The organism is Pseudoalteromonas sp. B160 (assembly GCF_037162485.1).
In the GTDB taxonomy this organism is placed as follows: Bacteria; Pseudomonadota; Gammaproteobacteria; order Enterobacterales; family Alteromonadaceae; genus Pseudoalteromonas; species Pseudoalteromonas rhizosphaerae.
This window is the reverse complement of the sequence record NZ_JARLUX010000001.1, coordinates 3,575,633-3,633,303: the sequence shown is the minus strand read 5'-3', so window position 1 is coordinate 3,633,303 and position 57,671 is coordinate 3,575,633. Positions and strand designations below refer to the sequence as shown.

The following is a 57,671-nucleotide window of genomic DNA, read 5'->3' as shown; positions in this document are numbered from 1 at the left end:
GCAAAAGATAACTCTAATTAAAGGTCAAGCCATGAAAGTAATTTCATTTAACATTAACGGGCTGAGAGCTCGTCTGCACCAATTACAAGCAATCATAGATAAACATCAGCCTGATATAATCGGCTTACAAGAAATAAAAGTACATGATGAAGCTTTCCCACTCGAAGATGTTCAAAATATGGGTTACCACGTTTATTTTCATGGTCAAAAAGCACATTATGGCGTAGCTATGTTATGCAAAACTGAACCTAAGTCTGTGGTTAAAGGATTCGCAACAGATACTGATGAATCACAAAAGCGCATGATCAGCGTCACTGTTAGCCAAGAAAATGGCCGTGATCTAACCGTAATGAATGGCTATTTTCCACAAGGCGATAACATTACTCATGAAACAAAATTTCCGTATAAGCGACAGTTCTACCGTGATCTAATGACTCACTTACAAAGCCACCACAGTAACGACGAGGATGTCATTGTCATGGGCGACATCAATATTTCTCCTACTGATCTTGATATTGGCATTGGTGAGGTTAATCGCAAGCGTTGGTTAAAAACTGGCAAATGTTCATTCCAGCCTGAAGAACGTCAATGGCTTGCAACCTTGCTAGATTGGGGCTTTACAGACACCTTCCGTGAACTTCACCCAGACACAAGCGAACAGTACTCTTGGTTTGATTATCGCTCTCGAGGCTTTGATGATAATCGTGGTCTACGCATTGACGTTATCCTAGCGACTCCAACTTTGGCTACTCGTTGTATTGAAGCGGGAATTGACTATGAATTACGTGGTATTGAAAAGCCATCAGATCATGCGCCAATATGGTCAACCTTTAGTTAACGCTAATGGATAAGCTAACGACAATCCCGATAATAAGCATTGAACTTCAGGCAATTGCTTGGCTTGTTATCGGCTGTATTTTTTGGTCGAGTGTCAATAAGTCACACTACCAACATTTAATAACCACGCCAGCCCGTCAAACAGGCCTATTTGTCTGTGCGTTAGCATTTGCCTTATTGTGGCGAATTAAAGCCGGCATATTACCCGGTCTTGAACTGCATATTTTAGGTGTAACTGCCATAACGCTTATTTTAGGCTGGCGCTTTGCATTATTGAGCGCCACCCTAGCAAGTCTGCTATTAACGGCTTTCAATCAAATAAGCATTGCGCAATTACCTATCCACTTATTGTTAACCGCTTACTTACCCATTTTAGTCAGTTATGGGGTATTTATACTGTGTTATAACCTATTACCACGGCATTTTTTCATTTACATTTTTGTATGTACTTTTATTTGCGCCGCTTTCATCGCCTGCTTTAAGATTATCACCATTAGCTTATTTTATTATTTAACCGGCAATTACAATTGGTTTGAATTAAGTGAAAACTATCTCTATTTATGTGTCATTATTTGCTTTCCTGAAGCGATGTTAAACGGCATGGCCATTACCCTATTGATCACCTATCGCCCACATTGGGTAAAAACATTTTATGATAAGGATTACCTAGACTCATGAGTCTCGATTACCAATGCCCGCTCTGCCAACAATCGCTTGAGTTACATGCCAAAGTGCTAAAATGTATTAACAACCATAGCTTTGATACTGCAAAAGAAGGCTATGTGAATTTATTACCTGTGCAACAAAAGAACTCTAAGCAACCTGGCGATAATCTTGACATGGTACAAGCAAGGCGTGCTTTTTTAACCACTGGGCACTACCAGTTTTTACAACATGCAGTTGCACAGCGAGTTGCTCTGCAAGCACCACAACAGGTAATTGATTTAGGGTGCGGGGAAGGTTTTTATACTCATGCGATTGCCAATGCATGTACTGCACACGTTTATGGCGTCGATATATCAAAATCAGCAGTTAAATATGCTGCAAAGCGATACAGTAATTGTAATTTTAGCGTTGCATCAATCAGCCAAGCTCCATTTAATGATGGCTCAGCAGATGTATTAGTGAGTATTTTTGCCCCATTATTTGATGCTGAATTGGCTCGATTAGCAAAACCAGACGCTACATTGGTAGTTGCAAGCCCTGGCCCTTGGCATTTAAAAGAACTCAAGCACTATATTTACCGAGACGTCAATGCGCATACACCGATTGCTGCGCCTGTAGGGTTTGAGCTTATAGAGCAAACATTATTAGAACAACAGATAAGCTTGCCATTTAAAGATGTGAAGAACTTGATCACTATGACTCCCTTTGCTTGGAAGTTTCGTCCTGAACATTGGCAACAACTAGAACAACAAGGTGAGCAAGTCGTCACCCTGTCATTTTATGTTAGTCAATTTAAACGTGTTACAGATTCTCTCGGGTAAACGCGCGGTCCATTTTATCAAACATATCATTGAGTAAATGGGCCAACTCTGCATAACGTGGTTTATCTTTAGGGACATGCCCTTGGTAGCCATTGGCTACCATTTTCGTATGAAGCTCTTTATACCAATGCTCCATCGCAGGCTCAAGTACAGTATCTGCACGCTTGCCTAACCACAGCAATCCCTGTAGCGGTAGAGATAAAAAAAACAACGCGATAGCGACTGCTTGAGGTAAAAAACTGCTGCCTAAATAATTAATTTGCATAAATAAAGTGAGCATTGCCAAAATCGGCATTACTGTAATTGCCAGCTCGGTGGCTTTGATCACTCTAAACTCCGTGAACAGAGGCGCTAATTCTTTACGCATAGGCCATTTTTTTGCATATTCACGACCAGTTTGGACTTGTGACATCACACTTTTTTGCATCATGACTCCTAGGTGTCGCTGGTATATTTATTAATGTTACCGCAATGAGTGTATCATATTCACGGTAACATTCCTGTGTAAAATCCCTTCCACCTTTTTCATCCAAAACGTGTTTTTGATCATGGTTTAAACTTACCTTAAAACAATTAATGAGTTAAAATAAGCGCACGTTAAGTCAACTAGACTTTAGTATAGTCATTACAGATATCCATAGCAATTTATCGACCAATGACTCTTTTACTTTAATCACTATGCTCGAGTACTTGGTTATATAACAACTAAGCTTAATGCGCAATTGTCAAAAAATGGGATCCTGTTATGTCTTCGCAATCATCACCTCATCATGTTCTTGTACTGAACTGTGGAAGTTCGAGTTTAAAATTCGCTATTTTAGATGCCACCACATCTGAAGAAATCATTTCAGGTCTTGCTGAACGCCTAGGCTCATCGTCGCCATCTGTGAAATACAAATACCTTGGCAAAAAACAACTGATTGAACTTGCGCCTAATCAAGCTCACAGTGCGGCAATCGATACCTTAGTTAGCCTTATTAACGAACACCATTTAGCTGAAAACCTTATTGCAGTAGGTCATCGCGTGGTTCACGGCGGCGAGCACTTTACTAAATCGGTACTGATTGACGACGATGTAATTAAAGGAATCACTCAAGCCGCTACGCTTGCGCCATTACATGGGCACGCTAATTTATTAGGCATTGCTGCGGCGCAAGCATCATTCAAGGGACTACCGCAAGTAGCAGTGTTTGATACCGCGTTTCATCAAACCATGGGCAATGTTGCCTATTTATATGCCCTCCCTTATAAACTTTATACTGATTATGGTGTTAGACGTTACGGCTTTCATGGTACCAGCCATTATTATGTTGCAGGTCAAACAGCAGTCCTTTTAAACCAGCCTATTGAGCAAAGTAATTTTATCAGCGCTCACTTAGGTAATGGCTGCTCTGTGTGTGCAATTAAAAATGGCAAAAGTGTTGATACCAGCATGGGCTTAACTCCACTAGAAGGCTTAATGATGGGCACCCGCAGCGGAGATATTGATCCAGGTTTATTTAACTTTTTAACCACCCAACTTAACTACGATGCACAACAAATTGATGACTTATTAAACCAACAAAGTGGCTTACTGGGTATCAGTGAACTTTCTAATGACTGTCGTACAATAGAAGAAGCTGCTGTTGCAGGAAATGAAAAAGCCATTTTAGCATTGGAGATGTTTTGTTATCGTTTAGCAAAACAAATAGCCGCATTTATGGTGCCATTGCAACGCCTTGATGCGTTAATTTTTACCGGTGGTATTGGTGAAAACTCCGATATTATTCGTGATAAAGTAATAACACAACTGAGCTATCTTGGCCTTGATTGCGACAGTACAGCCAACCTTGCAGCCCGATTTGGCACACAAGGGGTTATCAGCAGTAATAATGCAAAAACAAAAGCAGTAGTAATGCCAACAAATGAAGAGTGGGTCATTGCTCTTGATGCCGCCTCAATTGCACAGGAGTTATAATTATGGCACGTCGAATTATGCTAGTACCTATCTCTACTGGGGTTGGTTTAACATCGGTCTCAGTCGGGTTAGTGCGTGCGTTAGAACAAAAAGCGGTCAAAGTTAATTTTTTCAAGCCCATAGCCCAGCCTCGCTCAGGTGAAACGGGCCCTGAAAAATCAACACAAATTGTCACCCAAGGCTCACCTATTACACCACCTACTCCTTTTGCGCTTGATTATGCAGAGCAAATGATCGGGGATGGAAAAGGTGATGATTTACTTGAAGAAATTGTTGAGCGCTTTGAAAATGCCATAGGCAACGATGTAGTCGCAATTATCGAAGGTATGGTCCCTACTCGCCGCCAACCTTATGCAGGTAGAGTAAACCGCGAAATAGCACAAACTCTCGGCGCTGACATTGTGTTTGTGCTCACTCCTGGTAATGACAGTAACGATCAAATTGAAGACCGCCTAGAAATTGCAGCCGGGTATTATGGCAGTGTTGACCATGCCCGAGTATTAGGCTGTATTTTTAATAAAGTAAATGCACCACTGGATGATGAAGGCAGAGCACGCGCAGATCTCGTGGAAGCACATAAACCCGACGAGCTTGACAATGAGCTCAATCGCTTAGCATCTTTACCTATTTTTAGAAAACATCCGTTTATGTTACTTGGCTCGATCCCATGGGATTTTGAGCTGGTTGCTCCGCGCGTTAAAGATTTATGTGCGTATTTAAAAGCTGACGTGATCAACGAAGGTGATATGGCTCATCGTCGTCTACGCCGCGTAACATTTTGTGCCAGAACAGTGTCAAATATCTTAAATCATTTTACCCCAGGCGCACTGCTGGTGACCCCAGGCGATCGTTCAGATGTGTTAGTTGCGGCCTGTTTATCAGCCATGAATGGCACTAAATTAGGAGCTATCTTATTAACTGGTGGTTTTAAACCTGAGCCACGGATCATGACCTTGTGCGAACAAGCGATGGCCACCGGCCTGCCAATCCTCAGTACAGATGCTGACACCTGGCGTACTTCATTGCTACTGCATAACTTTAATATGGAAGTACCGTGCGATGACGTACAACGAATTGATAAAGTAAAGCATCATAATGCCAGCCATATTGATTCTGACTGGTTAGATACGCTTGCTAAAAGTGTCGGCAAAACTCGTAAAATGTCACCTCCAGCATTTCGTTATTTACTCACGGATAAAGCCCGCCAAGCGGCAAAAACTATAGTGTTACCTGAAGGCAATGAGCCTCGAACAATAAAAGCCGCCGCTATTTGCGGTCAACGTGGTATTGCGAAGACCATTCTATTGGGCGATCGAGAAGAAATTGAACGTATCGCTATACAACAAGGTGTTGAGCTAAACGAAAATGTAACCATTATCGAACCTCATGATGTGATCAACGACTATGTTGCGCCTATGGTTGATATTCGTAGAAACAAAGGCCTGACTGAAGTGGTTGCCCTTGAACAGCTCCAAGACAACGTTGTGCTTGGCACTATGATGTTAGAGCGTGGTCAAGTCGATGGTCTGGTCTCGGGTGCAGTAAATACAACCGCCAACACCATTCGTCCGCCGCTGCAATTAATAAAAACAGCACCAGGGTCATCATTAGTCTCGTCGGTGTTTTTTATGTTGCTACCTGATCAAGTACTGGTATACGGGGATTGTGCCATTAATCCTGATCCAACCGCTGAGCAATTAGCCGATATTGCCATTCAATCTGCAGACTCAGCCGCCGCATTTGGTATTGAGCCACGAGTAGCGATGATAAGCTACAGCACCGGCACGTCAGGCACTGGGGCTGATGTAGAAAAAGTCCGTCTGGCAACAAAGTTAGCGCAACAAAAACGCCCTGATCTGATCATCGATGGTCCTTTACAATATGATGCGGCGATTATGGAAAATGTCGCACTTAAAAAAGCACCAAATAGCCCAGTGGCTGGTAAAGCGACGGTGTTTATATTTCCAGACTTAAATACCGGTAATACCACTTATAAAGCGGTGCAACGAAGTGCTGATTTGATAAGTATCGGCCCAATGTTGCAAGGTATGCGCAAACCCGTCAATGACTTAAGCCGCGGTGCTTTGGTTGATGATATTGTCTATACAATTGCGCTTACTGCTATCCAAGCGGCACAAGCCGAAAATATTTAACACCATGGGTAAAGTGATTGCATGATGATCACTTTACCCTGTGCATTTCTTTAGCTAATAAAAATTATAAATAAAATAAATAGCTTAGCGTTGTTATACCTCCCTATTCCCAACCTTATCCACAGAAATTGTGGACAACATTGCTCTTTTATTTAAGTAAGATAATCTATACTATTGATCAGTATACACAGATGGGAAGTCTCACAATTAAAAAAGGGGTAGCAATGTCTAAGCAAACGTTACAACTGCATAGTACGGCCTTTACCATTCATAGCCTTGATGTTGATAGCGAGATCCCCGCTGCTTTATTCAAACAATCAATGTTTATTATCGCCAAAACCAACGATGAGTTATCTATTGTTTGCCCTAGCCAGTTCGCCATTGAAAGCCTTGATGCTGAACACGATTGGCGCGCGTTAGAAGTGATCGGTCCACTTGGTTTTTCATTAACCGGAATAATGGCAAATATTTCTGGAGTTTTAGCCACAGCAAATATCTCTATTTTTGCGATTTCAACCTACGACACCGATTACGTTTTAGTAAAACAACAGCGTATTAAAGATGCCATCAGCGCGTTAAAAAAAGATGGCTATCAGTTTCTCAATGAGCCCAAATTAACATAATGAAATACACGGATATTAGTTATTTACCACAACGTCAGTTAGCGGCTAACAGTATTGCAATTTGTAGCCCTTTTAGTGGTAAAGTTGCCCCATTAAGCGAGCACCCAGAACCCTTCTTTAGCTACGGCACACTTGGCCCAGGGATAATGGTTGCCCTGAGCAATCATAAAATATTAGCGCCCTTTGATGGTACATTAATGCAAGTAAAAAATGCCGGTACTGAATTTATTTTACAAGCCAACAATGGCTTAAAAGTGCTTCTAAATTTATATTTAGACCAACAGCAACACATTAAACACACTCATATAGCCCAACTCAACGGCAGTAAAATAACCAAAGGGCAACGGCTCGCTTATTTTGATCTTAGAGATCTCAATAGCCCCTTACTTGCCAGCCTTATTTTACTTAACGGGCATCAACTTAAACCAATACATTATTCTTTATCTCAGGTTACAGCTGGGGTAGATACTCTTTTAACACTAACTAAGAAGTAATTAATATGACGACTCTTTACGGCATTAGTAACTGCGACACTATAAAAAAAGCCAAAAAATATTTAACCGATAACAACATTGACTTTAATTTTCATGATTACCGTAAAGACGGCATAAGCCTTGATATGATCACTGAGTTTGCAACGCACATCGACTGGCAAGATCTGGTCAATAAACGTGGCACAACCTATCGCCAATTATCAGATGAGCAAAAACAGAACCTTGATAAACACACTGCCTTGGCAATTTTGGTAGCACAACCAGCAATGATCAAGCGCCCAGTGCTTATTCGCAACAACAGCTATCATTTAGGTTTTAAACCAGCGCAATATGATGAGATTTTTGCATCATGAATCATCCCGTCATCGAACTTGCACAAGCCTTAATACAGCGTCGCTCAGTCACCCCTGAAGATGCAGATTGCCAAACTATAATGAATGAGCGATTGGCACAGCTTGGTTTTAATATTGAATCACTGTTTTTTACTGACACCCAAAATACATGGGCACGTAAAGGCGACAGCTCACCGCACTTTTGCTTTGCAGGTCACACTGATGTAGTACCAACAGGACCAGAAAAGAACTGGCAGCACCCGCCTTTCTCTGGCTTTCTAGCCGATGGCATGTTGCATGGCCGTGGTGCGGCTGATATGAAAGGCTCTTTAGCTGCCATGGTGGTAGCAACCGAGCGATTTGTAACTAAACACCCCGATCATAAAGGCTCAATTTCTTTTTTAATTACCTCTGATGAAGAAGGCCCTTTTATCAACGGCACCACGCGAGTAATCGATACGCTGGAGGCCCGAGGTGAAAAAATAGATATGTGTTTGGTTGGCGAGCCTTCATCGCGTGATGTACTGGGTGATGTCGTTAAAAATGGCCGCCGAGGCTCACTGACTGGCTTTTTAACTGTTAAAGGCATACAAGGTCATGTGGCTTATCCGCAACTTGCTCTAAACCCTATTCATATTGCAGCGCCAATGCTTGCCCAGTTGAGTCAAACGGTATGGGACAACGGCAATGAATTTTTCCCTGCTACTAGTTTTCAGATTTCAAATATTAATGGCGGTACGGGAGCTGGCAATGTGATCCCAGGCGAGCTTGAAGTGCAATTTAATTTTCGCTTTAGTACCGAAGTAACTCATCAGCAACTCCAGCAACGAGTTAACGACATTCTGGCTGAATATGATTTTGCATACGAGCTGAGTTGGATTGTTAACGGTCAGCCATTTATCACCGAAGGCGGCCCGCTTATTGATGCCACGGTTGCAGCCATCAAATCAATAACTGGCTTAAATACCGCACTTGAAACCACTGGCGGTACTTCAGATGGACGTTTTATAGCACAAACCGGCGCAAAGGTTATTGAACTTGGCCCACGTAACGACACCATTCATAAAGTGAATGAGTGCGTTAATTGTGATGATCTCATTGCACTTGCTGATATTTACGAGCAAATTCTAGAGCAACTTTTAACATGATCCCTGCTAAGCTCACATCGCAACAGTTGGCTGAGTGTGCCTGTGGTAAAGACGAGCTACTGCTTGTTGATTATCAAGATCATAAACTGCATAAAGACATTATTGATGACTTTATGCAGTTGCAAAATGCAGCTCGCGTTGCAGGCTTTGCACTGACTATTGCATCAAGCTTTCGTAACTTTGAACGTCAAGCATTGATTTGGAATGCTAAATTTAATGGTCATCGACCTGTGCTCAATAAGCAGCAACAGCCCGTTGATTTAGCCTCCATGACAGACATTGAAAAATGCCATGCCATTATGCTTTATTCAGCCCTACCGGGAAGCAGTCGCCACCACTTTGGTACTGATCTTGATATTTTTGACCAAGCCAGTGTTTCTGATGACTATCAGTTGCAGTTAGAGCCTCACGAATACCAAGACAATGGCCCTTTTGCAGCGCTGACCAAGTGGCTGGATAGTCATTTAGAAAAGTATGGCTTTTATCGCCCTTATCAACATGATTTAGGCGGCGTTGCGCCTGAACCTTGGCATATTAGCCACATAGTGCAATCTGACATTTTACTACAACATCAGAGTTTAACCGTATTAGCTGATACTATAAATAACAGTCAGCTTGCCGGCAAAGCTGCTATTTTGGCGAATTTGCCGCAACTGTATCAGCGTTACGTGCTGAATGTCAGCTCTGCGGTTGTTTAGCCAGTAAAACCAGCACAGCGCCAAGAATAACGGCGCTGGCAATAACAAACTGAATGCTTAGTTCTTCCGCTAAAAATAACATCCCTGCCAGTGCAGCTATCACTGGCACACACAGCTGAACCACTGCGGCTTGACTGCTTTTTAATAAGGGTACGGCAACATACCAAACACTATAGCCAATACCCGACGCAAGAGCACCAGATGCACATGCAAGCGCGATCCCCTGCCAACTGATCCCCGTTAAATAACCAAAACCCACGATCAACAATATCGGTAATGCAAATAAACTACGCACAAAATTAAACGTTGTGGTTTTCAGTGGGGATAGACACACTTTTCCGCGAATACTGTATATCCCCCACGCAATACCGCTAATCGTCATTAATAATGCTGGGCTCATTGACGGCATCGTTGCCGATGGCAGCATTAAATACACAAAACCAATGACAGCGATAATAAATGCACACCACTGTACAGTCGTGAGTCGCTCCTTGTTGAAAATCCCCCAGCCAATCATAGTCAATTGAACAGCAGAAAATAAAATCAACGCGCCAGTTCCAGTGTCCAATTCTACATAGGCAATTGAAAAACATAACGCATAAACCAGTAAGCTAACACTGCTGCGCCAACTACCACGTTCATGCTCTGCATTATTAAGATTGTTATCTTCCCTAGCTACAGACTCTGTTGGTGTTGCTTGTATAAGGAAAATAAATCCTAAACACAATGCGCCACTGAATAGCCGCAAAGCTGTAAAATTCCATGGATCAATGTAATTTTGTGCTAATGCCATACGACATAAAAGAGAATTAGCTGCAAATGCCACTAGGGCGAGTACCGTAAACAGTGTTGCTTTCAAAGTGATCCTTAGTTTTAATCTTGCTAAGCATTAAACCCTATGAGGTGAGTTATTCTATCGTTTAGTAGTCGGCAACCACTCGATCCATTAATTAATCAACATAATAAGAAAATCAGCTACCTGTTTGCCTGAAGTATCTATTTATACAGGATTGCCATAATAGCGCAAAGCTTACCTATTGTTTTGATCATTCGAATGTATCGTGCAACAACTCAGTGACCAATGATCGCGTAACTATTTCTTATAAACACGGTGATTGCTACGCTTTTTTACATTGTTTAACATCTTCTCTGGATTAGATTATGCTAATCTGTATTAACGCTTATAAAAGGAGTGCCATGTGCAACGCAGTGTTATTTTTGGCTTTTGTGTCATGCTAAGTGGATGCAGCACCATTGGGTTTAGTGATCTGTTTTCAGATTACGCTACCCAAATGACGCCTGTACGCCAAGCTATTAAGACCAACAATATCGACCAAGCCCAACAGCTTTTGCCGACTAATGGGCAGTCACATAGTAACTACTTGCTCAATCAATTAGAGCAGGCCCGTTTAAGCAATTTAAATAATCAAAATGAGGCTGCAAGACCACAGTACGAAGCGGTATATCAGCAAATGGAAATAAAACGCCAAGCAGCAAAAATACAAGTAAGCGCAGGGCTTGAACAAAGTAACGCCCTTTTTACCAATGATTCAGTCATTAGCTATACGCCAGCGGCTTATGAAATGAGTATGCTGCACAGTTACCAAGCACTTAATTATATATATCAACATAATATTGAGGGCGCATTAGTCGAAGTTCGCCGTGCAAATAAAGTACAAACAGATGCGTTAACGGCTAATCAAGACGACATAGATGCTAGCGTAAAAGCAGCACAAAAACATTACCCAAGTATGGATGAGGTGATCAAAAACGTAAAAAATGGCTATCAAAATGCGTTTACATTTTATCTGTCAGGTTTGCTCTATCAAAGTAATAAGCAATACGATGATGCCTATATTGATTATAAAAAGGCATTAGAGATCAACCCTGAAAACACCTATTTGCAGCAGGTTGTACTGCAATTAGCAAAACAGCAAGGATTTGATCAAGATTTTGCCGAGTATAAAAAACGCTTAGCTGAATTGCCAAAACAAGTCGCCAACAGCGGTGACGTTGTGGTCTTGATCGAACAAGGTTTAGTGCCAGAAAAAGATGAATTTGTGTTGCGCCTGCCGATTAATACATCCGGTGGTGATGCTCGTTTTTATAGCTTAGCGATGCCCGTTTATAAAGATAGAGCCTATATACCAACGGTTAATGACATTAGTATCGGAACACAGACTTTACCTTTGAGTCCATTGGTAAGAATAGAAGCGTTAGCGGCTAAAACACTTGAAGAACAAACACCGGCAAGAGTATCGAGGCAAATACTAAGGTTAGTCGCTAAAGAAAAAGTATGGGCAGAGCTGGCTAGAAGTGGCGGCGATGTGGGTAATATACTCGCTAATCTATACAACCTAGCCTCTGAGCAAGCAGATACCCGCAGTTGGTTAACTTTACCTAATCAAATAAGTGTTGCGCGCACCCAGTTAACAGCAGGAGACCATGTTTTAAAACTTGCCAATCAGAACGACATAAACTTTACGGTTAGTAAGCAAGGGTTAACCTTGATTTATCTAACCTCTATTAACAACTATTTTAATTCCCATGTAGTGCAACTTTAGGAGCTATCATGAAATATTTAGTGCCATTATTAACGGTCTGTCTACTTGCTGCCTGTACCAGTAGACCGACTACATCAGGTATAAGTGTTGAACAAGCTTCAGCGCAATACCAACAACAGCTAAAAGTCGATAATCCTGCACTAGGTAAAAAGCTGGCCATTAGTGATGTAAAGACTCGCCAAACGAATCAATTAACTGATGTTGTTGTCACACTTTCGAGTCAGTATAAAAAATCACAATATTTACAGTATCAATTTACCTGGTATGACGGCGATGGTTTTGTGATCAAAGGCAATCATTCTCCTTGGCAATCATTGACTTTATTTGGTTTTGCTAACGTGCAACTGCCTGGCCTTGCACCTACATCTGATGCGGTTACATTTTCATTAGCGGTACGCGAAGTATCGACACAAGCACAAGAATTTAAAGATTAAAGGACACCATTATGAATACAGTAAACACAACTAAAAAACCAACGCTTAAAACACTCTCGGGTTTTGCGTTGTTAGGTTTGAGTGCGCTTGCCCTCAGTGGCTGTGCCAATAAAGCCGTAGTCAGCTACGGAGACGCACAAGCTGTAGAAACAACTGATATTAACTTCGGTTCAACTGACTTACAAAAAGTCGCCAGCCAAATGACGGATTCACTGTTGGCATCACCTGTGGTCGGCACATTAACAGCTAATACTCGACCAATCGTATTTGTTGAACGTATAAAAAACAAAACCAGTGAACACATTGATACTGAATCAATTACCGATTCAATTTCAACACAATTATTGCGCAGTGGTAAATTTCGTTTTGTTGATATGGGCCGCGTAGAAGCCGCTCGAGAACAATTGAACTTTCAAAATGATGATGCCCTAGTAGACCCAACTAAAGCGATTGCATTTGGCCAACAAGTTGGCGCGCAGTATATGCTCTATGGCAACCTGTCGAGCATCGTAAAATCGAATGCCGATAAAGCCGACGTATACTATAAATTCACAATGCGCTTAATGGATTTAAAAAGTGGCTTAGTAGAATGGGCGGACGAAACAGAAATTCGTAAAACCCGCGAAAAATCAACCTTTGGCTGGTAATTCAGCTGAGGAGGTAAATGATGAATAAACTCATACTTGGGCTGTGTACAGCCCTGCTCATCAGTAATCCAAGCTTTGCCGCATACGAACGCAATAAAGCCGTTCCTGTCCAGCAAGTACTATTTGGCAGTGTTCAATCTGTACGTAATATTACCGAGCAAGAACTTGTTCAAGACAAAAATAGTGGCTGGAAAACCTTTGGCGGTGCATTACTTGGTGGCGTTATTGGTAACCAATTTGGCGGCGGCAGTGGTCGCACCGCAGCAACTATTTTAGGCTCGGTCATCGGTGGCAGTGTGGCGAACAACAGGCAACAAAGCAGCCATTATAATCAATACCACTTAGTCGAGTTAATGATCAAAGTTGAAAATGGTGAACAATTTATGGTGGTACAAGACAAAGACAATCAAATGATATTTAGAACTGGCGACAGCGTGCGCTTAGTGTATTTATCAGATAATACAGTCCGCGTTGATAAAGCCTATTAAGCTATTACATTAAACTAAAAAGCGAGCAGTATTAATGCTCGCTTTTTAGTATTTATAACTTTATTACTACGTTAGCTTTGTCTGTAATCGCTGAAAAAGCGTTGCATCTTACTCATAGCAGTCGTTAAATCATCTTTGTTAGGTAAAAATACCAATCTGAAATGATCTGGATTTGGCCAGTTAAATGCTCTTCCGTGAACCAGTAAGATCTTTTCTGCTTTGAGTAAATCTAAAATCATTTTTTCATCATTTTTGATATTAAAACGCTCAGTATCTACTTTGGCAAATGCGTACAATGCTCCTTTTGGTTTTGCACACGAAATACCTTCTATCGCATTTAAACCACGCCATGCAATATCACGTTGTTCGTATAAACGCCCACCGGGATTTATTAAATCATCAATCGACTGTACGCCACCTAATGCTTGCTGGATCGCATATTGTGCCGGCACATTGGCACATAAACGCATAGAGGCTAAGATATCTAAACCTTTACGTAAATCATCCATCAATGCAGTACGGCCACTTAATACCATCCACCCCATACGCAAACCCGCTGCGCGATAGGTTTTTGCTAAGCCATTAAAAGTAATGATCGGCACATCATCACACAGTGCACCAATGGAGCTGTGCGTGATCCCATCGTATAAAATCTTCTCGTAGATTTCATCACTCAATAACAGTAATTTATGTTCACGTGCAATATCAATTAACTGCTGTAAAAGTGCGTCGTCGTATACTGCACCCGTCGGATTATTAGGGTTGATCAGCACTAATGCTTTAGTTTTTGACGTGATTTTACTTCGAATATCAGCAATATCAGGGAACCAATCTTGCTCTTCATCACATAGGTAATGGACTGGATTACCACCCGCAAGTTTGACTGAAGCGGTCCACAATGGATAATCAGGTGCTGGGATCAACACCTCATCATCATTATTCAGCAAAGCTTGGGTCGTCATTTGAATTAATTCACTGACCCCATTACCAATATAAATATTATCGACGTCTAGATTATATAAACCACGTTGTTGGTAGTGCTGATAAATAGCCACACGGGCTGAGTAGAGGCCTTTGGAGTCACAGTAGCCTTGGGCTGAATACAAGTTACGAATAATATCGCGGTGCATATCTTCAGGCATATCAAACCCAAATGCCGCAGGATTACCAATATTCAATTTTAAAACTTTTTGGCCTTCATCTTCCATTTTGCGAGCCTGAACTAACACCGGCCCACGAATGTCATAACAAACGCCTTGTAATTTATGACTCTTTTTAATTTCTGACATTTTTACCTCTACTAGTGGAACAGCTAGATTAACCTAGTAAAGGGGCTAAATACCAGTGGATTTAATACTTCAAAACTGAAATAAATTCACGTCTGGGTATAGCTAACTAACGGCTTTGTAACCAATCAGTTAACTTAGCTGCTGAACCGGCAACTTGGTTGTCAAGCTGCTGAGCTGCCGCAAGCGCCTGAGAAACATCATTATTATTTAAGCTTTGTTCAATTTCTCTGGCCACCTGAGATAGACTGCTGGCACCAAACTGCGCAGCATTTGATTTTAAACTATGAGCATGGCGACTTGCGACTTGGATATCACTATGTATTGTAGCCAATACTTCAGAGCCTAATCGTTCAAATTCAGCACAACAAAAAGTCAGCGTATCGCTAAATTGCTCGCCTAATAACGATTCCATACTTTCCAATGCGCTTTCATCAATGACTATTGTATTCATTATTCATCCTTTTGTATTTAGCAACACTAAACCAGTAACTTATATTATTTTTATACTTTATCGTTCTATAGAAAAAACCAACTAATTGTCTCATTAAGCGTATAATTAGCGGGTTTTTCAACTTATTGCTATTAAACAAGATTATTTTATGTCCCGTTCATTGTGTGTTAATTGTAAATTTAGTCTACAAACGTGCCTTTGTGAAGATTTGTCGGTACTGGAAAATAAACTCAAAGTTATAATTTTGCAGCATCCTAGCGAAATAAAAATCACTAAAAACACCGCCCGCTTACTCACACTGTGCCTAACGCAATACGACATCATGGTAGGAGAAACGCTGGCTGATTTTGCACAACTAAGCACACTACCCGTTGCCACAACAGCCTTACTCTACCCTGATGATAATGCCATCCTACTGGATGATGAAAGTACCGCAGCACAACAATTTAAAAGCCGGTTAAGTCATCTAATTGTAATCGATGGCACCTGGAAAAAAGCATTTAAGATCATGCAACTTACCCCAGCCCTTGCGGCTTTTAAAAAGGTCAGCTTTACGACGATCCCACAAAACCGATATCGTATTCGCAAAGCTCCCCGTGCAGATAGCCTCTCCACATTAGAAGCGGTTGCACATAGTTTAGCCTTGATTGAGCATATTAACCCTGAACCTCTGTATCACGCACTGGAAGCACTCAACAGCAAACAAACCCAGTTTATGCCTGAGCATGTTAAAGCGCGTTATCAAGCCAAATGAGTGCCAATAATCGCTTAAAGCGCGGGTTTTTCCGCCAGGGACCGGATTATCGATTTGATGACCAAGTTGACTTTAGTGATATCCGCGATACATTTGGTTTTCGTACTATGGTGGTGGGTAAATGGGTCACCAAAGAAGAACGCTTTATTAGTGCTAATTTAATTTACGACGCACTAGCCGATTTAGCGCAAATACTGCAAGTGCCGCCAAAGACCATTGGTCTGAGGGGGAAACTCAATTTTGCTTTTGGCCATGGCGGTCAACAACACGTCCAAGCACATTATAATAGCCGTACTCGAACTCTTGCGCTGGCAAAAAATGCAGGTGGTGGCGCGCTGGCGCATGAATGGTTTCATGCGTTTGATCATCACATAACTAAGCACATATTTCCCCAGCATTCGCCACAGCATTTTGCCTCTAAACTTTGGCTGGAGCACACGATTGAGCAAAGTCACCCACTAAACTTAGCATTAAATAAGTTTTACCAAGGAGTATTTCTAGAACCAACCGGTCAACACGCTAATCAATATGTTTTAGACTGTATAGAATTTGATAAACAACAGCAGCAGTTTTATATGAGTATGCCTGAAGAGCTAGCTGCGCGTAGTTTTGAAGCATGTATTGCTTGTAATGAGCAGATCGTTAATCACTTTTTAGTCTCCGGGCTCAATAGCTCAGCACTTATTTATCCTAAACACGATAGCTTGAAAATTTGTAATCACGCACTTAATAATTATTTTTCCCAATTAGGTCAACGACTTTTTCAAGATCATTAACAAATACAGTGGTGGTTTCAAGATTTTCTTCAAGCCACTGCATGTAATCGTCAAACGGTAATGGCCGTGAAAAAAGTATCCCTGACCAACTTCACAGCCATAGCTTTGTAATTTAGCCATACTTTGGCTATCTTCTATCCCTTCAGCCACTACGTATGAACCCAGTGATTTGGCAATATCACAGGTAGCACGACAAATTGTTTGATCATTTTTAGAGTATTCAATATTCATTACAAATTGCTTATCTATTTTTATTTCATCAAAGCCCATTTTGCTCAAATACGCGAGTGACGAATACCCCGTGCCAAAGTCATCAATTGCTATTTTAACGCCAATTAAACGGTAATCATTCAGGGCATTTTTTATATCAACCCCCTCAAAGAGTGTTGCCGATTCCGTTAGTTCTAACATTACATTAGCCGGGTTGAGTTGATGCTCATTCAACAACGTTATAAATAACACGGGTAAATCTTTACGCAGCAAATCTTTAGCCGAAATATTGATAGATACAATATGCTCAGGCAATAATACAATCATTTTCTTTTGATATTGCAGTGCTTGCGTAATAACCCATTCGGTTAAATCTGAAATTATCCCTGATGATTCAGCAATAGGGATAAATAAATCAGGGGGAACATTACCCAATTGTGGATGCTCCCAACGTAATAAAGCTTCCGCGCCGTACACTTTACCGGTGTTTAGATATATCTGTGGTTGAAAAAATAAACTAAGCTGATCGCATTCAATGGCTTCTTTTAGAGCTGATGCAATCGCAATGCGCCGTTGCGATAACGTCACATTCTCTATATTAAACATATGCCAGCGTTCACCATGAAGGGGTTTAACCGCCAGTGCTTGCAGCCCTCGCTGGACTAGTTGTAATGAGGTACTGGCATGTAAGGGATAATTTGCTACACCGATTTCAACTTTATCAATTAAGTGAATGCGTTGATGAGTGAGACCCTCAGCAAAAACGCTATTGATCACACATACAAACTGCTCTACTTGGCTTAATTCTAACTTGCCGACTATTACAACCCCATAGGTGCTGTCATCTAACCTGGCAATACAACGGCTATGCTGATGGTTAGCTTCAACACACAGTACATTCATTGAGGCTAATTGCTGGGCTAATTTGCCCATGGTTAATTTTATCTGCTCATTTACATGTTCATAGCCAAAATTTGCTCGAGCATTAATCAGTACAGCAGGCCTAAATAACAGTAAAGAATGCTCTGTTGATAATTTCACCTGACTATCAAGACGCTCTATTAGTAACTGTTTATTAGGTAGTTTTGTATCATCGTCGTGAGTGAGGCTGTAGCTATATTGCATAACACACTTACGCTCGTGAATGAGTAACAACATCACAAAAGTAATTACATTTAGCACCAGTAACATATCATTAAGTTGCTGTATCTGTGCACCAGCCACCAGCGTTGCTTGCCAACATAAAGTTTGTAAAGCCACTGCAAACCAAACCAGTACAAACTTAAATTGCATCGCTTTTTTGGTATTACTAAGCCAATAAAAAAATAAATAACTCATCACCACCAACATAGAACCCAAACACACGGTCACTACAGCAAACTGCACTGATTGCTTCATAAAACAGCTAAATAGTGCTGCAACACAAAATAAGCTTATATAAACTGTTAACTTATCTTGTCGAGCGTTTAAAAGATTTTGCGACTGTAAATAATGAATAAAGTAAAAGTTGACCACCCCTAAGGCTATAACTTGAAATGAAAACTGTAACTTTGTGTACCATAAAGACGCAAATTCAATATTAAAGTAATTCAACACCCCTTTTGCTATTAAAAACTCACTCAATACACACATTAGGTAAGCAAGTAAATAAAGCGATTTTGCTTGATGAGATAAACCATATACAGTGCCAACAACGGCAAGACACAGCAGTAATAGCTCCGGTAATTAAAAAGAAATTTCGCAGTTTCTTGTTTATCAAATTGGCAAACTCATTACCAGTTGCAAGGCCAATGCTCAGCCTGTCATCTTCACTATGGCGAGCGTAAATTACAGCCCAACGAGCCTCATCTTCAGGTAACAGTGCGTGTGGCAGTACCTTATTAACGTAACGGTATGCATCATTATTTACTTCAACTAGCGGGTTGAAATTCTCATCAAGAGTATAAAAATCAAGCTGTGCTAAATGGGAGTTATCTGCATAAATTACCTCAATCTTTGATTGCGACTGTTTATCCAAATCAATAATAAACCAATAGCCTTGCTCTACCTTGATACGAACATATGATAAATCTGTTTTTGAGTCTGTAGCGACAACTTGTTCTAGTAGAGGTTTGGTAGTTTGAAAAGGCGTATTTGCTGGCACTATCCAGCCACTGGAAATCACTTCATCAGCCAGCAAAGGCGTTGTAGCAGTGATGCTAAACAATATTAACAAAATCTTTATACAATATGTTCGCGCTAATATGCTTGCCTGATCCACTGTCACTCCATGTGCATTATATAAACAGTACATTATAAAACTATAATTAAAGTATGGAGGTATTAAGTGAAATTGCCAGTAAATAACCTAAACTTGGGAATAATATGTCAGTAAAATGCTTAAGTAGAGTGTATGGTAATTAAATCGAGTGATTATATTTTTAAGTAATAAAAGGCCTATCAAATGATAAGCCTTTATTTTAAAGCTATATTTTAATTAGTTACTATCATCACTAATACGACTTGCAACTGCGCTGGTTTGATCTTTATATTTAGCATCTTTACGCGTGTTGTACGGATTTTCAGCAGGGCCTGACATGGTCTCAAAGCTCATAGCGCCGATTTTCATCATTGGTCGTAATGCCAACGGCAATTTACCGGAGTTATAAAACTCTAACACGATATTACCAGACCAACCGGATCAATCCGATGGGCCGTTACATGCACCATTAAACCTAGACGTGCCAAAGATGAACGGCCGTCAAGCCAGCCAACGATATCTGCCGGCAACGTGACTTTTTCATAGGTCATCGCAAGGGCTAATTCACCTGGGTGTAAAAAGAATGCATCGCCCTCTTTTAACACGATTTCATCGCTCATTATTGATTCCATTGCTTTATTAAGCTGATCTTTTGGACCACTTAAATCAACATAAGCTGCTGTATGATCTTGAAATACACGAAACTTATTACCTAAACGTAAATCTGCCGTTACCCCAGAAATCATTTCGTCGGTCGGACTTGGCTCAATAATAATACGCTGTTGGGCAATATATTCTTTAATATGGGTATCTGATAATCTCATTAATTAATCATCCGTAATCACAATTTCGACTGAATTATGATGGGGTTGTTGATAGTAAAGCATACTGGCAATCAGCCGCGCAGCATCAGCATATGTTTCACTCACCGCAGCCTGGTTATCCATCGCAATTAATTTGCCTTGCTCTGAGTATTCGCGAATATCAATCGCCAAAGGAATTTGCGACAACACAGGCACACCATGACGCTGAGCTAATTTTATTGCGCCATCCTTGCCAAACACATGATTTGGTTTGCCGCAATGTGAGCATAAAAAATGACTCATATTTTCAATCAAGCCCAATACTGGCACATTCACTTTATTAAACATGGCAATGCCTTTTTGCGCATCAGCAAGTGCTAAATCTTGCGGAGTCGTCACAATCACCGTGCCACTGGCAGGTACTTTCTGACTCATAGTAAGTTGAATATCCCCAGTTCCTGGTGGCATATCTACAATCAGGTAATCAAGTTCACCCCATGCAGTTTCATTTAACAGTTGCGTTAATGCGCCCGACGCCATCGGTCCACGCCAAACTGTGGCATCATCACTAGGCACTAAAAAGCCAATTGATTGTGCTTTGATGCCATTAGCGTCAAATGGTAGCAATTGCTTGTCATTTTTAGCCGTGGGTGTTGCTCCTTCAAGGCCTAGCAACATTGGAATAGACGGGCCATAAATATCCGCATCTAAAACTCCCACTTTTGCGCCTTCAGCTTTGAGTGCACCCGCTAAATTTACCGCGGTGGTTGATTTACCTACACCACCTTTACCTGATGCAATCAACACAATATGTTTTATCGCTTTGAACTTAGATGCTTCAGTCAGCTCAATGCTTGCGTTAATTGTCACTGCTTGATTAAGTTGTTGGCTTACAAACGCAGCTACCTTTGGCATTTCAGATAACGCAGCAAATGGCAGCGTTAAGTGAAGCAATATTGATTTATCACTTTTTGATTCAATGCTTTTAATGAATTTTTCATCAATGCCGACAGCAAAAGCGGCACTGCGATACCCTGCTAAGGCAGTAATAATCGGTTGTTTTTGCACCGATTTAGAGGGGAATAGTTTCGACAATCCAAACATAACAATAAAATAGTGTTTCTTTGATGAAAATTGCCTCGGAATTATGTAACATTCAGGGCATTAACACCAGTCAATTAATGAAAATCGGCCAACCACGAAGGTGTTTCCTTTAGGTTTGCTGATAATATTATGATTTTCATCCGTTCCTTAACAGGAACCGTCAATTCGGAATGATTATGGCACAGCGAAAGATCCTCATTACCAGTGCATTACCTTATGCCAACGGCCCAACACATTTAGGCCATTTATTGGAATATATTCAGACTGATATCTGGTCACGTTTTCAAAAACTACAAGGCCACGAAGCTTATTATGTTTGCGCCGACGATGCCCATGGCACGCCAATTATGCTCAATGCACAAAAGCAAGGGATCACGCCGGAAGAAATGGTAAAAAATGTCAGCATTGAACGTCAACGTGACTTTGCAGACTTCAATATTAAATTTGATAACTACCACAGCACCCACAGCCAAGAAAACAAAGAGTTCAGCGAGCTTATTTATAATCGCTTAAACGATGCCGGTCATATCAAAAAGCATACTATTTCACAGTTATTTGACCCTGAAAAAGGCATTTTCTTACCCGATCGCTTTGTAACTGGTACGTGCCCAACTTGTAAGTCTGAAGACCAAAATGGCGACAGCTGTGACGCATGTGGCGCAACATATAGCCCAACAGAGCTTATCAACCCGCGCTCTGTGATGTCAGGTGCTGAGCCAGTACTTAAAGACTCTGAGCATTACTTTTTTGACCTGCCAGCATTTGAAGGCATGTTAAAAGAGTGGCTTCACTCCGGCACTATTCAGCAAGAAATGGCCAACAAACTAGACGAATGGTTTGCCGATGGCCTGCAACAATGGGATATCAGCCGCGATGCGCCCTACTTTGGCTTTGAAATCCCTGGTGCGCCTGGTAAATATTTTTATGTCTGGCTTGATGCGCCAATTGGTTACATGGCCAGCTTTAAAAACTTATGCGACAAACAAGGCATCGACTTTGATGCATTTTGGCAAGAAGGTTCTGACGCTGAGCTTTACCACTTTATCGGTAAAGATATTATCTACTTCCACAGCTTATTTTGGCCAGCAATGCTTGAAGGCGCAAAATTCAGAAAGCCAACCAATGTATTCGCGCATGGTTTTGTAACGGTTAATGGCGCTAAAATGTCTAAATCGAAAGGCACGTTTATTAAAGCGCGTACATATTTAGAAAACCTCGACCCTGAGTTTTTACGTTATTACTACGCTGCTAAACTTAACAGCGGCATCACCGATCTTGACTTAAACTTAGAGGACTTTGCACTACGTGTAAATTCAGACTTAGTTGGTAAAGTGGTTAACATTGCCAGCCGTTGCGCCGGTTTTATTACTAAAAAGTTTGACGGTAAATTAAGTGACACTGTCATGGAGCCGCAATTATTAGCTGAATTCCAAGCAGCTACCGATACCGTTGCACAGCACTATGAAAACCGTGATTATAGCCGTGCTATTCGTGAAATAATGGCGCTTGCTGATAAAGCAAACCAATTTATTGATACCGCAGCACCATGGGTATTGATCAAAGACGAGACGAAACAAGAACAAGCTCACCAAGTGTGTTCGCTTGGGCTTAACTTATTCCGCGTGTTAATGACTTACTTAAAACCGGTATTACCGGGTATGGCGGCAAACGTAGAAGACTTCTTAAATGATGATCTATCTTGGCAAGGCGCGCAAACTGCGCTTGTTAGCCACCCTATCAATAAATTTAAACCGTTAATGCAACGTGTAGAAATGGATAAAGTAAATAAAATGGTCGAAGAATCAAAAGAAAGCTTACTCGCTGCAAAAGACAAAATCGATCCAAACAGCCCTTTGGCAAAAGAGCCTATTGCAGCTGAAATCGAATTTGACGATTTTGCCAAAGTAGATTTACGTGTAGCGAAAATAGCCAAAGCAGAGCACGTTGAAGGCGCTGATAAACTACTTAAACTAACGCTCGACTTAGGCGGCGAAACACGCCAAGTATTTGCTGGTATTAAATCAGCTTATGCGCCAGAAGATATTGAAGGCAAACTAACGGTTATGGTTGCCAACCTGAAGCCACGTAAGATGCGCTTTGGCATGTCAGAAGGCATGGTACTAGCAGCAGGCCCTGGTGGAAAAGAAATCTATATTTTGAACCCAGACGACGGCTCAGAGCCAGGTATGCGTGTAATGTAATTCGACTTTACTAGTTAAAACTAAAAAGCCGTTGTTTTAAACAACGGCTTTTTAGTTGGCCAGAACAAATTGTTTTTCCAGCACATAAAATTGTGGGTGCTGAGGTTAGCGACCTGCGGCTACCCGGTTAACTTAACGTTTGGATGACCATAGCCAAATCATATAATTGGTAAAAGAAAAAATTATAAGCGGTATACCGAAAAACATTAGACCAAAATAAGGCCCTGTTAGTGCTGATATTCAGTAGTAACCTACACCTTTAAAAGGCTCACCTGAAATTAACTCAAATATACTTCTTAAAAAGCTCGATAAATACAGAGCTAGAAAGCCCATGCCCAAACCTAAAAGCTGTACTTGGTACTTTTGGTTTGTCTGTGAGTTATTGGAGCAAAGTAATAACCAACTATAAACCCTGAAAGTGCGCAAAAGCTACCGACGAGATCTGTGCCCAGCCAAATGAATAGTGGCCAACTGGCAAAAGATAAGATGACTGCATATTTCAGCCTTTCAGAAACTCTAAATATGGGCACCATGTTTAGTTAAGTTAACACCCGCATAAATTGCGGAAAATGCTTGGCTATAATTAGCGAAGAATGAGCGCCAGCCAAGCGTTTGAAGTCATTTCTGATGCGTTTATTATACCTTCTTTATCGGTAATTCACTTATTTTATAGACTCGAAAAGGTCCCATACAAAAAGTGATTAAGCCATCATTTTTCTTCGGAGCTCGGTAATTCACAGTTATATAAGCCTCATTTATCGCATCAGTCTTAATTGTAAAGGTTGATACTTTATAATCAGCTAGCTCATGATTGCTTTCAAAAGCATATGGTTCAGAAATAATTGTAGGAACATACAAGGTTACCCTATCAATTTCACCTAGAGATATTACAGCTCTTACAGCCTCAGCAACACCATAATTAACAGGATAATAAACCGTTATTTCTGATAAATCAGCGAAGTTATCTTGAGTTATAAACGCCGCTACTTTCTTTATTTCGCTTTTTTTATCACAAGAAAAAGTTGATATTGAAGTAAATAAAAATAACAAAACTAAAAGTTTCACTGAGCTTCCTTGAAGGTATAACAATTTTATCTACGACATTTATCTTTTTACAAACAGAAAAATATCCATATATTACAATGCATTTATCTTAGCTATCAAACAAACACCTGTAAACAACTAGTTAACTTCACCTCATTTTTTATAAATGCAGCAATACACCAAAATGCTAGAGATCAGTAATATCTGACAAAATCATAAACACTATTTTTATATACAGTTTATTGTTAGGTGAGAGTCAACAACGCTAAATTTAATCGCTAAGCTATTTTAAGTTTTAGCGCTGTTATTTTTTGCACTACTATTCTTTATCAGTGCTATCCTTTACCAGACTATAACAGCGCTTACTATTACTGTAATTCTTTTAGAAGCCTGTTTTTACGTGGTAAATAATAGTCATCGTAATCCAGTGAAACTATCACCCGCTTTGCTCTTCCGAGCAATTCAGCTCTTGGTACTAAGCCTATTACTCGTGAATCAGCACTGTTATCACGGTTATCCCCCATTGCTAAATACATATCTGTAGGGATGATAAGTGGATCAAAATTTTGCATATAAGAGCGCTGCTTAGCGAGTTTTACAGTATGTTTTATGCCATGCAAATTCTCTATTTCCACTCGGTTTATGGCGGTTTCAGCTACAGTTTCGTAATCAAGCTTTTCACCGTTAATAACAAGTTGATTATTAACTAAAGCAACAGTGTCGCCCGGTACACCTATTACTCTTTTTATTAGGCGATTTTGTGCCGCAACAGAATCAAATACAATAATATCGCCGGCCTGTGGCTCGGCTAGTTTAACCAGCGAAATTTTAGTAAAAGGCACTCGTAGGTCATACGCCATTTTATCTGTCAATATACGGTCGCCCTCAACAATGGTTGGCTGCATTGAACCTGTGGGTACTTCGTACCAGTCAGCAACTGCACTTCTAAAAACACACATCAGCGAGATAAATACGATTAACGAGCGATTATTTTTCCATATTTTATAAAGGTATTTCACAGTTTTGTTCCATAAGTTAGTATGTTATTTAATAGACAAAGCAGATATTTATCAGTTCAATCAACTTTGTAACAAGGCGTGTATTACTTCTATTAATTAAGGCTAATAAACTAATACCAGTCGTTTTTCGTAGTGATTTTTTAGTTCTTTTGATGGATACTATTTGGAAACAAATAATAATAACTACGTATATATGGAAATTACACAAGACAGACCAGCGCAAGCTAGCAAAGCTAAGTTTTGCTTAGACTTACTGCCTGGTAAATTAATCGACATTCAGTTCACCAACCCATTAAGTGTCAGATTTAAACTCTCTTTAGTTGGCTATGAAGCTGGTAAGTATTTAATTTTAAAGTACCCTGTCCAAGCAAAAAAAGCCAATATGCTGATGTGTTAAAAGAAGGCAATGGCGCAATTGTACGCTATATAGTCGAAGGTGAACGTGGGGAGTGCGTCGCTTTTTCGACCACTATATTAGCTATTTCTTTTCGACCAGAAAAGTTACTTTACCTTGCTTACCCTAAGAATATTGAGAGTCGGCAACTGCGTGAAGTCAGCCGTTTACAAACCCATATACCAGCAAAGATTAGCATTAATAAATCGCATAGTTATGGCAGTGAAAATCTATTGCAAGGTTTGATCATCGATATTTCACCGACTGGTTGTCGCTTTACTGTGCATGTTAATTCAGGGTTTTTAGCGCTTAAGAAACGCCCCGTGTTTGTGCATGTTCTATCGCCTATCGACAACAGTGCCGTGGTGATCAGTGCGCATGTGCGCAACAATCAAATGCAGGGAGATCGTTTAAGTGTGGGCATCGAGTTTGCCGCACATGAACAACAAAAAATGCAAAACTTATTGGCCGCTTACACGATAGACATTGCTTAATAATTGCATGTTTAACAAATGAGAGTAACTAAATGTACTCTCATTGATAACTCGTTATTGGTTTTTAAACTGCTGCTTAGCTTTTTCAAGCTCACCTTCACCAATACCAAGTGAATCAGCGGCTTCTTTTATTAAATGAGGCTGGGTCATTACCAAGCCCATTAGTGCTTGTAACTTCTCTGGTGGAATACCGAGTTGCTGTACAAGTGCCATTGCCATCATTGGGTTTTGAGTAAATGCTTGAAAAAGTTCGTGTACTTTTTCATCGCTAACATTGTGCTCTTTTAATGTTGCTATAATTGGGTTCATGTTTTTGCCTTAAATCGCTTTATAGTTGCCCATAGTTATATGGGCAAATATTGGTTTTTAAACTACTGAACTAATAATACAACTTTTCCGGCATTTTCGTTTCGTTCAAGAATGGCGTGTGCCTCACCAGCGTCTTGCCAAGGCAACGTTTTATAAATATTTAAATCAAACTGTTGATTTGCTATTTCGTCATAAAATTTTGCTACAAACTCATCGCGTAGTTGGCGTTTAAACGCTTGACTGCGATTGCGCAGTGTTGAGCCATGAAATGAAATCCGCTTTTGTAACAAGAGTGCAAAATCTACTTCTGCGAAGCGACCATCTAAAAATGCCAGCATAATTATTTGGCAATCCATGGCGGCGATTGCTGCATTTTTACTTAAATAGCGCCCAGATACCGGATCAACAATCACGTTCGCCGTTAAACCATGGTTTTGCATGTAAACAACAAAATCTTCGGTTTTGTAGTTGATTACATGATCAGCACCAAGCGCTTTGGCGTGTTCGCACTTTTCATCGCTACCTGCGGTAATAACAACCGTTGCCCCAATACGTTTAGCCATTTGAATAGCAGCCCCACCTACGCCACTTGCGCCAGCATGGATCAGTGCTGTTTGGCCTGCTTGTAACTTACCAAGTTGAAATAACGCACCAAACGCGGTTAAATATACTTCGCTGATCGCTGCACCTTGCGCCATAGTTAAATCACTTGGTAAAGCCATTAATTGTGCTGCATCGACCGCCACATATTCGCTATATGCACCGCCTGCACACAAAGTAAATACCGCTTTATTAAGCCAACTTTGATCAACCTCGGTGCCAAGCTCAATCACTGTGCCTGCGCATTCAAGCCCTAAAATGGGGCTGTCGCCCTGTGGCGCTGGATACTTACCTTGACGTTGCATACAATCAGCGCGGTTCACGCCGATAGCAGCAACTTTAATTAACACTTCATTAGTTTTTAATTGCGGTTTAGCGGTGTCGCTTAATGTTAAATGCTGATCTTGATGAGAAATAAATTGCATTGCAGCTCCTGAATTGATGAGTTAATCGATTTTGCGCCACACTTCGGCCTCGACTAACTTACCATTTTCTGTCAAAGAATGATGCCACAAATCTCCTTCAATTTTGTAATCAAAAGCCATGGTTTTGCCAAGCAACGATTCAATATTACCGTAAGCAAAAGTCTCTACAAATTGTTGGTTTTTTAAGGTGTACTGCCCGCCACCTGCATAATGAAACTGGCCATTTTTTTGGGTGATGTAATTAAAATGAGTGGCGGTTATTAGTTTAACTGAGGTCAGCTCTGGTGCTTTGGCAGTCACATAACCTTGTTCAACTGCATATTTCCCTTCCACAAACTCCCAACTGCCTAATAGCGGGTTAGCTATAACCAGCGGTGAGGTGATAAATAAACTTGCTAATAATAAAGATTTCATGGTTTTCCTTGGTTTTTATTTTATGTAAGCTTACCTTTTTACACACCAAAAATTAATCAGACTTATGGGTAATAACCCTGGCTGAAATCGCCAACTTTGTTTGTATGGATACACATCAGCCAATTGCCCAGCATTGATATCAGCTTGGCACTGCAGCCAAAAATCAGGACTAAATAAGTCTTGATGTTGCTGGCAAAAATGACTAAATGCTTGCTGATCAGCACTAAAAAACACTTTAAACTGACTCGGGAATACATCATTTTCGGCAACATCAAAATAGCTTTCGCTGCTTAGTTCATCAAAACTATTTTCACTGCTCGGTAAGTCTCTAAAGTTACAATCCGTTAATGGGCAAATTTCATCATAATCATAAAATACCACGCGCCCCCAACGGGTCACACCAAAGTTTTTCATCAACATATCACCAGGGAAAATATTAGCCCCGGCTAACTCTTTAATCGCCTTGCCGTAATCAAGCATTACATTATTCAGTTGTTTATCGTCACATTGATTGATGTATAAATTAAGTGGTGTCATTTTGCGCTCAACGTATACATGCTTAAGCACTAAGGCTTTATTTGCAATAGCCATGCTTGAGCCGATACTCGCTCGCATATGGGTAAGCAATTCATCGCTAAAACGATTTAAATCAAATGCTAAATAGCGAAATTCATGGGTGTCGACTAAACGGCCGACTCTATCCGCTTGTTTTACAAAGTCGTATTTTGCCATCACCTGTGCTTTGGTTGATGTTTTAGGCGCGCTAAATTTATCTTTTATTACCTTATAAACATAATCTGAGCCAGCAGTGGTAAATACTAGCATTACCATGCCTGGCGTGCCAGGAGCAATAATGTACTTATCATCTATGGGACTATTGTTGGTGGTGTCGACCTTATAGCGATAAAACTCTGTTTTGGCATGTTTAATAAAGCCAATGGCATTGAATAATTCAAATCGTTGCTTATGTGGCATTAGCACTGATAAGTAATCTACATAGCGCGCGGGTTGGTCGGTATCAACCATAAAGTAGGTGCGAGCAAAGCCGAATAATAAACTCAGTTGATCTGCGCCCATCATCACCGCATCAAGCTTTAAACCGCTTTGGGTATGTAAAATAGCGACAGCAAAGGGCATGTTATCGCCATTTTTTGCAATACAACGACCTATTAAGTAGCAGGCTTTATTTCTAAAAAACAGTGAATTAGCGTATTCAATATAGCCATCGTTTAAATTCATCAGCTCATACACTTGACGACATTGCTGCTGCGCACCTAACGCCAAAGTACGCTGCAAAATATCAACATCATGAGCTAAATCTGTAAATCCAACCCGAAAAGATTGTCGATAAATAAGTTGCTCCACCGCCTGGCTAAAGCCATTTTGCAATGAAATACGACTTACTAAATTATCAAATGGCCGAGATTTAGCGCGGTATTTGGCTTTTAAAACAAATAAATGCACGGTGCGAATTTTTTTATCATCCCAAATCGAGCCAAAAGTTGAATTAAAAAATGTATGCGCAATCGGTTGGTTTTCATGATCTTGCACCATATGGCCATAAATATGCTTTGCCTGCTGCCACAGTCGCGGATCGTTGAGCTCTTTAAATGCAATGACTCGCACCGCTTCACTAACATTTTTAACTTGCCTTTCATATACTTGTAAACGCTCACGCATTGCCGATTGTACACTTTGCCATTGCCGTTGCTCAAAACGACTTTGTGCACCTAAGGTAATATTTAAAAACTCAGCAAACATCGCTTCAAAGCCTGCGAATACGGCACGCGCTAATTTGGTCGCAATGACTTGCTCAATTGCGTTGTTAGTTTGAGTCGATAACGTATTTGCTGTTTTTAGCTCTAGCATATTTCTATCACTTATGATGACTATGTCTATTTAGTGGTTTACACACCTTAGCAAGCACGCTTTAATTTAGATAATTAATACAGCGAATGAATAAGATTGATCAAATGAATATAAGAAATGTCGATCTCAACTTGCTTGTGTACTTAAATGTACTGATAGATGAGCGAAATGTCTCGAAAGCGGCAAATAAATTAGCATTAACCCAACCAGCAATGAGTAATGCACTAAAACGTTTACGTGATTTATTTGACGATCCGCTCCTAGTTCGTGCCGCAGGCTCTATGACTCCTACTGCAAAAGCGCTGAGTTTAAAACCTGAAATAGAAGCGCTGTTAAAAATGGCTGAGGCAATAACTCAACCCAGTGATATGTTTGATCCAACCACTGGCGAACTCACCTTTAGAATTATGGCGAATGATTATTTAGAATCAACGCTAGTCGCCCCTTTTATTACCCAGCAACTCAATAAACATCCAGGACTTAATTTTGATGTGCTTAGCCCCAGCGATGTTAGCCTGCAAGATATGGAAAAGGGCAGCATTGACTTAGCCATCAATCGCTTCAACGGCCTACCACGGTCTTTTCATCAGGCCAGTGTCTGGCGCGATAACTATTGCTGTTTAATGCATCCAGCTAACCCATACTTAAAACAGCCTGATCTAGAGCAATACTTAGCGTCAGAGCATATTTGGGTAAATCGTGCAGGCTGGGGGGCTGAAGCTGCCGTCACGAATAAATCAGGTAGCCAAAAGCTGGGATGGGTAGACGAAGCTCTTTGGCAGCTTGAACAAACCCGTCATATTCGGGTGTTTACTCGTCATTACATGGTGGCAAGTTTGCTATGCCAATCGCCACAACTGATCGCCACACTACCAAGACGACAAGCAATGCTGCTAACTAAACATACCGAGTTAGTGATTAGTCCTGTGCCGTTTCAAATTGTCCCAATCGAAGTAAAAATGCTTTGGAGCCCATTACTGCATCATGCCAGCCCACACCAATGGTTACGCCGCGAGCTGCAAGCGTTCGCTAATACGATTGCTGATCGCTAGAAAGCTCTAATTAAAATGGAGATATCTAGTTATTATTGATTAAATCAATATCAGTTATTGAAAACAACAATTTCATAAATAGTGTGCTTAGGGCTACAGTGAAGTCATACCAAATGAGTTAACCACTAACACTGAGAGACAACATTATGATGCAAACTACAGCAAGCTTCACCCAACAAGACGGATTATTTATCGACGGCCATTTACATGCGTTCATCGAACAACAACTTTGTAAGCAAACCACCCTTGAGTGTAATGATGTTTACCAAGCATTGGCGACTCTGGTTGATGAATTTGGCTGTCAATGTCGTAAAAACAAACATTTTGACAATGACAGTTTAGATGTACAAACGTTATTGCATGCGTATCAAGTTGAGCATAATCACCCGCATTGTCATGTTGATGCACAAACAACAACTGCGGTATTAGATGAATATTGCTGTCAGGTGCCAGCTATTATTGTTGTTGCTTTAATGGATACATTAAGCGGTACACCAAGCGATGAACACAATGCAAAAGCAATTTATCAACGTGCTGCAACACTGACTAATCGCCCTTGCATGTATCGTGCAAAGCTCTACAACGCCAATGCAGCGTAGTTCATGAAACTTTTAAACGCTCGATTATCCTTTGTGTAAAATCACTGCAACTGAGGATGGTCGAGTTTTGCTGCTCTGCCTGTAAATCAAAGGTCACTTCACCGGCTATAAATGTCTGTTGCAAAGCCAGCTCTATACTGTTGGCCGCTTCGTGCCAATTCATAAACCGTAGCATCATCACCGCACTTAAAATACTACTGGTAGGATTTGCACTATTTTGTCCAGCAATACGCTCAAACGTACCATGAGTTGGTTCAAAAAAAGCCACTTCATTATTTAAATTTGCTGCGGGCATAATACCAATACCACCCACTTGTGCAGTCAACATATCTGCTAGATAATCGCCATTTTGGTTGGTTGTTACCACTACATCAAATTGCTCAGGATTCATTAACGCTTGCTGGAGCATGTTATCTGCAATCACTTCTTTAATAACTAACGGTACCAAGCCCTCACGCGGTATTTCTAGCCAACGGCCATTACTGTGTGGTATTGCTGAGAACTCAGTTTGCGCCACGGCAAACCCCCAACGCTTAAACGCACCATCAGTAAATTTAAATACATTGCCTTTATGCACTACCGTTACCGAGTCACTATTTTGTTCAAGCGCATACGCTATTGCATAGCGCACTAGCCGCTCTGACCCTTCTTTAGAAATATTTTTAATGCCAATACCACATTGTTGATCAAAGCGCAGACGGGTTACGCCCATTTCTTGGCATAAAAAATCCAGCATTTTTTCGGCTTCGACACTGCCAGCTTGCCATTCAATTCCAGAGTACACATCTTCAGAGCTATCGCGGATCACAACAATATTGGTATTTTCAGGTTTTTTTAACGGTGACGGTAATGCGCAATAGCCTTTAATCGGCCGCATATTTACAAACAAATCCATTTCATGACGAAGAGCAACATTGAGTGAACGAAAACCTCCGCCAATCGGCGTGGTTAAAGGCCCTTTAATCGCTATTTTAAATTGCCGAACCGCATGAATCGTCTCTTGCGGAAACCAATCCCCATCATATAGCTGCGCAGCTTTTTCACCGTTAAAGACTTCCATCCAGTGAATTTTTCGCACTCCTTGATAACATAACTGCACAGCATGGTTCACAATGTCACGCATGCAAGGGGAGATATCCTGCCCTACTCCATCACCATCAATGTAAGCAATGATCGGCTGCGCCGGAATATGCCACACGCCTTTATTATCAATGCTAATTTGTTCACCCTGAGGTGGGATTTCAATGTGTTGATAACCCATAACCTGCCATATTTTTATTATAAAATATCATATAAACATTAAACCATGGTTGGCAGTGAGTGTCGTGGTTTTAGCATCTATACTTATCATTCAACAATAAAATAGTGAACGGATTTTATGCTTTACTCGGTCTTCTGTGAGCAATTAAAAACCATTGAGTACCACGTATGAAACTGTTTAATCGAATTTTATTCGTTACTTGTTTAGCGAGTACATCTGTTTTCGCAGCCCAGCTTGATCCTCAAGGATTAACCGAGCTGTCAAAAAGCAAGCAGCAGATAATACTGCAATGGCTGAATTTTTAGTCTTGAGCAAACTCAGGCAACTTTAGGCCCACTGCCATACTCTAATTTACCCATTTATTTACACCCTCGGTATATTGCATTTGAACCCGTGCCTTGGGGAAGTGTGCGCCGTGGTGATCCAGATGGCATAGAGTTACATTTTGATCGCTTTGCCAGTTTTACACAATTACGCGATGACTGGACCCTCTACCATGAAATGGCACACCTTTACTTACCGTTACTACCCTATTCGGGCTTCTGGTTAAGTGAAGGATTTGCAACCTATATGCAAAATATAATAATGCGTGATAGTAAAGTGATCACTAGGAAGCAATTTATACATCGACTATCTGCAGGGCTTGAACGCGGACGTCAGCAAACGCGAACAAAGCAACAGCCATTAAGTGAACTTGCCGACGATATGTGGCAACAAGGTGCACAACAAAGAGTTTATTGGAGTGGTAGCGCTTTTTTTATTGAAGCAGAGCTGGCTTTACAGCAACAAGGACAAAGCTTGACACAATTAATAAAACGCTATAGCGAGTGTTGTTATAGCTCAAAAACAACAGCAAAAGAACTGGTCACAACATTTGATCAGCTTTCACGCAGCGCCATTTTTTCAACCTTATATGCCCGTTATACACAGCGTACTGATTTTCCCGACATTACCCGTGAGCAGCTTATTTTACTGAGGTGAGTGACATAAAATATCATCAATTTCATCAAACACTTGATAAACTAAATGGCTATCTAACATCACGCTATCGGCTTTAAGGGCTTTGTCTAACTTGATTGCATGTTGGTACAATGTTTCGCACTCAAACATTCCAGCAGTTCCTTTTAGCATATGAACACTTTGTGCAAACCCTGTCATATCGCCATCTGTATATTGCTTGGTTATTGTTTCTCGCTGCTTTTTAAGCCCTTTTATGTACACCTGTTTAAGCACCTCAAATTCATGCTCTGGCAATTTTACATCTTCAAGCATTTCGATATCTAAATAACTAGCAATTTTATGACTAAATTCACTGCGGTCAATTGGTTTGCCTATATGATCAATAAACCCTTGTTTTAGATAGCGATCAACTTCATGCTTCATAGTATTTGCTGTAAGGGCAACAATGGGGGTCGTTAATCCTGTTGCCTGCATAATATGAATCGCTTGTTCGCCATCCATTACTGGCATTTGAATATCTAATAAAATCAAATCAAATTGATGATCTAGGGTCGCTTGCACTGCATCTTTGCCATTTTCTACCGCAGTAACCGTTAACCCCATTCGCTCTAAAACACGTTTGATCAATTCACGGTTTTCAGGATGATCTTCCGCTACCAGCACTTCACCCACGAGATTTCGCTGATCTTGACTTGGCAGCTCTTTTTCTTTGCTTATAGAGATCTCATCAAAACTATTGATCCAACGTACTCGTTCAGGCATATATAGCGCGATATTGAGGCTAAACTCACTGCCACTGCCAACATGGGAATGAACGGTGATATTACCATCTAACTTTTCGGCTAAACTTTTTGAAATATTTAAACCGAGTCCTGTACCGCCATATTTACGTGAGATCGATGAGTCAGCCTGATAAAACGGCGTGAACAAGTCTTGTTGCTCAGCCTCTGTCATCCCGATGCCGGTGTCTTTAACTTTAATGACAAGCTGCTCTTTAGTGCAACTCACCACTAATTGAATATGCCCTACCGTGGTAAATTTTAATGCATTAGCTGTTAAGTTTAACAATATTTGTCGTAATCGGGTTGGATCAGAAATAATCCAATCAGGCAGTGGGAATTGGTAATCAACTTTAAATTTAAGACCTTTATCACGAATTTGTTTGCCTAATAGCGATTCTATATGCGCAATGGTTGCAAATAAGTCAGTCTCGACTAAATCAATTTCAAGGCGATTGGCCTCTATTTTTGACATATCAAGTATGTCGTTTATGAGTCCTAAAACATGGCGGCTGTTTTGTAAAATAACCCGAATACCATGATTTCGTTCGTGAGGCTTAATATCGCCTAAAATAATACCATCTGCGTAGCCTATAATAGAGGTCATTGGCGTACGTATTTCATGACTCATATTTGCTAAAAAACGGCTCTTAGCTTCACTGGCATCAGTGAGTTCTGACGCCAATTGTTGTAACTCCTGCGTACGCAATTGCACTTTTTGCTCGAGGTTTTTAGTAAGCTCAACATTCTCATCATGTAAAATACTAAATTTATTTGCCACTGCAAACGCGAGTAACATCGCATCTAAGGCGGTGCCAATCAAACCTAATAGGTACAAATCGATTGCAATCGGCGTCAGTACACCTAAATTAGTTAAATTTCCCACCATATTAGGAATTGCCATCGCTAGGTAAGCAAAGACAAAGTATCGCGCGGGTTTAAAACCACTCATCCAACTGCGAACCCCTATGTACATGCCTAAGCATAAGGTGCACCCCGTTACTATGGTTGCCCAAATAAACCCAAAACCTGGCCACATAGCAGCGAAAGGCAAACCTGCGGTTGCCACCACAGCTAATATAATTGATGCTTTGGCCAATTGTGGAAAACTGTCTTTTAGCTTAAGCAAATTATTGAAAAATAGAATGTTAGTTAATGGTATTAAAACAAACCCTAGCCAATGGAAATGGGCATTATAAAAACCAAATAGTTGATCTGGAATATGGAAAAACTGGCTCCACGCAAATACCCAGCATGCTGTAAATAAGGCGTAATAAAGGTGAGTTACATCCCGTGCGCCAAAATATATTAATAAGTTATACAAACCCAGCGCAATGCCTACCCCAAAGCACAACATCATCACCATATTTTCGATGGTGATCTGGGTAAAGAAGTCTGCATAGGGTTTTAATACCAGTTTAGGAGGAGTGTAAAAGTAGTCACTTTCATACTTGGTGATCAAAAAGTAACGCTTGCCTGGTGTAAGTGCTATTTTATTGCCGTAATGAAAAGCAAATTCGTTTTTTCAATCCCCCTGTTACGTAACGCGCGACCTCAGATGTGGGATCGGCCATATCATATACACGTGTTTCAATACGCGATACTAAGGTGTTGTAAGGGAACAACACTAATTCAGCTAGCTGAGTCTGATTTTCAAGTTCGACAACTAACCAATAACTTCCGCCATAATATGTGGTACTTGTTTGTGGTTTTTTATTGTCAAGCCACGTCGCAATCTGAGTGCTGTTATCAGGAAACCCTTCATAACTTGCCGCTAATAAGGTACCAACTTGAAACAAATTTATATCTTGTTGTTGCTCTGTATAAACAAACACATCCGCTGACTGTGTTGCTCGCACTTCGCAGACATATATTGTTAGCAAGCCTAAAAAGACTACATAGCAAAAACCTTGTATTGCTTTTAACAGCATACAATACGCCTCAGTTTAATGACAAAAAGATTAGAACTGATAACTGATATCCAAACCATAGCGGCGACCTTCCCCTTTAAAATCTTCCAACATGCCAAGGAAAGAGCTCAAATCAAACTTCAAATTACTGTACTCACTGGCAAATAAATTTTTCCCCCACAGTACAAAACCTAGGTTATCTAATTGATAACGAATATTACCATTGACTAAACTGTAACCATCTTGCATAGCATACGGATTTTGGTTTTGATCAAAATAATAGTCTGATTGATAATCCACTAGTAATTGTGTTGTTAAGGGATTACCAGCAAGCTCTAAACGATATTCTACGCCTGCACTAACATTCCACTTTGATGTAAATGGCAGCCGATTATGAGTCAAACTGTTACCCAAAGGATCAACAAATTCTTCAAATTCCGCATGGGGAATGTAACCCATCGCAAAACGCATTGAAAGTGCTTTAGTCGCTTGATAATCGAGTTCAGCTTCAAGGCCATAGATCACTGAATCACCAACGTTCTCTAATAATTGCACGGGTGGCTTTTGTGGTGAGTCTGATGGTTGGTTCATAAACACTTGCTGATCATTATAATCATAATAAAAAGCAGCCCAATTAAACCGCACACCTTGCTCAGGCCACCATGATTTAGTACCAATTTCATGCGCATTGAGACGCTCTTTGCCATAGTCAGCTAATTCGGCTTGCTCTGGGGAAGATAAAAACCCGCCATTATAACCACCACTTTTAATCCCATTTGCAAAACGGTAATAGCCATGGGTTGTATCGTTAATAAGGTAGTTCACAGCAAACTGGCCAGAAAAACCATTATCAGATTGCTCGCCTTGCACATGATAAAATGGCACTAAAACCCCTGCTAAATCACTCGGATCAACTACCATATTTAATTGTGCCACTGAGTCATAATCAAGTGACTCATAGGAATAACGTAGTCCAACACTTAGCAACCAATCTGAATTAAGTTGATAGTCTAACTGGCTGAAAGCGGCAATATTTTGCGTGTCAATTTGGTTATCATAGAAGAAGGTTGCGGTTAAGTCGGTGGCTAATATACCGCGATAATCTCTTAAAATATCGTTAATATTATCTTGTTTGATTGATTCATCTGCGTAATATAAACCACTGGTTAAAGTATGTTTGTTCCATTGCGTTTGCAAACGTAACTCTTGGCTAAATAAGTGAGTATCTAAACCTAGATTTCCTTCGCATAATCGCGCTGGTGAGCCATCACAATTAAATGCATGATCGCGCTCTAATTGGTTATAACTACTAATCGAAATAATTTCGTTAAACTCATTTAATTGCCAATTAATATGTGCACTAAACCCTTTACCATCCGTTTTATGCGGAGAATCGTTATTAACTTTAACCGTGTAAAAGTCATCACTGGCATCATTGAAGCCAAAGTTATCATAGCAATTTGTCGAACCAGCTTCGCTAGGACTACATAACTGACCTGTTAATGGATCCGCCACTACACCGATATTACCGACAGGCTGCACAATACCCTGCCAATCTTCGAGGTGCGCTTGTAACAATACCTGTACAGTATCAAACTCACTTAATAGTGATAGCCGTGCATTGGTTTGTTGCATTCCAGCGGTAGGTGATTGTGCAAAAGTATTGGTGGTTGAATAGTCATAGTCTTGATGATTTAAAGCGACACGAAACGCGCTGTTATCACTTAATTGATTGTTATACATAGCATCAATACTAAACGCGTTATTATTTGCTATACCCGCTGTTAAATACCCCGACTCGTTAAATTCAGGGCGTTTAGTGCGAATTAAAATTGCTCCGCCAGTTGAATTGCGGCCAAATAAAGTCCCCTGCGGACCACGCAAAATATCCACTTGCTCAATATCAAAGAAGTTAACGATCTGATTACTTGCAGATCCTACGGCAATGTCGTCTACATAAATAGCCACAGGCGAGGTGTTCGCCGTATTGTAGTCAACTAAACCAACCCCTGGATATTTACCGCCGGTGGCGTACCTTCAGCCGCATTTTGGCTGATTTTTAAATTAGGCGCGAATACCGATAACTCTGTTGAATCTTTATAATGTTGATTTTTAAGGCTATCACCTTTGACCTGACTAATGGCAATACTAACATCTTCAATTGCCTGCGCGCGTTTTTGGGCGAACACCTCAATGACTTCGAGGCTTTGGCTAGAGCCACTCGAATCGTCATTTTTTGCCTGTGCAGCCACAGCAAAAACGAGGCTCGACGAGCACAGCAGCAATATATGATTTGAAAAAGGATAACGTTGGCTTTTCATTAGATGGTGAACCTTAATACCGACAATGTAAAGATATTGTAATTATTTACGATTATAGACTAATTTATTGATTAAAGTCGCCAAGTTATCCATTAATTAGCTAGTTTTACTGCGCTTCAAAGGCATTTTCACCACTGATCTGCTGCGGATACCCACACAGTGCTCGTGCTGTTTGCATTCCAGCCATAACCGCAGCTTCAACACAACCTGCATTAACACCTGTTTTGATCCAATCGCCGGTAATAAATAAATTACTAAATTGCGTGCCATCAGTTGCTAAACGATATTGACTGGAACCTGAAACCGACAGCACATAACGCTCACTTGGATCAACATTCACTCGCCAGTACTGTTGATCTAAGCGCGCTGATTCTGGCACGTCATGCTGTGTATATAAAATGGACCAATCAAAGTCATTATCGTTATAAGCTAACGGCCATAATGGCTGCATATTAGTTGTTAATAGTTGTGTTAAGTTAGTTTTTACTTGTGCTTTTGCCCGTGCAGGGAAACCATGATCACTCTGTGGTGGATACTCTTGACAAGGAAATGCACTACAAAAATAGGCAATATTCTGCGGACTATTGCTTGCAGGCCACTGCTCTTTATCAATTAAGTTTTGCATTGCAGCCCAAGTATCAAACGGTTCGCTAAAACCACTCAAAATAGGCCCTTCTTCACTTGGCGGCATATACTGCCAACCTAACTGTTGATCTGTTTTATTTAACCAAATCTGACTGGCTTGTGTAGCTACCGAAAGAACATTTTTAGCCTGAGCAGCAAAGTTGTCGTCTATTGCTAATAATTGTGGGCAAACATGCTCTAATGAAGCAACTGAGACCCCAAGGATCAGCCGGTCAAAATCATCTTTAAACTGCAGTGTTTTAGTTGGTAGTTGTGCGCCAAAATGTGCTTGGTAACAGCTGGGCCAATCACTCCAAAATGATTCTAAATTAATATTATTCTGCTTTAGTAACAGGGCCTGCTCGTGGTTTATCTGCTGATAAAGAGGCTCACTTGGCCAGCAAGCTAAGTTTTTCACATCAATTAATGGCTGATACTCTGATGAGTTATTTAAACTCACTTGCTGTTGTAATAACACAGAAGCAACACAGTTTTGGCCACTTTCATCAACCCCAGGTGTAAGTTGCTGTAGTTGATGGAAGAATTCAAAGTTAACGCCTCTTTGTTTTAATAGTTCATACAATGGCGCAAAAATAACATCGCCCATTCCCGCCTGCATTTTCCACATTACCCCACCGCGATAACACAATGCGATTCTAAGCATGGCAAGTGCAGCAACTCCAGCTTCTACATTTGGTTTTTTAAAATCACCTTGTGGGTAGGCAAACACTAAATCATAAAAACCACGCACGGGCGCAGAATCGACACTGTATTGTTTATTCGCACCATTTTTTAATAACCATTGACGAAAATCATACTTGTTAATGACCCCAAAACCATCGCGATAAACTTTATCTTTAATCAATCCAACCAGCATCGCTATCGCTAAATCGGCACAAATATAAATACGCCTCAACTCTGCATTGTCATCCAGTAACTCGGTTAACTCTTGGTTAATCCAGCGTTTTAGTTTTCTGACAATATACCAAATCACTAAACTATCTTTCTTCTCAGAAATTTGTGGCTGCAGTGTGTTGTTACTTTGCACAAAGCTATTTAATTTATCGACAAGTAAGCTAGGTGTTGAAGTGATTTCTTGATTGAGATTTTGTATATCGTTGGTAAAGGTTTGCCATGCATCACTGCCATCAGAAACCAAGGTCTGAATTTGTTGATGAAAATGGCGTAGTAGGTATCTATCTCGTGGTTTTTTTGTCGTTAATTGTGTGCTCTTAGCTTGGACTCTGGCGGCCAGTTCAAATTGTGGTATCCATTTTTTTAGCCATGCAAGGGTCATTTTTACAAAGTCCCACACGGTAATATCTAAACTCCCATTCGCAGGATTGCCAGGTAAAACAGGAAAGTCTATAGGCCACGTTTGCCACTGTTCATCAATGTGCTCCTCAAGGGCAATAAAACTATGCGGTTTAAGTGCTTGTTGCCAGGTACTCAGTGCACTCGTTGGCGGACGCTGTAGCTTGTCGTATACAGTTTCAATGGTTTTAAAACTATTAACATAGGCACCAAACCAGACATGTAAACCATGCTCTTCTATGCGCTGCCCCATAACAGCATTACGGCCACTGGCTCCTTTTCCTCCTAAACGCCAACCTTGTTGGTACACTGTAATATGTCTTTTTTGCTGCCAATTAGGTTGTTCAGTCAGGTATAAAGCAGCCGTCATTGCGGCAACACCACCGCCTATAATAACTATTTTTTCTTGCTCCATAATGGATCCTTACTTAGGGAGTATTTGTGTAGCTTGAAGTTGGTCAAAATCCATCTTGATATAAAACGGCAAATACACAGCTTGCGCTCCTAGCTGTAAACCAAACATTTGCGCTAAAGGAAAACTATCTAGTAGCTGTAAATGTAGCTGATAAGCACCACTGAGTAGCTTAAATTGATGGATTTTCTTTATTTCTGAAGGAGAGTGCATAACTGCTTGAAAAACAGCCTTATCGCCTTGCCCGTCAGGAAATTGCTTAAATAGTATTTGATCCATCTGTGGATTCACAAAATCCTGTAACAGCTGCTTTAATAGCGAAAAATCAATACCAAGATGATCCCCATCAAACAAATTGGCGACATGCTCGCCAAAGTCCTCTAATACAGATAATAAGCCATCGCTTTGCGTCTTGACGTTTTTGGTGACTGAAAATAAATGCTGTGATTGTAATTTTGACGTTGGCGAAAAATGCTTAAAACAATCCAGTGAAACTGAAAAGTCGGTTATATCACTTACCGAACTGGGCATCTGGTAATCACATAAATATTTATTGTAACCCCATGTTTCTCTGCCGTTTATTAATGCATAAACATTATTTACGCAAATAAACGCCGGATACCAATAAAGATGAGTAATATCTTCATCATTGCCTTGCTTTTCAACCTTTGCAACTGGTAACCAAATAATAATATCAGTCTCTTGCATCCAACCGTGCTCACTAAAAGGCGGCGTTAATGAGGCAATTTTTTCTATGTCGGTAAAGGTTAATAATGCATATTCGCCTATGCCTTTAAAATATAACTCATCCGTTGCAACAATATTAAGCGTTGTATCGATATACTGTTGAACTTTATCCTGATCTATTTTTGCAAAAAAACCATACATATTTGCATTAGTCATTCGACATGGTGGCTTTGCAACAGGGTTTGATAAAAAGTGACTATAAGGAGGTAGTTGTACGGTCATGATTTATAATTATTTTATTGGATAAAAAAATAAGTATAGCCAAGATTTTTTACAAGGTAGTAATTTCAGTTAATTATTTTCAGTGAGCAAGTATTGGCTATATTGTTGATAACCAAAGCTATCGAAGCCTTTTGACAAGGGATTCATAAACCCATGACCGTAGTCTGCACGCTGGCATTGCACTTTGATTTGCTGCTCTAAACAAGCGAGCACAGGAAGAATATCAAAGTGCACTTCTTGCTTCGCAAAAATAAACTCGCAGGCCACGCTGGCAGACAAATCTAAATAATGACGAACTTGATTTGGATAAAATGCTACTAATCTTTTTATCTGTGAATTTTTCACAGTTGCTTGGCTTCGCCACGCAGCGGCTCCACCAGCACTAAAACCGATTACCGTAGTTGGTTTAGTTACTCTACTAAGAATGGTATTAAGCTTGTTGAAATAGTTATCGTGACCACACTCAGTGATAAATAAATCATACTGTAATTGCTCATCAATCACTGGCTGCAATTGCCCATCGTACGGATCGACAATTATGCTTTTAGCGTTAAATTGCCGTGCAAAGTGACTCAAATGAGCGGTTTTACCAAAAATATCACTAACGATAATGTATTCCATAGCCAAATCTTATTATTTACAGTTAAATTACCGCACAACAGTTAAAATACCGCTAAACGCCTTTTTCAGATTAGCTAATTAAAATACAGCAGTTAAAATACAATGGCTAGAATAAAGTTAAAATAATGCTTGCGTAAATAAAATTACTGGGGTAAATTATCCTCTTGGTCCTAAAAAAGCCTCGCGGTTAACCTCTTTACCCTGATCCAGTAATCCCCGCAAAACGTATATTATAGAGCTAAGTTATTGTACGGCGAGAACCCCAATTCAGACTACGGCATATTTTTAAATAGTCGCATAAATGTCATAAAGATCGTCAACACTGTAATGAAGCTAAACACAACACGGTCTATCTAATTGTGCTTTGAAAGCTAATAAAGAAATTAGCGCACATTAAAGATAACAAGAAAAAAGTGAGTTTTATTATGTCTTATAGTTACAACGGATCTATGATCCAAATCGCACATCCAGTGCAATCAATTTCAGTAAATAAACAACGTGTTATTTTTTCTGATACACAAGGTTTAAAAAATACCTTATTTACAAAAGCAAGTGACGCACGTCAATTTGTTAAATGGTTAAAAGCCAATTAATCGATACTGATTTGCTTCCTCGCAATTTAAATGACGCCAGCTAATGCTGGCGTTTTGCTTTTTTTAAGCTAACTATTCAACAGCTGCTACACTTAGTGTATTAATAATTTATCTGTGGTTGAATTAATGCATTATGCCTTTCGTTATGCTTTTTTATCATTGTTAATTAGCACTCCTTTGCATGCTAAAACAATTGATTGGATAGTCACTGACTTTGCCCCTTATTATATTTTTAACGATCAATACGCAGGAACAGGCCGCGATGAAGGTGTTATCGCCTTATTAGAACAACAGCTTCCTAGCTATACATTCAACCGTACTATTTTTCCATCAAGTCGCACAATACAGGAGCTGTCTAACCCAAATCATACTTACTGCATGCTCTCGCTATACCAAAGCCCGCACCGCAAACAACACATCAGCTTTAGTGAACAGACTTCGACGGTTGGCTTATCGCCTTCTATTGCTATTCACCAAGAGCTTGTGCAACATCTCAAGCTTGAAACAAGTACACCTGTATCATTGAAAACCCTACTCAATCAATACCAACTTGCACTGGGGATTTCTATGAGCCGATCATACGGTAATGCTATTGATGCAGTAATTAATAATAGTGCCGACGCATCCATAATTATTCGACCTGGTCGCGATACCCTTGCCAGTTTGACTTACATGTTAAAGAAAAAGCGCATTGATATTTTATTGGGCTACCCAAGCGAGCATTACTATTTAGCAAAATCGATGGGGTTTGAAGATCAGTTAATGCAATTGCCTCTGACTGAAGCTCCCGATCTGAGTTATGGCTATATTGGCTGTACTAATACCGAGCAAGGTATCGCACAAGTTGAAGTGCTTAATGCAGCACTGAAAGAAATAAAACAACAACCAGCCTACCATGAAGTGTTATTACGTTGGTTACCAGATAATTTAAAACCGTTACTAGAGCAACGTTTACAAGCAAACAAAAACGCCCCAACTGAGTGAGGCGTTTATCAATATTAGCATATTTATTTAACCTGAATTCAGGTTAGGTTTTACTTACGCACACCTTCAATATATAAACCAATATCAACATGTGTAGATGCAGGACCTAGGTTGTAATCAATACCAAAATCAGCAAGCTTTAAACTGGTTTCACCTTCAAAGCCAACTCGGTAACCACCCCATGGATCTTTACCTTCACCAATTTTATCGATTTCAAAGGTAATCGTTTTTGTTACACCATGAAGGGTAAACTCACCTGTTACATCAGCTTCATCACCCTCTTCATCAAACTTAATTGACGTACTTTTGAAGGTCGCTGTTGGAAACTTATCAACATTTAAAAACTCTTTACCACGTAAATGCTTATCACGTTCAGCATGGTTCGAATCGATACTTTTAGTATCAATATTAACCATGATCTGTGATGCATCTGGGTTAGCTGCATCGTAGCTAAAGCCGCCGTCAAAAGTATTAAAACGACCGTGTAACCAGCTATAACCTAGATGCTTAATTTTAAAATTTACAAATGCATGGGCACCTTGAGTGTCAATAACATAATCTGCAGCGTGTGCAGTATTAGCACCAAACAATGTTGCTGCTACTGCAGCTGAAAGTAATATTTTTTTCATTTATTAATCATCCTTTTGTGGTTTTATCATTCTAACTAAGGTTTTATCTTTATCGATAAAGTGATGTTTTAACGCCCCAAGAGCATGTAAAACCACTAATCCTATGAGGCTACATGCCACATAGTAGTGAACTTTACCTGCAATATCTGCTTGATTAGCTACTGAAAAATCAATTGCGGGAATACTAAATAAGGTAAACACCTCAATTGCACGACCATCCGCAGTAGAAATCAAATAGCCTGAAATCACAATGACGCTAAGCAGTAGATATAAAAATATATGTACTGTATGCGCTACATTATTTAACGCTTTACTGCTGCCCGCTACTGGCTCAGGCTGCGTGCCCAATGCACGCCAAGCAAATCTAAAAATTAATAAAGCAACTAAGGTGATCCCTACGCTTTTATGTAAATCCAAAGAACCTTTATACCAACTATCGTAATAAGTAAGTTCAACCATGTACAAGCCAAGGCCAAATAAGCCAATCACCATTACCGCCATTAACCAATGTAATAAAATGGCAACCACACCGTACGAAGATTTTGTATTTTTAAGCATGTGTTATTAATTCCATTATCGAATGACATCAGAATAGCGCGTACCTAGATAGAAGAAAATAGCTAATAACAAACAAGTTATGTGCGTATATGCACAATTAAGATTAAAGTTAGCAAGTTAGCAAGTTAGCAAGTTAGCAAGTTAGCAAGTTAGCAAGTTAGCAAGTTAGCAAGTTAGCAAGTTAATCAATGATAAACATCATCACCCTAATAATTGTTTAATTATTTTCAATCAAACCGATATAAATTTGTGTTGTAGGATCGACTTGCAAGCAAGTGATAAGGTTTTCTTTGATGAGCTCTAGCATAGCAATAAAGCTAACCACTACACCACTGCGGCCTTCGTCAAAAGTGAATAAGTCAGTGAAAGGAAGTTGCGTGCCGGCTGTCGATAACTTTTGCAAAATTAAACTCATTCTTTCGCGAGTTGATAAAGCTTCAGCGGTTATTTGATGATGCTCAAAAGTTTTAGCTCGCGCCATCACATCACTGAGCGCAAATAGTAAATCTTTTAAATCAACATCCGGTAACAATTGAGCATGCTCGCTCTGCTCAGGCACTAATGCGTGGGCAATAAAAATATCACGGCCAACACGTGGAATATCATCAAGGTTCTGCGCAGCTAGCTTAAATTGTTCATACTCTTGTAAACGACGAATTAATTCAGCCCGTGGATCTTCTTCTTCCTCAAGCTCTTCATGTTTTGGCAGTAATAGTCGTGATTTTATTTGTGCAAGTAATGCCGCCATCACCAAATATTCACCAGCAAGCTCCAATTGAAACTCGGTCATCATTTCAACATAACGGACGTATTGTTCAGTAATGCTAAAAATCGACAATTCCAGAATATCTAACTTATGTTTTTTTATTAAATATAGTAATAAATCAAGTGGCCCTTCAAAGGTTTCTAAAATTACTTCTAGAGCGTCTGGCGGAATATACAAATCTTCCAGGGTATTCATTACTTCTTTGCCATGCAAAAAAGCCAGCGGCAACTTTTGTTGCGCCGGCTCTCGTATTTGAGCTACATCATCAGTATGTAGTTCGTTCATGGTTTATCGGCGTAGTTATTCAAATGGAGCTGTATCGCCACAGCCTACACGCAGCACCTCAACTGTATCTTCTGACAGGTCGATTACTGTGGTTGCTTGCTCAGCTAAATAGCCGCCATGAATAATTAAATCAACTTGATTACCTATGCGATCACGTATCTCGTCCGGATCAGACTCAGTAAACTGCTCACCGGGTAAAATTAATGAACACGACATCAATGGCTCACCTAACTCGGCTAGCAATGCGCAGGTAATTGGATGTTCTATTACACGAATACCAATGGTTTTTTTCTTGTCGTTTAACAAACGTTTTGGTACTTCTTTAGTGCCTTTAAAGATAAACGTATAAGGCCCAGGTGTATTGTTTTTAATTAATCTAAATAGTTGGTTATCTACTCGTGCATAAGTAGAAAGCTCAGATAGATCACGACATACTAAGGTAAAGTTATGGTGTTTTTCAATACCACGGATGCGCTCAATACGCTCTTTTGCTTGTTTGTTACCTAAATTACAGCCTATTGCATAGCCTGAATCGGTTGGATATACCACCACTCCACCTTGTTTGATAATGTCGACCGCTTGATTAATTAAGCGTGGTTGTGGATTATCTGGATGAATATGAAAAAAATCACTCATTTAGTTCTCCTGTTTGCCCTTCCCAAGTTTGCCAAACGCCTTGGCAATCTTTTGGCAAATATAAGTTTTTTCCTAATTCTAGCCAACTAGTAGGAAAATGAAAATCAGATCCTTGCGAACACAGTAAATCGTATTCACGGCTCAATTCGCCTAAAAACTGTCGCTCAGTCGGTGCTTGTTGTGGTTGTGCAACTTCCATTGCATCGCCACCGGCATCTTTAAACTGACTCAATAATTTGCGCAGCCATTTATTTGACATTTGATAACGCCCAGGGTGGGCAATCACAGCAACGCCACCTGCGGCATGAATGGCGGCAATGGCGGTTTGCATATCACACCAATCGCTTGGTACATAACCCGTTTTAGCGCGGCCAAGGTATTTTTTAAACACCCCAGGAATTGTGGTTGCAACGCCACGAGCAATAAGTGCTCTTGCATAATGTGCACGGGTAATTTGTGCATCTGCGGCAAGCTCTTGCGCTTGTTGATAAATGCCATCAAAGCCATTTTTCTCTAAACGACGACCAATCTCGACAGCTCTATCAGCACGTTTTTGCTGTTGGATAGTCAATAAGCTGGTCAGTGTTGACTCGTCAATATCTACGTTTAATGCCACGATGTGGATCTCAAAACTTTCCCACTTAGTGGAAATTTCAACCCCTGATATCAAGGTTAATGGTAGAGATTCGCTTTCTATATATGCTTGTGCAGGTTTAACCGCAGCAGTGGTGTCGTGATCAGTGATCGCAAACACATCTATATTTTTTTCAACTGCACGCAATAATAATTGCTCAACAGTTAATTGCCCGTCAGAATGTGTGGTATGACTGTGTAAATCGTATTTTATCAAAACAGAAGACTGCTCATATTAAATGTGCGAAAGTTGTTATTAAGTATAACAAAATTTTTTAATAAATTGTTTTAAATAAATACTTGACACTAACGCCGTTGATACGGTTTACTGTAGTCACTTGAGACACAAATAGAACTACAATAATGATCAATTCAATCCAAAACACTATCTGGTGGTGGCACTCGTAAATTATCGGGTGACGAATTGTCGTGTCTAACACATTCTAAACCCGCTTATTGCGGGTTTTTTTATATTTAAATTTTAGGGTAACAAACATGAATAACGTAGCAACTTTTACACATCATTGGTGGTGGCGCCTGGTATAGCGGGACGGTAATGGTCTATCTAAAACATAGGTATCGTTATTCAAACCCCGCATAGCTTAGCTTGCGGGGTTTTATTTTTTGAGGGAATGAGGTTTGATTTTTAGTCATATAACAACAACGCCAGGTGAAGTTACTAGCATCACCGAAGTGCGAGAATATATACATAGCCCATTGGCACTATATGGATTGCTTGATAAAGATAATTCATTACTGTTAGAGTCAGCAGAAATTGATTCTAAAGACAGTGTCAAAAGTTTAATTTTGGTAGATTGTGCACTAAAAATAATCTGCACAGGTAAAACAGTCACAGTAACGGCGCAATCTAATAATGGTCAGCAATTACTGCCTTATTTACAAACTAAATTAGAAAACTGCCATACTCAATTAAACAAGCAAACTCTCAGCATCGAATATCAAGGTATCGATCATAATATTGATGAAGCCTCAAAGCTGATTGCCGATAATGCTTTTAGTGCCTTGCGCTGTTGTATAAATAGTATCAGCAGCACCACAAACAATCCATTTTCGTTATTTTTAGGCGGTGTGTTTGCTTACGACATGGTAGCCAACTTTGAACAACTGAGTGATGTACCAGATGGAGAAAATAGCTGTCCTGATTACGTCTTTTATTTAGCTGAAACCTTAGTGGTAATTGATCACCAAGCTAAAACCACTGAGCTGATTGGTAACGTTTTTAATGGCCCTGATGTGCATGCAAACTGTTTTGAAGTGGGTAAAAAGCTCGAACGTTTAAATACCTTATGCGACCAAGCCGATAGCTATAGTGCGCAGCAAAGTGCTGGCAGCAGTGACGTCAGTGTTGATATTAGTGACGAGCTCTATTGCCAACAGGTCAATAGTTTGAAAAAACACATTGTCGATGGCGATATTTTTCAAGTTGTGCCATCGCGTACCTTCTCGTTAGCTTGCGCCAACCCACTACATGCCTACAGCCAACTAAAAAAACAAAATCCAAGCCCGTACATGTTTTATATGCGCGACAGTGAATTTGCGTTATTTGGTGCCTCTCCTGAGTCAGCTTTAAAGTTTTGTGCTACATCACAACAAGTTGAAGTATATCCAATTGCAGGAACTCGCCCACGAGGAAAGTTTGCTAATGGCCAAATTAATCCAGATTTAGACAGTCGTATTGAACTGGAACTGCGCAACGACCAAAAAGAGCGTGCTGAGCATTTAATGTTGGTTGATTTAGCACGAAATGACGTAGCTCGTATCAGTGTCCCAGGAACTCGCCACGCAAAAGAGCTATTAAAGGTCGACCGTTATTCGCAAGTAATGCATTTAGTGTCACGCGTTGTTGGCACATTAAAACCTCAGCTGGATGCCCTACACGCTTACCAAGCCTGTATGAACATGGGCACTTTAGTTGGTGCGCCTAAAGTCAGCGCGGCAGAGTTGGTAAGGCAAACTGAAGGTAAGCGCCGTGGTAGTTACGGTGGTGCGGTAGGTTATTTAACCGGTGACGGCGCCATGGACAGTTGCATTGTTATTCGCTCGGCCTTTGTTAAAAATAATACCGCGTATGTACAAGCCGGTGCCGGAGTTGTGTTTGACTCAGACCCTCAATCTGAAGCCAATGAGACTCGTGCTAAAGCACAAGCGGTTATTACAGCCATTCAATCGACGTACCAAGGACACTAAAATGAGTCAAAACATCAACAACTTAACGGACTTAAAAATCTACTTTTTAGATAATTTTGATTCATTTAGTTATAACTTAGTCGATGAACTTTCTATGTTAGGCAGCGATTTAGTGGTATATCGTAACAACATAGACGCGCAGGTGATTTATGACAAAATGTGTGCGGAAACGAAACCAGTGATTTTAGTACTGTCGCCGGGCCCAGGCACCCCCACTGCGGCGGGCTGCTTAATGGCATTGATTGAACTATGCAAAGGCCGTTTTCCAATGTTGGGGATTTGCCTTGGCCAACAAGCACTAACACAAAGTTATGGCGGTATTATTGGCCATGCTGGAGAAACCGTACATGGTAAATCATCAATCATTGAGCTTGGTGAGCACCCAGTATTTGCAGGTATGGGTGAACGTATGCCTGTGGCACGTTATCATTCACTGATGGCCACGAAAGTACCCGACAGTGTTGCAGTGATAGCCCACTATGAGTCAATACCGATGGCAATTTATCATCGTGACGATAAAGCCCTTGGCTATCAATTTCATCCTGAGTCTATTTTGACGCCCAATGGCGCCGCGCTACTTCAACAAAGTATGCAATTTTTAGCCAGTGCACAGCAGTAGAGGATAGTATGTCAGTAAACCAACAATCAGCCAGTGAGGCGAGCATTGGCTCAATGATTGATGTGTTATTAACGCAAACATCATTAAGCTTTAGTCAAAGCCAACAGTTATTTGATGCCATTATGCAAGGCAAAGTAAATGACATCGAACTGGCAGCCATCTTAGTGGCACTGAAAATAAAAGGTGAAGTAAGCGACGAAATCGCAGGAGCAGCCGCATCGATGCGTGCTAATGCGATACCTTTTATTACTCACTTAACAAACCTTGTCGATAGTTGTGGCACTGGCGGCGATGGCTCAAACACTATTAATATTAGCACCACCGCCGCCATCGTTGCTGCAGCTTGCGGTATAAATATGGTCAAACACGGTAATCGCAGTGTTTCGAGTAACTCCGGCTCCGCTGATTTACTCAAAGCATTGGGCATCAATATAGACATGAACCCAGCACACGCGGCGCAGTGTTTAGAGCAAACCGGCTTTACGTTTTTGTTTGCTCCGCATTATCACAGCGGCGTACGCCATGCTATGGGTGTGCGAACGACCTTAAAAACCCGTACTATTTTTAATATTTTAGGGCCATTGGCAAATCCAGCAGCACCGGATGTGCAATTATTGGGGGTATATGATGAAAGTTTATGCTTAGCGATGGCACACACCTTAAAAACGTTAGGTACACCGCGCGCAATGGTCGTTCATGGCTCGGGCACCGATGAAATAGCCTTGCACGGTGAAACGACCGTAGCAGAGCTTAACAACGGAAAAATCAGCCAGTACACACTTACCCCTGCTGATTTTGGTCTTGCAAACTATTCACTTGAACAACTTGCCGGTGAAGGGCCAGAATATAACGCCAAGGCTAGCATGGCTATTTTAGCTGGTAACGGCACCGACGCGCACAATGCGGCCATTATTGTTAACGTTGCTGCGTTGCTTTATTTAACCAATAAAGCCGACGATTTTAAAAGTGCCGCGATGCAAGTTAAAGAGGTTTTACAAAGCGGACGTGCATTGAATACCTTAAATGCCATTGTCATAAGCAGTAATAAAGAATACCCAAACTCCGAGGTAAGTAATGGCTAATGTATTAGACAAAATAGTTGCAGATAAAAAAATAGAGCTCATTGAACGCAAATCCAAGCGCCCTCTTGAGAGCTTTAAGCATCAAGCAATACCCACAAATCGTGATTTTTATAAAGCCCTTGCAGCGCCTGGCACTCAGTTTATTTTGGAATGCAAAAAGGCCTCGCCGTCAAAAGGCCTTATTCGAGAGCCGTTTGATTTAGCCGAGATCACCCGTGTTTATAAAAACTACGCTAGCTGCATCAGTGTGTTAACCGATGAAAAATATTTTCAGGGTAGTTTTGATTATCTCGAATTTGTGCGCAGTCAAGTAGAGCAACCATTGATCTGTAAAGATTTCTTTATCGATGAATACCAAATTTATTTGGCCCGTATTTATGGCGGCGATGCTATTTTATTAATGTTGTCAGTACTCGATGATACGCAATATCAATCGCTTGAAAAAGTTGCAAAAAGCCTAAACATGGCAATCCTCACCGAAGTGAGTAACGAAGCTGAAGTACATCGAGCTCTGGCACTCAATGCGCAAATTATTGGTATTAATAACCGTGATTTACGTGATTTGAGCACAAACTTAGCTACCACTGAGGCACTAAGAAAGCTTATTCCTGATAACAAAGTGGTTATTTCAGAATCAGGTATTTACACTCACCAAGATGTAAAACGCTTGGCCCCGTTGTGTAATGGCTTTTTAATCGGTAGTTCACTGATGGCTGAGCGTGATTTAGAGCGCGCTTGTCGAAGCGTAATTTTAGGTGAAAACAAAGTTTGTGGCTTAACCCGTAGCCAAGATGCCATTGCCGCTTATGAAAGTGGTGCCGTTTATGGGGGGCTAATTTTTGCACCTAAATCCCCTCGTTTTGTTGATTTAGATTGTGCAAAACAAGTTATGCAAAGTGCCCCGCTTGCTTATGTAGGCGTATTTGTAAACGCAACAATCGCAGACGTTGTCAATCATGCTCAGAGCTTAAAGCTTGCAGCAGTGCAATTACATGGCCAAGAAGATGCAGTCTATATAAACGAACTGCGTCCTTTGCTACCAAGTAATTGCCAGATTTGGAAGGCACAAGCTGTGAAGGATAGCTTGCCAGCACCTGTCAATGGCGTTGATCGCCACTTATACGATACTCACAGCGATACGCAAGCCGGCGGTACCGGTAAGACCTTTGATTGGGCAATACTCAAAGAGACTAAGCAGTCATTTATGCTTGCTGGTGGCTTAAACCCAGAAAATATTCAAGGTGCATTATATCAAGGTGCGCATGGACTCGACCTAAATTCAGGGGTTGAGCAAAGCGCCGGTAAAAAATGCCCAAACAAATTAAATGATGCATTTATCAGCATCCGTAAATATTGAGGTTAATATGAATAATCCAGCTTATTTCGGCGAATTTGGCGGCATGTTTGTCCCAGAATTGCTAGTACCAGCACTTAAACAACTCGAAAACGAATTTAATAAATCGCAAACAGATCCGGCTTTTCAAGCTGAACTGGAAAAGTTACTTAATGAATATGCTGGCCGTCCTACGCCGCTGACATTAACGCGTAACTTAATTAAAAACCCAAAAGTAAAATTATACTTAAAGCGTGAAGACTTACTGCACGGTGGCGCGCACAAAACGAATCAGGTGTTAGGCCAAGCACTATTAACTCAACGCATGGGTAAAAAACAAGTTATTGCTGAAACAGGCGCAGGCCAACACGGCGTTGCAACGGCGCTTGCGTGTGCATTACTTGGTTTAAAATGCCGTATTTATATGGGCGCTAAAGACGTGGCACGCCAACAACCAAACGTATTTAGAATGAAACTAATGGGCGCTGAAGTGATCCCGGTTACTTCAGGCTCTGGCACATTAAAAGATGCCGTAAACGAAGCGCTTCGTGATTGGTCAGCAAATTATAAAGAAGCGCATTACTTACTTGGTACTGCTGCAGGTCCTCACCCATTCCCTACCATCGTTCGTGAGTTCCAAAAAGTGATTGGTGAAGAAGCAAAACAACAAGTATTAAAAGCTGAAGGTCGCCTCCCTGATGCGGTGCTTGCTTGTGTAGGCGGTGGCTCTAACGCCATTGGTATGTTTACAGATTTTATTGACGAGCCAAGTGTAAAACTCATTGGCGTAGAGCCCGCTGGCAAAGGGCTTGATACCCACGAGCACGGTGCAACAATCTGTAAAGGAACTAAAGGTGTTTTGCACGGTACTTATACCTATATAATGCAAAATGATGATGGCCAGATTGAGGAATCATATTCTGTCTCAGCGGGTCTTGATTACCCAGCTGTTGGCCCACAACATGCGTTTTTACATGAAACTGGCCGTGCGCAATATGTGGGTATTACAGATACCGAAGCATTAGAAGCATTCCAATTACTGGCTAAAAACGAAGGGATTATTCCTGCGCTCGAATCAAGTCATGCACTAGCTTACGCACTGAAGTATGCAGAGCAGCAAACTGAAGAGTCAATTTTAGTAGTGAATTTAAGTGGTCGCGGCGACAAAGACTTATCACACGTTATGGATGTACTTTCTAAAGGGGATCAGTTATGAGCCAGACAGCAATCCAAAAAACAGACCGCTACGGTAAAATGTTCGCCCGTTTAAGCGAGCTAAATCAAGGTGCATTTGTGCCGTTTGTTACAATTGGCGATCCAAATAAAGAACTGAGCGTTGAAATAATCAAAAGCTTAATTGATGGCGGCGCTGATGGCTTAGAGCTGGGTATTCCATTTTCAGACCCAATAGCAGATGGCCCAGTTATTCAAGCTGCCAATATTCGGGCCCTTAAAGTAAATATAAATACCCAAGATTGCTTTGATATCATCAAGCAAGTACGCCAGTACAATGCTGATATCCCAATTGGTTTATTGTTGTATTCGAACTTAGTTTTTAAACGCGGTTTAGAGGCTTTTTACCAAGATGCCAAAGCAGTCGGCGTTGACTCAATTCTAGTTGCAGATGTGCCGCTTCATGAATCTAAAATGTTTCGCAAAGCGGCAATGAGTAATGGCATTGACCCCATTTTTATAGCCACGCCTAACGCACCTGATGACACTTTACGCGAATGTGCCTCTTATGGCCGTGGTTATACTTATTTGCTATCCCGTGCGGGTGTAACAGGCACAGAAACTAAAGCACAAATGCCGGCGACATCAATTGTCACTAAACTAAAAGAATACCACAGCGCCCCTGCGTTATTAGGTTTTGGGATTTCAACCCCTGATGATGTAAAAGCAGCACTTAATGCCGGTGCAGCAGGTGCTATATCTGGCTCGGCGGTAGTGAAAATTATTGAAGCGAATCTCGATACCCCTCAAGCTATGCTCAGTGGTTTACAAGAGTTCGTAGCGAGCATGAAAGCTGCAACTGCGCTGTAAGTTCATACTTCGAAAATAAGAAAAGGGCCTGTTGCGGCCCTTTTCTGGTAATCAAACGCGTTAAAGACTCTCTTTCAACGCTTTTGCTGCTTTAAATACAGGCTTGTTAGCGCCTTCAATGTCTATTGCCTCTCCCGTTTGTGGATTGCGTCCTGTACGTGCGGGATAATAACTTAACGCAAACGTGCCAAAGCCATTTACTTGCACTTGATCACCTTCTGATAATGATTTAGTGATGGCTGCAAGCATGCTTGATAACGCCGCTTGAGAATCTTTTTTAGTTAATTCACTGTGTGCAGACATTGCACTAATCAGTTGTGCTTTATTCATAAAATGCTCCTAAAAATACCGCTTACTCAGTCACTGTTCAGCAGATTTTGGTAATGATTGAATACAAAGGCACGCAGGCTAAGGGTTAGTAACTACTAAGTCAACCTTGTAAACAACACAATAAGTTGATACAACCTCTGCAACTATTCTTTGGTTTTATTTTTTGGGCATTCTATGCATGCAATAATTGAGTTTATTCCGCTAATTTTATTTTTTGCGGTATTCAAGTTAGTTGATATTTACTGGGCAACGGCATTATTAATGGGCACCACTTTTCTGCAGGTCGCTTATTCTTATTTTAAAATAGGCAAAGTGCCTACACGCCAATGGTTGTTTTTTGCCATTGCAGTGATTTTAGGCACTCTTACGCTGGTGTTTCATGATGAACAATTTGTGAAGTGGAAAGCCACTATCATCTACGCTGTGCTCTCATTAAGCTTATTGATCAGTCGCTACTTTCTTGGTAAAAATTTAGTTAAACAAGCACTCAGTGCCATTTTAAATAATGCATCAGACTCTGAGCAAGAAATTACCGTACCTGAGTCGCTTTGGGATAAACTCAACATATTGTGGATAGCGATCACAGCGGGAATATCAGCGTTAAATATCTATATCGCTTATAACTTTTCTCTCGATTTTTGGGTTAACTTTAAAGTGTTTGGCTTAATGGGGATCACATTTGTCAGTCTTTTTGCCACTATCATCATGTTGTATAAATATTTACCCGATGAAGATGAGCCCAAAGTAGACAATAAAAAGCGCTCTTAATGTCATAAATATGTCGTCTTAGCTTGTTAGCCTAGTATACAAAATCACGCTGAGACGACCTTGAACGCCAATCAATACCGCTGGTTTGAATTTACCTTTATATTTGTATGCCTTCCTTTGCTGGGTTTTTACCTTCGTGCCTACCTTGCTAATTGGCTGATCCCCGCGTTAATCGTGTTAATGAGTGTCTGCGGTATGTTGCTGCTAGGCGATCCCCACTTTAAACGCTTTAGACTTACCAGCCTTGGTCAATTTTCCGCAGTGAAACGCCGACTGTTTAGTTTCTTTTTTATCGGCGCACTGTTTTCAGGGGTTTTTTACGGGATCATTAATCAAGGTAATTGGTTTATGCTGCCTCGAAACTCATTTAATGACTGGTTAATGTTACTCGCGTTCTATCCATTATTGTCAGTCATGCCGCAAGAGTTGATATTTCGAACCTATTTTTTTCATCGTTATAAACGCATCATGCCAAAAAAAACGGTGCGCATAATTGTTAGCGCCACAGTATTTGCTTTAGCGCATATTGTTTATGCTAATTGGGTAGCAGTACTACTGGCATTTATAGGCGGGTTATTATTTGCATTTACCTATGCTCAAAGCCGCTCCACGTTTGTCTGCGTTATCGAACACAGCTTATGGGGACTGTGGATGTTTACATTAGGAATAGGTCAGTACTTAGATTCGGCAACAATCTCTTAACTGAAAAAGCCGTGCTAATGATACTTAACACGGCTTAATTATGGGAAGCTCAATTAGTTGTATTAATTAAAAACCGAAAATGCTCATAGCAAAAAACTTAGTCGCTACGGTATTAATAAATATAACTACTAAAATTACCGGAATAAAGGTTGATAGCGAAAAGTTAACGTATTTTTCAGTAAAGCTACCTGCATAGCCTGGACAACCTTGGCTAAGCTCTTCACTTAAACGTACTTTTTTCCAGCGATACATCACGAATAAACACACCATTAAACCATTCAATGGCAAGATAGTGTCGTAAAATACATCATACACAATATCAAATAAGCTTTTAGACGCTCCGCCATAGTTAGTAAATGAAGTTAACCCTTCAACCATACCAAACGACATAGTACATAACACTGTCAGTACACCGATGCTACC

General features: G+C 40.5%; 58 protein-coding genes and 2 pseudogenes (1 of these 60 cut by a window edge). 32 read left to right on the top strand and 28 right to left on the bottom strand.

The window, feature by feature from the left end:
- Window positions 1-31 precede the first annotated feature (31 nt).
- The 3 genes from xthA to rlmA are packed head-to-tail and all read left to right on the top strand — an operon-like array spanning window position 32 to window position 2,324.
- The gene (gene xthA / locus P4S61_RS16965) at window positions 32-838 is read left to right on the top strand and encodes an exodeoxyribonuclease III (protein ID WP_145233743.1); all 807 of its coding nucleotides are present in this window, start codon (window positions 32-34) and stop codon (window positions 836-838) included.
- A 29-nt stretch (window positions 839-867) separates the two neighbouring features.
- On the top strand, window positions 868-1,515 hold the full coding sequence (locus tag P4S61_RS16960; RefSeq protein WP_182757730.1) for an energy-coupling factor ABC transporter permease: 648 nt from the start codon (window positions 868-870) through the stop codon (window positions 1,513-1,515).
- Window positions 1,512-2,324: a 23S rRNA (guanine(745)-N(1))-methyltransferase gene (gene rlmA, locus P4S61_RS16955; protein ID WP_145233741.1), complete on the top strand. Its 813-nt coding sequence runs from the start codon at window positions 1,512-1,514 to the stop codon at window positions 2,322-2,324. Before P4S61_RS16960 ends, rlmA begins: the two co-directional genes overlap by 4 nt.
- Here rlmA and yfbV read toward each other — a convergent pair.
- Window positions 2,305-2,751, bottom strand: coding sequence for a terminus macrodomain insulation protein YfbV (gene yfbV, locus P4S61_RS16950; RefSeq protein WP_145234096.1), 447 nt, complete (start codon window positions 2,749-2,751; stop codon window positions 2,305-2,307). The genes rlmA and yfbV overlap by 20 nt on opposite strands.
- A gap of 318 nt (window positions 2,752-3,069) precedes the next feature.
- Between yfbV and P4S61_RS16945 the strand changes: the two genes are divergently transcribed.
- The 7 genes from P4S61_RS16945 to P4S61_RS16915 all read left to right on the top strand — a co-directional run bounded on the left by P4S61_RS16945 (window position 3,070) and on the right by P4S61_RS16915 (window position 9,729).
- Complete coding sequence (locus tag P4S61_RS16945) at window positions 3,070-4,281, top strand: acetate kinase (RefSeq protein WP_145233739.1); 1,212 nt, start codon at window positions 3,070-3,072, stop codon at window positions 4,279-4,281.
- A 2-nt stretch (window positions 4,282-4,283) separates the two neighbouring features.
- Complete coding sequence (gene pta / locus P4S61_RS16940) at window positions 4,284-6,434, top strand: phosphate acetyltransferase (RefSeq protein WP_182730969.1); 2,151 nt, start codon at window positions 4,284-4,286, stop codon at window positions 6,432-6,434.
- Between the two features lie 224 nt (window positions 6,435-6,658).
- Window positions 6,659-7,057, top strand: coding sequence for an ACT domain-containing protein (locus P4S61_RS16935; protein WP_182730970.1), 399 nt, complete (start codon window positions 6,659-6,661; stop codon window positions 7,055-7,057).
- Window positions 7,057-7,551: a PTS sugar transporter subunit IIA gene (locus P4S61_RS16930; protein WP_145233732.1), complete on the top strand. Its 495-nt coding sequence runs from the start codon at window positions 7,057-7,059 to the stop codon at window positions 7,549-7,551. Before P4S61_RS16935 ends, P4S61_RS16930 begins: the two co-directional genes overlap by 1 nt.
- 5 nt (window positions 7,552-7,556) lie before the next feature.
- Window positions 7,557-7,904 carry an ArsC family reductase gene (locus tag P4S61_RS16925; RefSeq protein ID WP_182757706.1) on the top strand — a complete coding sequence of 116 codons (348 nt, stop codon included), beginning with the start codon at window positions 7,557-7,559 and terminating at the stop codon, window positions 7,902-7,904.
- Window positions 7,901-9,031, top strand: a complete 1,131-nt coding sequence (dapE, locus tag P4S61_RS16920; RefSeq protein ID WP_145233727.1) for a succinyl-diaminopimelate desuccinylase — start codon at window positions 7,901-7,903, stop codon at window positions 9,029-9,031. The genes P4S61_RS16925 and dapE overlap by 4 nt, the downstream gene beginning before the upstream one ends.
- Entirely contained in the window at window positions 9,028-9,729 is a 702-nt protein-coding gene (locus tag P4S61_RS16915) for a M15 family metallopeptidase (protein WP_182819396.1), read from the top strand. The genes dapE and P4S61_RS16915 overlap by 4 nt, the downstream gene beginning before the upstream one ends.
- Here P4S61_RS16915 and P4S61_RS16910 read toward each other — a convergent pair.
- Window positions 9,710-10,588, bottom strand: a complete 879-nt coding sequence (locus P4S61_RS16910; protein WP_337118709.1) for a DMT family transporter — start codon at window positions 10,586-10,588, stop codon at window positions 9,710-9,712. The genes P4S61_RS16915 and P4S61_RS16910 overlap by 20 nt on opposite strands.
- 340 nt (window positions 10,589-10,928) lie before the next feature.
- Here P4S61_RS16910 and P4S61_RS16905 point away from each other — a divergent pair, with 340 nt between their 5' ends.
- Genes P4S61_RS16905 through P4S61_RS16890 form a run of 4 tightly spaced genes read left to right on the top strand, consistent with a single transcriptional unit; the run spans window position 10,929 to window position 13,862 of the window.
- The gene (locus tag P4S61_RS16905) at window positions 10,929-12,293 is read left to right on the top strand and encodes a COG3014 family protein (RefSeq protein WP_337118708.1); all 1,365 of its coding nucleotides are present in this window, start codon (window positions 10,929-10,931) and stop codon (window positions 12,291-12,293) included.
- 8 nt (window positions 12,294-12,301) lie between these two features.
- Complete coding sequence (locus P4S61_RS16900) at window positions 12,302-12,727, top strand: YcfL family protein (RefSeq protein ID WP_145233718.1); 426 nt, start codon at window positions 12,302-12,304, stop codon at window positions 12,725-12,727.
- An 11-nt stretch (window positions 12,728-12,738) separates the two neighbouring features.
- Window positions 12,739-13,374 carry a penicillin-binding protein activator LpoB gene (lpoB, locus tag P4S61_RS16895; RefSeq protein WP_145233716.1) on the top strand — a complete coding sequence of 212 codons (636 nt, stop codon included), beginning with the start codon at window positions 12,739-12,741 and terminating at the stop codon, window positions 13,372-13,374.
- A 20-nt stretch (window positions 13,375-13,394) separates the two neighbouring features.
- Complete coding sequence (locus P4S61_RS16890) at window positions 13,395-13,862, top strand: glycine zipper 2TM domain-containing protein (RefSeq protein ID WP_149981188.1); 468 nt, start codon at window positions 13,395-13,397, stop codon at window positions 13,860-13,862.
- A gap of 71 nt (window positions 13,863-13,933) precedes the next feature.
- On the opposite strand, the gene P4S61_RS16885 is transcribed toward P4S61_RS16890, so the two are convergent.
- Both P4S61_RS16885 and P4S61_RS16880 read right to left on the bottom strand, forming a co-directional pair.
- Window positions 13,934-15,151, bottom strand: a complete 1,218-nt coding sequence (locus tag P4S61_RS16885; RefSeq protein ID WP_145233714.1) for a pyridoxal phosphate-dependent aminotransferase — start codon at window positions 15,149-15,151, stop codon at window positions 13,934-13,936.
- A gap of 106 nt (window positions 15,152-15,257) precedes the next feature.
- Entirely contained in the window at window positions 15,258-15,602 is a 345-nt protein-coding gene (locus P4S61_RS16880) for an Hpt domain-containing protein (RefSeq protein WP_145233710.1), read from the bottom strand.
- A 148-nt stretch (window positions 15,603-15,750) separates the two neighbouring features.
- On the opposite strand from P4S61_RS16880, the gene P4S61_RS16875 reads away from it, so the two are divergent.
- Both P4S61_RS16875 and P4S61_RS16870 read left to right on the top strand, forming a co-directional pair.
- Window positions 15,751-16,356 (top strand): tRNA-uridine aminocarboxypropyltransferase, encoded by a 606-nt coding sequence (locus P4S61_RS16875; RefSeq protein ID WP_337118707.1) that lies wholly within the window; start codon window positions 15,751-15,753, stop codon window positions 16,354-16,356.
- Window positions 16,353-17,132 carry a CLCA_X family protein gene (locus tag P4S61_RS16870; protein ID WP_337118706.1) on the top strand — a complete coding sequence of 260 codons (780 nt, stop codon included), beginning with the start codon at window positions 16,353-16,355 and terminating at the stop codon, window positions 17,130-17,132. Before P4S61_RS16875 ends, P4S61_RS16870 begins: the two co-directional genes overlap by 4 nt.
- On the opposite strand, the gene P4S61_RS16865 is transcribed toward P4S61_RS16870, so the two are convergent.
- The 4 genes and pseudogenes from P4S61_RS16865 to apbC form a co-directional block, all read right to left on the bottom strand.
- Window positions 17,103-18,740: a putative bifunctional diguanylate cyclase/phosphodiesterase gene (locus tag P4S61_RS16865; protein WP_337118705.1), complete on the bottom strand. Its 1,638-nt coding sequence runs from the start codon at window positions 18,738-18,740 to the stop codon at window positions 17,103-17,105. The genes P4S61_RS16870 and P4S61_RS16865 overlap by 30 nt on opposite strands.
- Window positions 18,741-18,957: 217 nt before the next feature.
- Window positions 18,958-19,548 carry a hypothetical protein gene (locus P4S61_RS16860; RefSeq protein WP_337118704.1) on the bottom strand — a complete coding sequence of 197 codons (591 nt, stop codon included), beginning with the start codon at window positions 19,546-19,548 and terminating at the stop codon, window positions 18,958-18,960.
- A gap of 270 nt (window positions 19,549-19,818) precedes the next feature.
- Window positions 19,819-20,405 (bottom strand): annotated as a pseudogene (gene dcd, locus P4S61_RS16855) (dCTP deaminase).
- 3 nt (window positions 20,406-20,408) lie between these two features.
- Complete coding sequence (gene apbC / locus P4S61_RS16850) at window positions 20,409-21,488, bottom strand: iron-sulfur cluster carrier protein ApbC (RefSeq protein ID WP_337118703.1); 1,080 nt, start codon at window positions 21,486-21,488, stop codon at window positions 20,409-20,411.
- A 176-nt stretch (window positions 21,489-21,664) separates the two neighbouring features.
- Here apbC and metG point away from each other — a divergent pair, with 176 nt between their 5' ends.
- On the top strand, window positions 21,665-23,689 hold the full coding sequence (metG, locus tag P4S61_RS16845; protein ID WP_182759796.1) for a methionine--tRNA ligase: 2,025 nt from the start codon (window positions 21,665-21,667) through the stop codon (window positions 23,687-23,689).
- A 636-nt stretch (window positions 23,690-24,325) separates the two neighbouring features.
- On the opposite strand, the gene P4S61_RS16840 is transcribed toward metG, so the two are convergent.
- Window positions 24,326-24,754 (bottom strand): hypothetical protein, encoded by a 429-nt coding sequence (locus P4S61_RS16840; RefSeq protein ID WP_182757696.1) that lies wholly within the window; start codon window positions 24,752-24,754, stop codon window positions 24,326-24,328.
- 347 nt (window positions 24,755-25,101) lie between these two features.
- A complete protein-coding gene (gene lepB / locus P4S61_RS16835; protein WP_182757695.1) occupies window positions 25,102-25,752 on the bottom strand; it encodes a signal peptidase I in 651 nt (216 codons plus the stop codon).
- Between the two features lie 163 nt (window positions 25,753-25,915).
- Here lepB and P4S61_RS16830 point away from each other — a divergent pair, with 163 nt between their 5' ends.
- On the top strand, window positions 25,916-26,149 hold the full coding sequence (locus tag P4S61_RS16830; RefSeq protein WP_337118702.1) for a hypothetical protein: 234 nt from the start codon (window positions 25,916-25,918) through the stop codon (window positions 26,147-26,149).
- A complete protein-coding gene (locus P4S61_RS16825) occupies window positions 26,143-26,640 on the top strand; it encodes a PilZ domain-containing protein (RefSeq protein WP_337118701.1) in 498 nt (165 codons plus the stop codon). Before P4S61_RS16830 ends, P4S61_RS16825 begins: the two co-directional genes overlap by 7 nt.
- Window positions 26,641-26,694: 54 nt before the next feature.
- On the opposite strand, the gene P4S61_RS16820 is transcribed toward P4S61_RS16825, so the two are convergent.
- From P4S61_RS16820 to aceK, 4 genes are all read right to left on the bottom strand, one after another.
- Window positions 26,695-26,949, bottom strand: coding sequence for a DUF2999 family protein (locus P4S61_RS16820; RefSeq protein WP_145233688.1), 255 nt, complete (start codon window positions 26,947-26,949; stop codon window positions 26,695-26,697).
- Between the two features lie 62 nt (window positions 26,950-27,011).
- Complete coding sequence (locus tag P4S61_RS16815) at window positions 27,012-27,974, bottom strand: zinc-binding dehydrogenase (RefSeq protein ID WP_182757694.1); 963 nt, start codon at window positions 27,972-27,974, stop codon at window positions 27,012-27,014.
- Between the two features lie 21 nt (window positions 27,975-27,995).
- The gene (locus tag P4S61_RS16810; RefSeq protein WP_182734820.1) at window positions 27,996-28,388 is read right to left on the bottom strand and encodes a hypothetical protein; all 393 of its coding nucleotides are present in this window, start codon (window positions 28,386-28,388) and stop codon (window positions 27,996-27,998) included.
- A gap of 30 nt (window positions 28,389-28,418) precedes the next feature.
- Complete coding sequence (aceK, locus tag P4S61_RS16805; RefSeq protein WP_337118700.1) at window positions 28,419-30,257, bottom strand: bifunctional isocitrate dehydrogenase kinase/phosphatase; 1,839 nt, start codon at window positions 30,255-30,257, stop codon at window positions 28,419-28,421.
- Window positions 30,258-30,361: 104 nt separating this feature from the next.
- On the opposite strand from aceK, the gene P4S61_RS16800 reads away from it, so the two are divergent.
- Window positions 30,362-31,309 carry a LysR family transcriptional regulator gene (locus tag P4S61_RS16800; RefSeq protein ID WP_145233680.1) on the top strand — a complete coding sequence of 316 codons (948 nt, stop codon included), beginning with the start codon at window positions 30,362-30,364 and terminating at the stop codon, window positions 31,307-31,309.
- 149 nt (window positions 31,310-31,458) lie between these two features.
- Window positions 31,459-31,908, top strand: a complete 450-nt coding sequence (locus P4S61_RS16795; RefSeq protein ID WP_149981184.1) for a hypothetical protein — start codon at window positions 31,459-31,461, stop codon at window positions 31,906-31,908.
- Between the two features lies 1 nt (window position 31,909).
- Here the strand turns inward: P4S61_RS16795 and icd are convergent, their stop codons facing one another.
- On the bottom strand, window positions 31,910-33,169 hold the full coding sequence (gene icd, locus P4S61_RS16790; RefSeq protein WP_337118699.1) for an NADP-dependent isocitrate dehydrogenase: 1,260 nt from the start codon (window positions 33,167-33,169) through the stop codon (window positions 31,910-31,912).
- 408 nt (window positions 33,170-33,577) lie between these two features.
- Here icd and P4S61_RS16785 point away from each other — a divergent pair, with 408 nt between their 5' ends.
- Window positions 33,578-34,150, top strand: a complete 573-nt coding sequence (locus tag P4S61_RS16785) for a M61 family metallopeptidase (RefSeq protein ID WP_337118698.1) — start codon at window positions 33,578-33,580, stop codon at window positions 34,148-34,150.
- Here P4S61_RS16785 and P4S61_RS16780 read toward each other — a convergent pair.
- The 6 genes and pseudogenes from P4S61_RS16780 to P4S61_RS16755 form a co-directional block, all read right to left on the bottom strand.
- Window positions 34,139-36,839 (bottom strand): annotated as a pseudogene (locus P4S61_RS16780) (7TM diverse intracellular signaling domain-containing protein). The gene P4S61_RS16785 and the pseudogene P4S61_RS16780 overlap by 12 nt on opposite strands.
- Before the next feature lie 30 nt (window positions 36,840-36,869).
- Window positions 36,870-38,786, bottom strand: coding sequence for a TonB-dependent receptor (locus P4S61_RS16775; RefSeq protein ID WP_337118697.1), 1,917 nt, complete (start codon window positions 38,784-38,786; stop codon window positions 36,870-36,872).
- Window positions 38,787-38,815: 29 nt separating this feature from the next.
- Entirely contained in the window at window positions 38,816-39,139 is a 324-nt protein-coding gene (locus P4S61_RS16770; RefSeq protein ID WP_337118696.1) for a hypothetical protein, read from the bottom strand.
- A gap of 106 nt (window positions 39,140-39,245) precedes the next feature.
- Window positions 39,246-41,492 (bottom strand): NAD(P)-binding protein, encoded by a 2,247-nt coding sequence (locus tag P4S61_RS16765; protein ID WP_337118695.1) that lies wholly within the window; start codon window positions 41,490-41,492, stop codon window positions 39,246-39,248.
- A gap of 9 nt (window positions 41,493-41,501) precedes the next feature.
- The gene (locus P4S61_RS16760) at window positions 41,502-42,458 is read right to left on the bottom strand and encodes an acetoacetate decarboxylase family protein (protein ID WP_337118694.1); all 957 of its coding nucleotides are present in this window, start codon (window positions 42,456-42,458) and stop codon (window positions 41,502-41,504) included.
- A 69-nt stretch (window positions 42,459-42,527) separates the two neighbouring features.
- Window positions 42,528-43,079 (bottom strand): dienelactone hydrolase family protein, encoded by a 552-nt coding sequence (locus tag P4S61_RS16755; RefSeq protein WP_182734834.1) that lies wholly within the window; start codon window positions 43,077-43,079, stop codon window positions 42,528-42,530.
- Between the two features lie 449 nt (window positions 43,080-43,528).
- On the opposite strand from P4S61_RS16755, the gene P4S61_RS16750 reads away from it, so the two are divergent.
- Together P4S61_RS16750 and P4S61_RS16745 are read left to right on the top strand one after the other, a co-directional pair.
- On the top strand, window positions 43,529-43,672 hold the full coding sequence (locus tag P4S61_RS16750) for a hypothetical protein (protein ID WP_182717921.1): 144 nt from the start codon (window positions 43,529-43,531) through the stop codon (window positions 43,670-43,672).
- 126 nt (window positions 43,673-43,798) lie between these two features.
- Complete coding sequence (locus P4S61_RS16745) at window positions 43,799-44,656, top strand: TIGR02285 family protein (protein WP_145233663.1); 858 nt, start codon at window positions 43,799-43,801, stop codon at window positions 44,654-44,656.
- A gap of 50 nt (window positions 44,657-44,706) precedes the next feature.
- Here P4S61_RS16745 and P4S61_RS16740 read toward each other — a convergent pair whose 3' ends face one another.
- The 5 genes from P4S61_RS16740 to rnm form a co-directional block, all read right to left on the bottom strand.
- A complete protein-coding gene (locus tag P4S61_RS16740) occupies window positions 44,707-45,285 on the bottom strand; it encodes a YceI family protein (RefSeq protein ID WP_145233661.1) in 579 nt (192 codons plus the stop codon).
- A gap of 3 nt (window positions 45,286-45,288) precedes the next feature.
- Complete coding sequence (locus tag P4S61_RS16735) at window positions 45,289-45,843, bottom strand: cytochrome b (RefSeq protein WP_149981004.1); 555 nt, start codon at window positions 45,841-45,843, stop codon at window positions 45,289-45,291.
- A 217-nt stretch (window positions 45,844-46,060) separates the two neighbouring features.
- Complete coding sequence (locus P4S61_RS16730; RefSeq protein ID WP_337118693.1) at window positions 46,061-46,894, bottom strand: segregation and condensation protein A; 834 nt, start codon at window positions 46,892-46,894, stop codon at window positions 46,061-46,063.
- Window positions 46,895-46,909: 15 nt separating this feature from the next.
- Window positions 46,910-47,530, bottom strand: coding sequence for an L-threonylcarbamoyladenylate synthase (locus P4S61_RS16725; RefSeq protein ID WP_145233655.1), 621 nt, complete (start codon window positions 47,528-47,530; stop codon window positions 46,910-46,912).
- Window positions 47,523-48,380 (bottom strand): RNase RNM, encoded by an 858-nt coding sequence (gene rnm / locus P4S61_RS16720; RefSeq protein WP_145233653.1) that lies wholly within the window; start codon window positions 48,378-48,380, stop codon window positions 47,523-47,525. The genes P4S61_RS16725 and rnm overlap by 8 nt, the downstream gene beginning before the upstream one ends.
- A 422-nt stretch (window positions 48,381-48,802) precedes the next feature.
- Between rnm and P4S61_RS16715 the strand changes: the two genes are divergently transcribed.
- From P4S61_RS16715 to trpA, 6 genes are read left to right on the top strand one after another with little or no spacing between them, the layout of a single operon-like run.
- Entirely contained in the window at window positions 48,803-50,371 is a 1,569-nt protein-coding gene (locus P4S61_RS16715; RefSeq protein WP_182734838.1) for an anthranilate synthase component 1, read from the top strand.
- A gap of 1 nt (window position 50,372) precedes the next feature.
- Window positions 50,373-50,990, top strand: a complete 618-nt coding sequence (locus P4S61_RS16710) for an aminodeoxychorismate/anthranilate synthase component II (RefSeq protein WP_182734840.1) — start codon at window positions 50,373-50,375, stop codon at window positions 50,988-50,990.
- A gap of 53 nt (window positions 50,991-51,043) precedes the next feature.
- Window positions 51,044-52,072: an anthranilate phosphoribosyltransferase gene (trpD, locus tag P4S61_RS16705; RefSeq protein ID WP_337118925.1), complete on the top strand. Its 1,029-nt coding sequence runs from the start codon at window positions 51,044-51,046 to the stop codon at window positions 52,070-52,072.
- The gene (gene trpCF, locus P4S61_RS16700; RefSeq protein ID WP_337118691.1) at window positions 52,065-53,429 is read left to right on the top strand and encodes a bifunctional indole-3-glycerol-phosphate synthase TrpC/phosphoribosylanthranilate isomerase TrpF; all 1,365 of its coding nucleotides are present in this window, start codon (window positions 52,065-52,067) and stop codon (window positions 53,427-53,429) included. The genes trpD and trpCF overlap by 8 nt, the downstream gene beginning before the upstream one ends.
- Before the next feature lie 7 nt (window positions 53,430-53,436).
- On the top strand, window positions 53,437-54,621 hold the full coding sequence (trpB, locus tag P4S61_RS16695) for a tryptophan synthase subunit beta (RefSeq protein WP_337118690.1): 1,185 nt from the start codon (window positions 53,437-53,439) through the stop codon (window positions 54,619-54,621).
- Window positions 54,618-55,448 (top strand): tryptophan synthase subunit alpha, encoded by an 831-nt coding sequence (gene trpA / locus P4S61_RS16690; protein ID WP_182731444.1) that lies wholly within the window; start codon window positions 54,618-54,620, stop codon window positions 55,446-55,448. Before trpB ends, trpA begins: the two co-directional genes overlap by 4 nt.
- A gap of 60 nt (window positions 55,449-55,508) precedes the next feature.
- Here trpA and P4S61_RS16685 read toward each other — a convergent pair whose 3' ends face one another.
- Window positions 55,509-55,778: an HU family DNA-binding protein gene (locus P4S61_RS16685; RefSeq protein WP_145233641.1), complete on the bottom strand. Its 270-nt coding sequence runs from the start codon at window positions 55,776-55,778 to the stop codon at window positions 55,509-55,511.
- A 174-nt stretch (window positions 55,779-55,952) separates the two neighbouring features.
- Between P4S61_RS16685 and P4S61_RS16680 the strand changes: the two genes are divergently transcribed.
- Entirely contained in the window at window positions 55,953-56,546 is a 594-nt protein-coding gene (locus tag P4S61_RS16680) for an inner membrane-spanning protein YciB (protein WP_145233638.1), read from the top strand.
- 60 nt (window positions 56,547-56,606) lie between these two features.
- The gene (locus tag P4S61_RS16675; protein ID WP_145233636.1) at window positions 56,607-57,248 is read left to right on the top strand and encodes a CPBP family intramembrane glutamic endopeptidase; all 642 of its coding nucleotides are present in this window, start codon (window positions 56,607-56,609) and stop codon (window positions 57,246-57,248) included.
- Between the two features lie 66 nt (window positions 57,249-57,314).
- On the opposite strand, the gene P4S61_RS16670 is transcribed toward P4S61_RS16675, so the two are convergent.
- Window positions 57,315-57,671, bottom strand: partial view of a sodium-dependent transporter gene (locus P4S61_RS16670; protein WP_145233634.1) — the 3' portion only. The gene runs 1,068 nt beyond the window's last position; 357 of the gene's 1,425 nt are visible here — the last part of the coding sequence; the start codon falls outside the window, past its right edge; the stop codon is at window positions 57,315-57,317.

Excerpts from the sequence above, each read along its gene's own strand:
- P4S61_RS16865 (WP_337118705.1), bottom strand. The coding sequence starts at position 18,740 with ATGAAGCAATCAGTGCAGTTTGCTGTAGTGACCGTGTGTTTGGGTTCT.
- P4S61_RS16685 (WP_145233641.1), bottom strand. The coding sequence starts at position 55,778 with ATGAATAAAGCACAACTGATTAGTGCAATGTCTGCACACAGTGAATTA.
- P4S61_RS16710 (WP_182734840.1), top strand. The coding sequence starts at position 50,373 with ATGAGTCAAAACATCAACAACTTAACGGACTTAAAAATCTACTTTTTA.
- apbC (WP_337118703.1), bottom strand. The coding sequence starts at position 21,488 with ATGTTTGGATTGTCGAAACTATTCCCCTCTAAATCGGTGCAAAAACAA.
- P4S61_RS16875 (WP_337118707.1), top strand. The coding sequence starts at position 15,751 with ATGTCCCGTTCATTGTGTGTTAATTGTAAATTTAGTCTACAAACGTGC.
- P4S61_RS16755 (WP_182734834.1), bottom strand. The coding sequence starts at position 43,079 with ATGGAATACATTATCGTTAGTGATATTTTTGGTAAAACCGCTCATTTG.
- aceK (WP_337118700.1), bottom strand. The coding sequence starts at position 30,257 with ATGCTAGAGCTAAAAACAGCAAATACGTTATCGACTCAAACTAACAAC.
- P4S61_RS16890 (WP_149981188.1), top strand. The coding sequence starts at position 13,395 with ATGAATAAACTCATACTTGGGCTGTGTACAGCCCTGCTCATCAGTAAT.
- P4S61_RS16885 (WP_145233714.1), bottom strand. The coding sequence starts at position 15,151 with ATGTCAGAAATTAAAAAGAGTCATAAATTACAAGGCGTTTGTTATGAC.
- P4S61_RS16915 (WP_182819396.1), top strand. The coding sequence starts at position 9,028 with ATGATCCCTGCTAAGCTCACATCGCAACAGTTGGCTGAGTGTGCCTGT.
- P4S61_RS16870 (WP_337118706.1), top strand. The coding sequence starts at position 16,353 with ATGAGTGCCAATAATCGCTTAAAGCGCGGGTTTTTCCGCCAGGGACCG.
- P4S61_RS16925 (WP_182757706.1), top strand. The coding sequence starts at position 7,557 with ATGACGACTCTTTACGGCATTAGTAACTGCGACACTATAAAAAAAGCC.
- trpD (WP_337118925.1), top strand. The coding sequence starts at position 51,044 with ATGATTGATGTGTTATTAACGCAAACATCATTAAGCTTTAGTCAAAGC.
- yfbV (WP_145234096.1), bottom strand. The coding sequence starts at position 2,751 with ATGCAAAAAAGTGTGATGTCACAAGTCCAAACTGGTCGTGAATATGCA.
- P4S61_RS16810 (WP_182734820.1), bottom strand. The coding sequence starts at position 28,388 with ATGAAATCTTTATTATTAGCAAGTTTATTTATCACCTCACCGCTGGTT.
- P4S61_RS16760 (WP_337118694.1), bottom strand. The coding sequence starts at position 42,458 with ATGACCGTACAACTACCTCCTTATAGTCACTTTTTATCAAACCCTGTT.
- P4S61_RS16765 (WP_337118695.1), bottom strand. The coding sequence starts at position 41,492 with ATGGAGCAAGAAAAAATAGTTATTATAGGCGGTGGTGTTGCCGCAATG.
- P4S61_RS16750 (WP_182717921.1), top strand. The coding sequence starts at position 43,529 with ATGATCCAAATCGCACATCCAGTGCAATCAATTTCAGTAAATAAACAA.
- P4S61_RS16930 (WP_145233732.1), top strand. The coding sequence starts at position 7,057 with ATGAAATACACGGATATTAGTTATTTACCACAACGTCAGTTAGCGGCT.
- trpB (WP_337118690.1), top strand. The coding sequence starts at position 53,437 with ATGAATAATCCAGCTTATTTCGGCGAATTTGGCGGCATGTTTGTCCCA.
- lpoB (WP_145233716.1), top strand. The coding sequence starts at position 12,739 with ATGAATACAGTAAACACAACTAAAAAACCAACGCTTAAAACACTCTCG.
- P4S61_RS16680 (WP_145233638.1), top strand. The coding sequence starts at position 55,953 with ATGCATGCAATAATTGAGTTTATTCCGCTAATTTTATTTTTTGCGGTA.
- P4S61_RS16945 (WP_145233739.1), top strand. The coding sequence starts at position 3,070 with ATGTCTTCGCAATCATCACCTCATCATGTTCTTGTACTGAACTGTGGA.
- trpCF (WP_337118691.1), top strand. The coding sequence starts at position 52,065 with ATGGCTAATGTATTAGACAAAATAGTTGCAGATAAAAAAATAGAGCTC.
- xthA (WP_145233743.1), top strand. The coding sequence starts at position 32 with ATGAAAGTAATTTCATTTAACATTAACGGGCTGAGAGCTCGTCTGCAC.
- P4S61_RS16815 (WP_182757694.1), bottom strand. The coding sequence starts at position 27,974 with ATGCAATTTATTTCTCATCAAGATCAGCATTTAACATTAAGCGACACC.
- P4S61_RS16740 (WP_145233661.1), bottom strand. The coding sequence starts at position 45,285 with ATGAAAAAAATATTACTTTCAGCTGCAGTAGCAGCAACATTGTTTGGT.
- P4S61_RS16770 (WP_337118696.1), bottom strand. The coding sequence starts at position 39,139 with ATGAAAAGCCAACGTTATCCTTTTTCAAATCATATATTGCTGCTGTGC.
- P4S61_RS16725 (WP_145233655.1), bottom strand. The coding sequence starts at position 47,530 with ATGAGTGATTTTTTTCATATTCATCCAGATAATCCACAACCACGCTTA.
- P4S61_RS16900 (WP_145233718.1), top strand. The coding sequence starts at position 12,302 with ATGAAATATTTAGTGCCATTATTAACGGTCTGTCTACTTGCTGCCTGT.
- P4S61_RS16730 (WP_337118693.1), bottom strand. The coding sequence starts at position 46,894 with ATGAACGAACTACATACTGATGATGTAGCTCAAATACGAGAGCCGGCG.
- trpA (WP_182731444.1), top strand. The coding sequence starts at position 54,618 with ATGAGCCAGACAGCAATCCAAAAAACAGACCGCTACGGTAAAATGTTC.
- P4S61_RS16935 (WP_182730970.1), top strand. The coding sequence starts at position 6,659 with ATGTCTAAGCAAACGTTACAACTGCATAGTACGGCCTTTACCATTCAT.
- P4S61_RS16735 (WP_149981004.1), bottom strand. The coding sequence starts at position 45,843 with ATGCTTAAAAATACAAAATCTTCGTACGGTGTGGTTGCCATTTTATTA.
- P4S61_RS16880 (WP_145233710.1), bottom strand. The coding sequence starts at position 15,602 with ATGAATACAATAGTCATTGATGAAAGCGCATTGGAAAGTATGGAATCG.
- P4S61_RS16795 (WP_149981184.1), top strand. The coding sequence starts at position 31,459 with ATGCAAACTACAGCAAGCTTCACCCAACAAGACGGATTATTTATCGAC.
- pta (WP_182730969.1), top strand. The coding sequence starts at position 4,284 with ATGGCACGTCGAATTATGCTAGTACCTATCTCTACTGGGGTTGGTTTA.
- P4S61_RS16745 (WP_145233663.1), top strand. The coding sequence starts at position 43,799 with ATGCATTATGCCTTTCGTTATGCTTTTTTATCATTGTTAATTAGCACT.
- P4S61_RS16820 (WP_145233688.1), bottom strand. The coding sequence starts at position 26,949 with ATGAACCCAATTATAGCAACATTAAAAGAGCACAATGTTAGCGATGAA.
- dapE (WP_145233727.1), top strand. The coding sequence starts at position 7,901 with ATGAATCATCCCGTCATCGAACTTGCACAAGCCTTAATACAGCGTCGC.
- rlmA (WP_145233741.1), top strand. The coding sequence starts at position 1,512 with ATGAGTCTCGATTACCAATGCCCGCTCTGCCAACAATCGCTTGAGTTA.
- icd (WP_337118699.1), bottom strand. The coding sequence starts at position 33,169 with ATGGGTTATCAACACATTGAAATCCCACCTCAGGGTGAACAAATTAGC.
- P4S61_RS16800 (WP_145233680.1), top strand. The coding sequence starts at position 30,362 with ATGAATATAAGAAATGTCGATCTCAACTTGCTTGTGTACTTAAATGTA.
- metG (WP_182759796.1), top strand. The coding sequence starts at position 21,665 with ATGGCACAGCGAAAGATCCTCATTACCAGTGCATTACCTTATGCCAAC.